The sequence below is a fragment of the Streptomyces sp. NPDC026301 genome, assembly GCF_055567935.1.
Genome location: NZ_JBVHPN010000015.1, coordinates 173,015 through 223,415, shown reverse-complemented (window position 1 = coordinate 223,415; position 50,401 = coordinate 173,015). Strand labels below are relative to the sequence as shown.

Genomic DNA, 50,401 nt, shown 5'->3' with positions numbered 1-50,401 from the left:
CAGGGGGGACCCTGTGGGAGAGTAGGACGCCGCCGAACAATTTTTCAGCTCCGGTCCCTGAACCTTCTGGTTCAGGGACCGGAGCTTTTTTGTTTCGCCATTGCAGTGCGGCGCGTCACTTGCCGTTCACGTTCGGCCGCCAGCATCCGAGCCATGGGGACAAGTGGAACGCTTGAGTCGCTCGAGTCGGCGGGTATCGGCACCGGTGACGAGGTCGTGGTGCCGGCGTTCGGCAACGCCGAGGTCACCGAGGCCGTCGTGCGCGCCGGAGCCGTACCGGTCTTCGCCGACGTGGACCCGGACACCTACTGCCTCGACCCGGCCGCGGTGGCCGACGTCGTGAGCGCCAGGACCGCCGCCGTGATCGCCGTGCACCGCTTCGGACAGCAGGCCGACATGGCCAGGCTGCGGAAGCTGGGAGCGCGCCACGGGCTGCTGGTGCACGGCGCCGAGGAGCCGGGTGTCGCGCCCGGTGGCGCCGAGCGGCGGCGGGCGTACGCGACGTACTTCGACGGGCGGCTGCGCGGCGTCGTGACGCCCACGGAGCGCGCGCCGCACACGTACGAGCAGTACGTGGTCCGGGTGCCGGGCAACGGCCGGCCGGACCGCGACGCTTTCGCGCGGACGCTGCGGGCGAAGGGCGTGGCCTGCCGGGTGCCCGTGCCGGTGCCCGTGTACCGCATGCCCGCTTACCGCCGCGATCTGCTGCTGCCGCAGACGGAGCGGGCGTGCGACGAGACGCTGGCGCTGCCCGTGGGGGAGTCGTTGAGTCGCCGTGAATTGCACCGCGTAGTGAGCGCGTGCAATGCGCTCGGCGGGCTTCTCCAGCCGGCGTTCTGACCGCTGCCGGAGTTACCGGAGTAATGCGGGTGGGGCCGCTGTCGGGTAATTCCGATTTACCGGGAGTGTGCTGCTGACCTGGGCGGCAGGTGGTTCGAATCACGGCTGGGAGTCGGGTATAGTTAATGCCGTCGACGCGCCCCAATAGCTCAGTCGGCAGAGCGTCTCCATGGTAAGGAGAAGGTCTACGGTTCGATTCCGTATTGGGGCTCTGACGAGAAAGGCCCCCGCCAGCAGGCGGGGGCCTTTTTGTATTTGGGGGGGGGAACGGTCGGGGCCTTGAGGCGATGCCCCAAGGCCCCGATGACTTTCGGCCGTCCTACGGCGTCATTGCGTCGTGCACCGCCTCCGGCACCCGCATGGCGAGGATGGCCATGTCGTCCGAGGCGGGCTCGGCGGCGAAGCGTTCCACGGCGCGCAGGATGCGTGCGGCGACCGCGCCGGCCGTGAGGCCCGTACATGTCGTGAGGACGTCCGCCAGGCCGTCGTCGCCGAGCATCCGCGTGCCCTCACGGCGCTCCGTGACGCCGTCGGTGACGCAGAGGAGGACGTCGCCCGGGTCGAGGGTGACGGTCTGCGCGTAGAGCTCCAGGTCCTCCATGACGCCCAGCAGCGGCTGCGGTTCGGCGGCGGGTTCGACCGTGCCGTCCTGGCGCAGTCGCAGGGGCAGCGGGTGGCCCGCGCAGACGACCTTCAGTACGGCGCTGCCGTCGCGCTGGGGCCACAGTTCGCCGTAGAGGAGCGTGAGGAAGCGGCTGCGGGCGCCCTCGTCGAGGATCGCGGCGTTGAGGCGCTCGAGGACGGCGGGGCCGCCGAAGCCCTCGCGGGCGAGCAGGCGCAGCGCGTGCCGGGCCAGGCCCGTGACGGCCGCGGCCTCCGGGCCCGTACCGCAGACGTCGCCGATGGCGAAGCCGTACGCGCCGTCGCGGATGGGGAAGAGGTCGTAGAAGTCGCCGCCGACCTCGTTGCCCTCACCGGCCGCGCGGTAGATGACCTCGACCTCGACGCCGGGGACGTCGGGCAGTTCGGGCGGCAGCAAGCTGCGCTGGAGGGACTGGCTGATGGCCGTGCGTTCCGAGTACAGGCGCGCGTTGTCCAGGGCGAGCGCCGCTCGCCGGGAGAGGTCCTCGGCGAGTTCGAGGATCTCCTGGCGGAAGTGCTCCTCGGTGGGCTTGCCGAGGGTGAGCATGCCGATGACGCGGTTACGGGCGACGAGCGGCAGTACGACGGTCTCGCCGCCGACGGCCGAGGCGGTGGCCAGGGTGGCGCCGGGGCCGCTGGACGGCCGCGCGGAGGCGCCCAGTCCGAGGCTGCGCAACGAGGTCCGCAGGGCGGCGTCGTGGGCCGCGTCTCCTGGGGCGCTCCATACGCGGGCCCCGGGAGTGGGCACCGGCTCCGGCGGCGGGACCTTCTGCAGCAGGGTCTTGAGGCCGTCGATGCGGTCCTCGTCCTCGTGCAGCACGAAGGAGAGTTCGGGCTCGGACGCCTGGTCGGCGACGGTGTACACGGCGCACCAGGTGGCGAGCGTGGGGACCGTCATCTGGGCCATGAGGGCCAGCGTCTGATTGCGGTCCAGGGTGCCGGCGAGCAGGTCGGACGCCTCGACGAGGAAGGAGAGGGAGCCGCGGCGGAGCCGTTCCAGCTCGGTGAGGCGGGCGCGTTCAACGGCGAGCGCGATGCGGTCGGCGGCGAACTGCAGGCGCAGCGCCTCTTCGTTGGTGTACCGGCCGGGGGCCTCGGCCGCGACGCCGAGGGAGCCGGTGAGCCGGCCCTCGACCTTGAGGGGGACCGTGACGACCGAGCGCATGCCCGTACCGGAGAGCAGCGGGACGGCCCCCTGTACGGCCGTGAGGTCCTCGTGGACGGCCGGCATACGGGCGGAGCCGTAGCGGCCGCTGCCGGCCTCCACAGGGACGCGTGCGAAGCGCTGACGGGCGGAGGGCAGCCCCGTGGAGGCGCGGACCTCCAGCTCGGTCTCGTCGTCGGTGGCCAGGAGGAGGTACGCGGCGTCGCCGTCGAGCATGTCGCGGGCGCGTTCGACCGTGCGCTGCAGGAGGCCGTCGAGGTCGTCCGGCGCCGGGGAGCCGATGAAGACCTCGAACGGGTCGGCGGGGCCGTGCCCCTCGGACTGCTGGCCGGACGAGTCCGACGGGGTGCGCGGCGGGCTCTGGAGGACGGCGCGCTCGTGGTCGCGGACGAGGAGGCAGACCGTGGAGGGCTCGCCGTCGGCGTCGCGCACCCGTAGGTGCGAGGCGTACACGGGGACGACGCGGCCGTCGGCGCCCCTTATGCCGTAGCTGCCCTCCCAGCGGGAGAGCAGCAGGGCCTCGGCGATGCCGGTGCCCGTACCGGGGGTGTGCGGCCAGGCGGCGAAGTCGGTGAGGGGCTTGCCGATCACCTGTTCGGGCGCATAGGCGAAGAGTTCCTGCGCGTCCTCGTTCCAGGAGCTGATGCAGCCGCCGCGGTCGATCTGGACGACGGCGACGCGGACCCGGTGCTCGGCGACGGGGAGCGCGTCCACGGGCAGCGCGGGGCCGGCGGAACGGGTGCCGGCGGGGCGCTCGGGCAGGTCGAGCTGGAACCAGACGTGCTTCTGGGAGGGGGTGTACTCCACGCCCCAGCGGGTGGCCAGGGCGCCGCACAGCAGCAGTCCGCGGCCGCCCTCGCGGTCGGGGTGGGCGAGCGCCTGTCCGGAGCTCTGTACGGGCACCTCGCGCTCCGGATAGCGGTCGGCGACCTCGATCCGGACGCCGGTGTCGGTGCGGAGGCAGAGCACGTCGGCGGCGGTGCCGGCGTGCACGACGGCGTTGGTGACGAGCTCGCTGGTGAGGACGACGGCGTCGTCGATGATGTCGCCGTGGCCCCAGCCCTGGAGGGTGTCGCGCACGAAAGCCCGAGCCGTGGCGACCGAGCGTCCTACCGGCTCGAAGGTGGCAGCGGCCCGCGCGGTGATCACTGGTCTCCTCATGCGTGTGTCGGTGATCTGCTCCCCCATAGTCGCGGCGCCCCTCCGAATGCCCGTCGTGCTCGCGCCACCGCACCGGCCGTGCGGGTGGACAGCCGGAGCCCAGGGTACTTACCTTCGACGCCCGCATGGATGCCGGTCACGTGTGTTTCCCGCCCCGGGCTCGCCACGGACGGTATGCGATGCTGCCGAACTGTTATGGCCTGGTTGGGCCATGGTGAAACACTGGGAAGGCTTCAAGAGAAGGCCCGGGTAGAACGGTCGACCCTGCGGGAGGGACACGGTGGAGTCTGGCGGAGCGGCGCGGGGTGCAAGCACGCGCGCGAAAGGCGGACGCTCCCGCAACAACGGGACGACCGAGGTGGACACGGCGGCACTGAACCGCCTGCTGTCCGCCTTGGTGTCGATGCGGGACGGCAACTTCCGCAAGCGGCTGACCGTCTCCGGTGACGGGATCATGGCGGAGGTGGCGGCCGTCTTCAACGAGGTCGCCGACCGCAATCTGCACCTCACGGGCGAGCTGGCCCGGGTGCGGAGGGTCGTGGGACGTGAGGGAAAGCTCACAGAGCGGCTGGAAGTGGGGGCCTGCGAGGGCTCCTGGGCGGCCGCGATCGACGCGTCCAACGCGCTCGTGGACGACCTCGTACGGCCGGTCTCCGAGGTGGGCCGGGTGCTGTCCGCGGTGTCCGAGGGCGACCTCGAGCAGCGCATGGACCTGCGCACGCGGAGCAGCGACGGGACGACGGCGCACCCGCTGCGGGGCGAGTTCCTGAAGGTCGGCCGCACGGTGAACGGGCTGGTGGACCAGCTCTCGGCGTTCACCGACGAGGTGACCAGGGTCGCCAGTGAGGTCGGTACGGAGGGCAAGCTCGGCGGCCAGGCGCGCGTACGCGGAATGTCCGGTTCGTGGAAGGACCTCACGGATTCGGTCAACACGATGGCCTCGCGGCTCACCGCTCAGGTACGTGACATTGCTCTCGTCACGACCGCGGTGGCCAAGGGTGACCTGTCCAGAAAGGTCACCGTCCACGTCGCGGGCGAGATGCTGGAGCTGAAGAACACCGTCAACACGATGGTGGACCAGCTCTCGTCCTTCGCCTCCGAGGTCACGAGGGTGGCCAGGGAGGTCGGTACGGAGGGCGAGCTCGGCGGCCAGGCGGGGGTGCCGGGCGTCGCGGGCGTCTGGAAGGACCTGACCGATTCGGTCAACCTGATGGCCGGCAACCTCACGGCCCAGGTGCGCGGGATCGCGCAGGTGACGACGGCGGTCGCCAACGGCGATCTGTCCCAGAAGGTCACGGTGAGCGCGCGCGGCGAGGTCGCGCAGCTGGCCGACACGATCAACACGATGACCGAGACGCTGCGCACGTTCGCGGACGAAGTGACGCGGGTGGCGAACGAGGTCGGCGCCGAGGGCCAGCTGGGCGGCCAGGCGCAGGTGCCGGGCGCGGCCGGTACGTGGAAGGACCTCACCGACTCGGTGAACAACGCGTTCCGCAACCTCACCGGTCAGGTGCGGGACATCGCGCAGGTCACGACGGCGGTGGCCAACGGTGATCTGTCGCAGAAGATCACCGTCGACGTCTCCGGCGAGATGCTGGAACTGAAGAACACCGTGAACACGATGGTGGACCAGCTGTCCTCCTTCGGTGCCGAGGTCACGCGGGTGGCCCGGGAGATCGGTGTCGAGGGTGAGCTGGGCGGCCAGGCGCAGGTGCCGGGTGCCGCCGGTACGTGGAAGGACCTCACCGACTCGGTGAACACGGCCTTCCGGAACCTCACCGGCCAGGTGCGCAACATCGCCCAGGTCACGACGGCGGTGGCCAACGGTGATCTGTCGCAGAAGGTCACGGTCGACGTCTCCGGCGAGATGCTCCAGCTGAAGAACACCGTGAACACGATGGTGGATCAGCTGTCCTCGTTCGCCGACCAGGTCACGCGGATGGCCAGGGACGTGGGTACGGAGGGCAGGCTGGGCGGCCAGGCCCAGGTTCCGGGTGTGAGCGGTACGTGGAAGGAACTGACCGACTCCGTCAACTTCATGGCGGGGAACCTCACGTCCCAGGTGCGGCAGATCGCGCAGGTGACGACGGCGGTCGCGCGGGGTGATCTGTCGCAGAAGATCGACGTGGACGCCCGCGGCGAGATCCTGGAGCTGAAGAACACCATCAACACGATGGTCGACCAGCTCTCGGCATTCGCGGAGCAGGTCACCAGAGTCGCCCGTGAAGTGGGTACGGACGGCCGGCTGGGCGGTCAGGCGCAGGTGCCGGGTGTGGCCGGCGTGTGGCGGGACCTGACCGATTCGGTGAACGGTATGGCGGGCAACCTGACCGCTCAGGTCCGCAACATCGCACAGGTCGCGACCGCGGTCGCCCGTGGTGACCTCTCCCAGAAGATCGACGTGGACGCCCGCGGCGAGATCCTGGAGCTGAAGAACACTCTGAACACGATGGTGGACCAGCTGTCCTCGTTCGCCGACCAGGTGACGCGGGTGGCCCGCGAGGTGGGCACCGAGGGCATCCTGGGCGGCCAGGCCGAGGTCCAGGGCGTCAGCGGCACCTGGAAGGACCTCACCCAGTCCGTCAACTTCATGGCGAACAACCTCACCTCGCAGGTACGGAACATCGGCGAGGTGACGACCGCGGTGGCCCGCGGCGACCTCTCCAAGAAGATCACCGTCGACGCCAAGGGCGAGATCCTCGAACTGGTCACGACCGTCAACACGATGGTGGACCAGCTCTCGCTGTTCGCCGAGCAGGTGACGCGGGTGGCCCGTGAGGTGGGTACGGAGGGCCAACTGGGCGGCCAGGCCCGGGTGCCGGGCGTGACCGGCATCTGGAAGGACCTCAGCGACAACGTGAACCTGATGGCCAACAACCTGACCATCCAGGTGCGGAACATCTCCCAGGTCTCCGCGGCGGTGGCCAACGGTGACCTGACCAAGAAGGTCACGGTCGAGGCGCGCGGCGAGGTCGCGACGCTGGCCGACACGGTGAACACCATGGTGACGACCCTGTCGTCGTTCGCCGACGAGGTGACACGGGTCGCCCGTGAGGTGGGCACCGACGGGATCCTGGGCGGTCAGGCCCGGGTGCCGGGCGTCGCGGGGACGTGGAAGGACCTCACGGAGTCGGTGAACTCCATGGCGTCCAACCTGACCGGCCAGGTGCGGAACATCGCGATGGTCACGACGGCCATCGCGAAGGGTGATCTGACCAAGAAGATCGACATCGACGCCCGGGGCGAGATCCTGGAGCTGAAGACGACGATCAACACGATGGTCGACCAGCTGTCGTCCTTCGCCGAGCAGGTCACCCGGGTGGCCCGCGAGGTGGGTACGGAAGGCCAGCTGGGCGGTCAGGCGCAGGTGCGCGGCGTGGCCGGTACCTGGAAGGATCTGACCGAATCGGTGAACGAAATGGCGGGGAACCTCACCCGTCAGGTGCGCGCGATCGCCGCCGTCGCCGCGGCGGTGACCCTCGGCGACCACAACGTCCGCATCGACGTGGACGCGGCCGGCGAGATCCTGGAGCTCCAGGACAACGTCAACACGATGATCGCCACGCTCCGCGAGACCACGCTCGCCAACGAGGAACAGGACTGGCTGAAGGGCAACCTCGCCCGGATCTCCGGTCTGATGCAGGGCCGCCGCGACCTCAAGGACGTCGCGAAGCTCATCATGAGCGAGCTGTCGCCCGCGGTCTCCGCACAGCACGGCGCGTTCTTCCTCGCCACGTCGGCCGACGACAACCAGGAGATCGGCGCGGACGGCGGTGAGGCGGGCGACTACGAACTGCGGCTGACGGGCTCGTACGGCTATTCGATGGGCGCGATGCCCACCACCTTCGTTCCGGGCGAGACGCTCATCGGCACCGCGGCCGAGGAGAAGCGCACCATCCTGGTGGAGAACGTGCCGTCGGGGTACCTGAAGATCTCCTCCGGACTGGGCGAGGCGCCGCCGGCCAACGTGATCGTGCTGCCCGTGCTCTTCGAGGACAAGGTGCTGGGCGTCATCGAACTGGCGTCGTTCCAGCCGTTCACGCAGATCCAGAAGGACTTCCTCAGCCAGATCGCGGAAATGATCGCGACCAGCGTCAACACGATCTCGGTCAACACCAAGACCGAGATCCTGCTGAGCCAGTCCCAGGAGCTGACCGAGCAGCTCAAGGAGCGCTCGGCGGAGCTGGAGAGCCGGCAGCGCGCGCTGGAGCTGTCCAACTCCGAGCTGGAGGAGAAGGCGGAGCAACTGCGCAAGCAGAACCGCGACATCGAGGTGAAGAACACCGAGATCGAGGAGGCGCGGCAGGTTCTGGAGGAGCGCGCCGAGCAGCTCGCGGTCTCGATGCGGTACAAGAGCGAGTTCCTCGCGAACATGTCGCACGAGCTGCGTACGCCGCTCAACTCTCTGCTGATTCTCGCCAAGTTGCTGGCCGACAACGCCGAGGGCAATCTCTCGCCGAAGCAGGTGGAGTTCGCCGAGACGATCCACGGCGCGGGCTCGGACCTGCTCCAGCTGATCAACGACATCCTGGACCTGTCGAAGGTCGAGGCGGGCAAGATGGACGTCAGCCCGACCCGGATCGCGCTGGTGCAGCTGGTGGACTACGTCGAGGCGACGTTCCGGCCGCTGACCGCGGAGAAGGGCCTGGACTTCTCGGTACGGGTCTCCCCGGAGCTGCCCGCGACGCTGCACACCGATGAACAGCGCCTCCTTCAGGTGCTGCGCAACCTGCTCTCCAATGCGGTGAAGTTCACCGACTCCGGAGCGGTGGAGCTGGTCATCAGGCCGGCCGGTTCGGACGTCCCCGTGGCCATCCGCGAGCAGCTCCTGGAGCACGGCGCGCTGCGCGACGCGGACGCGGACATGATCGCCTTCTCGGTGACGGACACCGGCATCGGCATCGCGTCCAGCAAGATGCGGGTGATCTTCGAGGCGTTCAAGCAGGCGGACGGCACGACGAGCCGGAAGTACGGCGGTACGGGCCTGGGCCTGTCCATCAGCCGCGAGATCGCGCGGCTCCTGGGCGGCGAGATCCACGCGGCCAGTGAGCCGGGCCGCGGCTCGACGTTCACGCTGTACCTGCCGTACAACTCGGGCGGGCTGCCGCCGCAGGGCTATCCGCAGCTGGTCGCGGGCGGCTTCGCGATGGACGCGGAGGCGCACGACGCGGAGATCGCCGAGCAGGAGGCGGCGGCGGACCGCGCGGCGGAGGAGCAGCCGACGACTCCGGACGCCGCGGTCTCGGGCCTCAACCGCCGTCGCCGGCGCGGGCTCACGGGTGCGGCGCCGCGGCCCGCGCTGCCGGCGCTGCCCAGTGGGCCGACCGTCTCGCAGTCGCAGCAGTCCGCCGACGAGCCGTGGATGGGCAGCGGACAGGACCTGGTGGCGCCGTCCTCCGAGGGCGGCGGTTTCCACGGCGAGAAGGTGCTGATCGTCGACGACGACATCCGCAACGTCTTCGCGCTCACCAGCGTCCTGGAGCAGCACGGCCTGTCGGTGCTGTACGCGGAGAACGGCCGTGAGGGCATCGAGGTGCTGGAACAGCACGATGATGTGACAGTGGTGCTGATGGACATCATGATGCCGGAGATGGACGGTTACGCCACGACCGCGGCGATCCGCCGGATGCCGCAGTTCGCCGGCCTGCCGATCATCGCCCTGACCGCCAAGGCCATGAAGGGCGACCGGGAGAAGAGCATCGAGTCCGGGGCTTCGGACTACGTGACGAAGCCGGTGGACACCGACCATCTGCTCTCGGTGATGCAGCAATGGATGCGCGCGGAGTGACGGGGCGTACGCGGAGAGGCCGGACCTCGCCCCATATGCTGACTCCCTGTGGTCGCGCACGTGTGGGAGCACGGTATTCGGGGAACCTTCTGGTCTCCCGCTGCGTTTCTGCTACGTGCACGGTGACATAGCGGTGACAGGGTGTGGCGACAGGCGGGGTGCGGCTACCATGACCGGCACAAGTACGGGCGGCATGACGGAGCCGTCCCCTGGGGCGGCGTCCGGTGGAGTGCCGGGGCGAGGAGGACGGGCCATGGTGCAGAAGGCCAAGATCCTCCTGGTCGATGACCGGCCGGAGAATCTGCTGGCGCTGGAGGCGATCCTCTCCGCGCTCGATCAGACGCTGGTGCGGGCATCGTCCGGGGAGGAAGCGCTCAAGGCGCTGCTCACCGACGACTTCGCGGTGATTCTGCTCGATGTGCAGATGCCGGGGATGGACGGGTTCGAGACCGCGGCGCACATCAAGCGCCGCGAGCGGACGCGCGACATCCCGATCATCTTCCTCACGGCGATCAACCACGGCCCGCACCACACCTTCCGCGGCTACGCGGCCGGTGCGGTCGACTACATCTCCAAGCCGTTCGATCCGTGGGTGCTGCGCGCCAAGGTCTCGGTCTTCGTCGAGCTGTACATGAAGAACTGCAAGCTGCGGGAGCAGGCGTCGCTGCTGCGGCTGCAGCTGGAGGGCGGCCAGACGGCCGGCGACGAGGACGCCAAGGAGGCGGCGGGGCTGCTCTCCGCGCGGCTGGCGGCCGTCGAGGAGCAGGCCGAGGCGCTGTCCAAACAGCTGGACGAGTCGGCGGACGCCGCCGCCGTGGCGACGGCCGCCCATCTGGAGCGGAAGCTGACCGGACTGCGCCGCGCACTGGACGCCCTGGAGCCGGGCGCGGGCAACAGCGACACGCCGTCCGTGCCGTCGCAGAACTGACGCCGCGGCGCCGGGCGTACGGCGCCGGCGCCGCCCGGCCGCGGAGCTGACCCTGCGGCAGCTCCCGGCGCTGTCCCGGGTGTTGGGCCCGGAGTCGGCCAACCGCCCATATGGCGCGTTGGTTACGACACGAACGGGTGAAGGCCCGAGTGCCCGTGTCACCCCGGGCCGTCGCCTGTAACCTCGTCACCATGGCCTCACGTACGTCCGGCAAGGGTTCCCAGAGCACGGCGGGCCCCTCGAAGCAGCGCGCCGGGCGCCCCGGGGGCGCCGCCAAGAAGACCGCGGCGAAGCCGCCCGCCGCCAAGAAGGCGGCGGCGAAGAAGGCGCCGCCCAAGAAGGCCGCGGCCGCGAAGAAGGCCCCCGCGAAGAAGGCGGTGGCGAAGAAGCCCGCGCCGTCGCCGACCGGGGGCGTCTACCGCGCGGTGCGCGCCCTCTGGCTGGGCCTCGCGCACACCGTCGGCTGGCTCTTCCGCGGCATGGGGCGCAGCGCGAAGAATCTCGACCCGGCCCACCGCAAGGACGGCCTGGCGCTGGCCCTGCTCGGCCTCGGCCTGGTGATCGCGGCGGGCACGTGGGCCAATCTGAACGGCCCGGTCGGTGACGTCGTCGAGCTGCTGGTGACCGGCGCGTTCGGCCGGCTGGACCTGCTCGTACCGATACTGGTCGGCGGCATCGCCGCCCGTGTCTTCTTCCGCCCCGAGCAGCCGGAGGCGAACGGGCGGATCGGCATCGGGCTCTCGGCGCTGGTGGTCGGCGTGCTCGGGCAGGTCGCCATCGCCTGCGGGTCGCCGGACCAGGACGATGTGGCGGGGGTGCGGGACGCCGGCGGCTATCTGGGCTGGGCCGTGTCCAAGCCGCTGCTCTTCATGGTCGGGCAGACCCTGTCGGTGGCGCTGCTGGTACTGCTGACCGTCTTCGGCCTGCTGGTGGTCACCGCGACCCCGGTCACGGCCATTCCGCGGCGGTTCCGCGCGCTCGGCGTCCGGCTGGGCCTGCTGGAGACGTACGAGCCGGACGCCGACGCCTTCGCCGACGAGCCGCGCGAGCAGCCCGCCCGCAGGGGCCGTCGGAGCCGCTCCGAGGAGCTGGAGGCGTCCCCGGAGGCCGCGGAGGAGGCCGCGCTCGCCAAGCGCCGCAAGCCGCGCCGTACGGCCGCTGAGCCGGTCGCCGAGCCGGCCGCCGAGTGGGAGCCCGCGCGGTCCCGGGACGCGGTGGACGTGGCCGCCGGGTACGCCGCCAACCTGGACGGCGCGGTGCTGCACGGCATCCAGCCCTCGGCCCTGGTGGCCGACATCAGCAGCGGCATCAAGGCCGACCGCGGCGACCACGAGGACAGCGGCGCGACGACGGGCACCGCCGTACCGCCCGCGCGCGGCGCCGAGCCGCCCGCCGCCTCCCCGGAGCGTTCCTCCTCGGTCCCCGACTTCACCAAGCGCGCGCCGGAGCCCGCCTCCGACCTGCCGCCGCGCGCCGAGCAGCTCCAGCTGGCCGGCGACATCACGTATGCGCTGCCCTCGCTGGACCTGATGGAGCGCGGCGGGCCGGGCAAGACCCGCAGCGCGGCCAACGACGCGGTGGTGGAGTCGCTGACCAAGGTGTTCCAGGAGTTCAAGGTGGACGCCGCGGTCACCGGCTTCACGCGCGGCCCGACGGTCACCCGGTACGAGATCGAGCTCGGCCCGGGCGTGAAGGTCGAGAAGATCACCGCGCTGGCGAAGAACATCGCGTACGCGGTGGCCAGCCCGGACGTGCGGATCATCAACCCGATCCCGGGCAAGTCCGCGGTCGGCATCGAGATCCCCAACAGCGACCGCGAGATGGTCAACCTCGGGGACGTGCTGCGCTCGGTCGCCTCGGTGGGCGACGACCACCCGATGGTGGTCGGGCTCGGCAAGGACGTCGAGGGCGGCTACGTCTCGGCGAACCTGGCGAAGATGCCGCACGTCCTGGTCGCGGGCGCCACCGGCTCCGGCAAGTCCTCCTGCATCAACTGCCTGATCACCTCGGTCATGGTCAGGGCCACGCCGGAGGACGTACGGATGGTGCTGATCGACCCCAAGCGGGTCGAGCTGACCGCGTACGAAGGCATCCCGCACCTGATCACGCCGATCATCACCAACCCCAAGCGGGCCGCCGAGGCCCTGCAGTGGGTGGTGCGCGAGATGGACCTCCGTTACGACGACCTCGCGGCGTACGGGTACCGGCACATCGACGACTTCAACGAAGCGGTGCGCAGCGGCAAGGCGCAGGCCCCCGAGGGCAGCGAGCGCGAGCTGTCGCCGTATCCGTACCTGCTGGTGATCGTGGACGAGCTGGCGGACCTGATGATGGTCGCGCCGCGGGACGTGGAGGACTCCATCGTCCGGATCACCCAGCTGGCGCGCGCGGCCGGCATCCACCTGGTGCTGGCGACGCAGCGCCCGTCGGTGGATGTGGTCACGGGCCTGATCAAGGCGAACGTGCCCTCGCGGCTCGCCTTCGCGACCTCCTCGCTGGCCGACAGCCGGGTCATCCTGGACCAGCCGGGGGCGGAGAAGCTCATCGGAAAGGGTGACAGCCTGTTCCTGCCGATGGGGGCGAGCAAGCCGACCCGTATGCAGGGCGCCTTCGTGCAGGAGGCGGAGGTCGCGGCGGTGGTCCGGCACTGCAAGGAGCAGATGGCCCCGGTCTTCCGCGACGACGTCACGGTCGGGCAGAGCAAGAAGAAGGAGATCGACGAGGACATCGGCGACGACCTGGACCTGCTGTGCCAGGCGGCCGAGCTGGTCGTCTCCACGCAGTTCGGGTCCACGTCGATGCTGCAGCGCAAGCTGCGGGTGGGGTTCGCGAAGGCCGGGCGGCTGATGGACCTGATGGAGTCGCGGGACATCGTGGGGCCCAGCGAGGGCTCCAAGGCGCGCGATGTTCTGGTGAAGCTGGAGGATCTGGAGGGAGTGCTTGCGGTGATTCGGGGGGAGGCTCACTGACAAGTCACTCGAAAGAGATCGCAAGCAACCGTTTCTTCTGCCGATACGTCAAGTTGATGGAAGAGACGGATCGACGCGCGACCGTCGGGCTCTCGGTGCGCACCGGGGAGCCTTCCGATGGCGTACAAAGTCCGCTCTCCCGCTTGCCCGACCCTTTCGGTACACCCCTAGACTGAACATCCAGCAGGTGGCTACACGCTCGAAAGGCGCCCCCGTGTCCATCGGCAACTCCCCTGAAGACGACCGGCCTTCCGTCGGTCGTGTCCTCCAGCAGGCCCGCGTCGACGCCGGACTGACCGTCGACGAGATCAGTACGACCACGCGGGTGCGCATCCCCATCGTGCACGCGATCGAGCAGGAAGATTTCTCGCGCTGCGGCGGGGATGTCTACGCCCGCGGCCACATTCGAACACTCGCGCGTGCGGTAGGCCTCGATCCGGCCCCGCTGATCGCCCAGTACGACGCCGAGCACGGCGGCCGGCCCGCGCCGACCCCGGCGGCGCCGCTCTTCGAGGCGGAGCGCATCCGCCCCGAGCCGCGCCGTCCGAACTGGACGGCGGCCATGGTCGCCGCGATCGTTGCCGTGATCGGTTTCGTCGGGTTCACGCTGTTCAGCGACGGCGACAAGAGCCAGGAGGCCTCCGTCGCCGACGGTCATGTGGGCGAGAGCCCGACCGTCAAGCCGTCCCCGACCAAGACCGCCAAGCCCGCCGACCCCAAGCCCGATCCCTCGGACAGCGCCATCGCCGGCCTGCCGAAGGACAAGGTGACCATCAAGATCACCGCGCGCGACGGGCAGAGCTGGATCTCCGCCAAGGACGCCAACGGCAAGCTCCTGGAGGACGGCCTGCTCCGCAAGGGCGAGTCCAAGACCTTCACCGACAAGAAGCGGATCGACCTCGTCCTCGGTAACGCCGGAGCCGTACAGCTGTACGTCAACGGCAAGGAGGTCAAGGAGATCGGCGACAAGGGCTCCGTGGAGCGCCTGAGCTACACCCCGGGTGATCCGCAGGCCGGCTGACCGAGCGCCCGCCGTCTTCCGGGGAAACGCCGGGAAAACGCCCGTCGCCCCTCCAGGAGAGGCGGCGGGCGGCTGTATGACCGGGCGCGGGGCGGTGCGGGGAACCCTCCCAGGCATGGGGACGTCCGGGACGAAGTAGGCTGGGCGCCATGCCCGAACGCCGTACCGTCGCCCTTGTCACTCTTGGCTGCGCCCGTAACGAGGTGGACTCGGAGGAGCTCGCAGGCCGCCTGGCAGCGGACGGCTGGGAGCTCGTCGAGGAAGCCGCCGAAGCCGATGTCGCCGTCGTCAACACCTGTGGTTTCGTCGAGGCCGCCAAGAAGGACTCCGTCGATGCCCTGCTGGAAGCCAACGATCTGAAGGACCACGGCCGCACCCAGGCCGTGGTGGCCGTGGGCTGCATGGCCGAGCGGTACGGCAAGGAGCTGGCCGAGGCGCTGCCCGAGGCCGACGGCGTGCTCGGCTTTGACGACTACACCGACATCTCCGGCCGCCTCCAGACCATCCTGAACGGCGGCAGCGTCGAGGCCCACGCTCCCCGTGACCGGCGCAAGCTGCTGCCGATCAGCCCCGCCGAGCGCCAGGGCGCCGGGGTCGCACTCCCCGGCCACGGTGACGCACTGGAGTCCGCCCCCGAGGACCTGCCCGAGGGCGTCGCGCCCGCCTCCGGGCCGCGCGCCCCGCTGCGCCGCCGCCTGGGGAACAACCCCGTCGCCTCGGTGAAGCTCGCCTCCGGCTGCGACCGCCGCTGCTCCTTCTGTGCCATCCCGTCCTTCCGCGGCTCCTTCATCTCGCGCCGCCCCTCGGACGTGCTGGGCGAGACCCGCTGGCTGGCCGAGCAGGGTGTGAAGGAGGTCATGCTGGTCTCCGAGAACAACACCTCGTACGGCAAGGACCTCGGCGACATCCGCCTCCTGGAGACGCTGCTCCCGGAGCTGGCCGCCGTCGACGGCATCGAGCGCGTCCGGGTCAGCTACCTCCAGCCCGCCGAGATGCGGCCCGGGCTGATCGACGTCCTGACCGGCACCGACAAGGTCGTTCCGTACTTCGACCTGTCCTTCCAGCACTCCGCTCCCGGTGTGCTGCGCGCCATGCGCCGCTTCGGGGACACCGACCGCTTCCTGGACCTGCTCGCGCAGATCCGTACGAAGGCGCCGCAGGCCGGTGCCCGCTCGAACTTCATCGTCGGCTTCCCCGGGGAGACCGAGGCGGACTTCGCCGAGCTGGAGCGCTTCATCAGCGAGGCGAGACTCGACGCCATCGGCGTCTTCGGGTACTCCGACGAGGACGGCACCGAGGCGGCGGGGTACGAGAACAAGCTCGACCCCGACGTGGTGGCCGAGCGCCTGGCGCACCTCTCCCGGCTGGCCGAGGAGCTGACCGCGCAGCGCGCCGAGGAGCGCCTGGGCGAGACCGTCTCCGTGCTGGTCGACCGGGTCGACGACGAGGACGGCGTGGTGGGCCGCGCGGCGCACCAGGCCCCGGAGACCGACGGCGTCACCCTCCTCACGACCGGCCAGGACCTGGCCCCAGGTCGTATGGTCGAAGCAAAGGTGGTGGCGACCGAGGGCGTGGACCTCGTCGCGGAGCCGCTGCCGCTCAGTGCCGAGCACGGCGCCGGGTGTCCCGAGGAGGCGGGCAGATGACCGGAGTCCCGGCTTCCGCCGCAGGTGCTTCCGCCGCCGGCGGGGCCGGACGGCCGAAGACCGTCCGGCGGCAGGCCGGGCTGTGGAACATCGCCAACATCCTCACGATGCTGCGGCTGGTCCTGGTACCGGCCTTCGTGCTGCTCCTGATGCACGGCGACGGGTACGACCCCGCCTGGCGCTCGTTCGCCTGGGCCTCCTTCGCCGTCGCCATGATCACGGATCTCTTCGACGGGCATCTGGCGCGCGCGTACGACCTGGTCACCGACTTCGGGAAGATCGCCGACCCCATAGCGGACAAGGCGATCATGGGCGCCGCGCTGATCTGCCTGTCGATCCTGGGCGACCTGCCCTGGTGGGTCACCGGAGTGATCCTCTTCCGTGAGCTCGGCATCACGGTGATGCGCTTCTGGGTGATCAGGCACGGAGTCATCCCGGCCAGCCGCGGCGGCAAGATGAAGACGCTCGCCCAGGGGACCGCGGTCGGGATGTACGTCCTCGTGCTCACCGGCCCGCTGGCCACGCTGCGCTGGTGGGTGATGGCGGTGGCCGTGCTGCTGACCGTCGTCACGGGCCTGGACTACGTGAAGCAGGCCGTCGTACTGCGCCGGGCCGGGCTGGCCAAGTCGCGCGAGGCCCTCCGGGCGCGGTCCGGTGAGGAGCCCTCCGGTCGGGGGTCGACGCGGTGAGTGGTGGTACGGAGGCTGCGCGCGGGTCCCAGGAAAGCTCTGAGACGCGCGCTGACGGCCTCGACGCGTCCGCCGGGCCTTCTGCCGCCTCCGGCGCCCGGGAGGGCGCTGCGCGGGCGCTGGCGGCGTTGACGGAGCGCGGGCAGACGCTCGCCGTGGCCGAATCCCTGACGGGCGGCCTGGTCGCGGGCGAGTTCACCGCGGTTCCCGGTGCCTCCCGGTGCTTCCGGGGCTCGGTCACGGCGTACGCGACCGAACTGAAGAGCCTCGTACTGGGTGTGGACGGCGCGCTTCTGGCCACCCGTGGTGCGGTGGACGCCGATGTCGCCCGCCAAATGGCACGGGGTGTACGACGCGTGCTCGGCGCCGACTGGGGTATTGCCACAACAGGGGTCGCCGGCCCCGACCCGCAGGACGGGCAGCCGGTCGGCACGGTCCACGTCGCGGTCACCGGGCCCGACGGTGAGGGAAAAGTGCGCCGACTGGCGTTGCACGGGGATCGCGACCGGATCCGCCGGGACAGCGTCATCGCAGTAGTGGATCTGCTGTTGAGCGAACTGACAGAAAATGCGCGGGCAAAGGATACGGAACATCACGGGGGTATCTGATGTTTACAGCCCTGAGTGAACACGAACTCGCTCCCGGCACGGCTGAGGCCCGAGGCGGTACGGTGGGGCGAGAAGGATCCGGATCCGAGGTCCGAGGAGGGAGCCAGCGATGATTCTGCTCCGTCGCCTGCTGGGTGACGTGCTGCGCCGACAGCGTCAGCGTCAAGGCCGCACCCTGCGCGAGGTCTCCTCCTCCGCCCGGGTGTCGCTCGGCTATTTGTCCGAGGTCGAGAGGGGGCAGAAGGAGGCTTCCTCCGAGCTGCTCTCGGCGATCTGCGATGCGCTGGACGTACGGATGTCCGAGCTCATGCGGGAGGTCAGCGACGAGCTGGCACTCGCGGAGCTGGCCCGGTCCGCGGCCGCGAGCGAGCCGGTGCCGACGCCGGTGCGCCCCACGTTCAACGCCGTGTCCGTCACTTCGCTGACGGGCGTTCCCGAAGAGCGCGTGACGATCAAGGCTCCCGCGGAGGCCGTGGACGTCGTAGCGGCCTGACCGCGCGGTCCCGGAGATCGCTTGCAGGCATGAAGAAGACCCTGGTGGGCACTGGCCCACCGGGGTCTTCGTGTTGCCGGAGCGTGTTGCCGCAGCGTGTTGCTGGAGCGGGAGCGCGCCACGAAGATCCTCGTCCGAACTGCGGCTTTTCCTGTGATGGGGCATCGTTTGTACGATGGCCAAAACGGACCATTCGCTTTGAAACGGGAGTAATACATGCCTGTCGTCAACAGCACGCTGTCCGAGAGCGACTGCAAGACGGTCGGCGACGCGCTTCAGGGAGCGCTGGTGGACCTGGTCGACCTGTCGCTCCTCGCCAAGCAGGTCCACTGGAACGTCGTCGGCCCGCGCTTCCGGTCCGTCCACCTCCAGCTCGACGATGTCGTCGCCAGCGCACGCGGCCACGCCGACACGGTGGCCGAGCGCGCCTCCGCGATCGGCGTGAACCCCGACGGTCGCGCCGAGACGGTCGCGAAGACCAGCGGGATCGGCGCCGTCGACGCCGGCTGGATCAAGGACAACGACGCGGTGACCACCCTCGTACGGGCGCTCGGCTCCGTCATCGAGCGGATGCGGGAACGCATCTCCGCCACCGACGAGCCCGACCCCGTCACCCAGGATCTGCTGATCGGTCTCACCGCCGACCTGGAGAAGCATCACTGGATGTTCCAGGCCGAGGCGGCCTGAGGCGCTCTCCGGTGGTTCGATCGCTTCCGCCCCGTAGTGCCGGGAGCTGACTGCGGTCCGACAGCCGGTGACAGACTCCGGAGCCGGATCGGACCGGTCGGGGAACGGTTCCGTCCGAGCGCGTGTCGTGCGTTGCGGAACGCGCCGTTCGTGCCCCGGTGCGCCCTCCCGCCGGAGGGTCATGGCCGACTACCGTCGACCGGAGGAGGCAGTCATGGCATGGCGCGGCTTCTTCTCCCGGCACCCGGTCCGGGGCGCGGGCGCCGAGCCGCCCGGGACACCGGGCCGCGGCAGGGTGGGGGCGCCGGGCCGCGGCCCGATGGACGGGGCGGTGGCGCTGCTCCGCCAGGTGCCGGGCCGCTGGGCCGCCGCGGTGCTCCTCGGGGCGCTGTGGTGGTGGGCGGTGCTGCGACTGCTCTTCTGGCCCGAGGGAGCGGGGGTCGTGGAAGGTGCGATGGCAGCGGGCGGCTGGGGTCTGAGCCTGCTGCCGGTGCACTGCGTACCGCGCCGGGCGCGCCGAGGTGGGGGGCGCGTCGGCGCGGCCGGCTGGCACACGCGCGGCGGCTGCGTGGGCGCCCCGGGCGACTCCGCTCTCACGGCGCGGCTCACCAGGGCATGGCGGCACGGGCGCTGGGGCGGGGGGCCGGGGCGGTCCTGAGCGACGGTGGGGCCGGGCGTCCGGCCCTGAGAGGCGTTCGGGCGCCTTTCGCCTGTGTCAGGGAGTCGCGCCCGCAGAGGGGTCGGGCTGGCAGCGCGGGCACCAGTACGTGACACGGGCCTGTGGGCCGGGGTCCTGGTCGGCGACCCGGATCGGCGTCTCGCACCGGAGGCAGGGGCGGCCGGCGCGGCCGTACACCCACAGGCGGCGGTCCGGGCGCGCGCTGGGCGTGGTCGTACGGGCGAGACGCCGCTTGTTCGCCTCCAGCAGCCGCTTCGCCAGCGAGACCGCCCGGTCGGGCCGCGGCAGCGCGCCCACCGGCAGCCAGGGCGAGGCCCGCAGCAGGAAGCACAGCTCGCACTTGAAGACGTTCCCGATCCCGGCCAGATTGCGCTGGTCCAGCAGCGCCTCGCCGAGCGCCCGGTCCGGATCGGCCAGCAGCCGCCGCAGCGCCTCGTCCGGGTCCCAGTCAGGGCCCAGCAGGTCGGGGCCGAGATGGCCGACGACGCTGTCCTCGTCGGCGGTGCGCAGCAGCTCCAGTACGGGGAGGCGGTAGCCGACGGCGGTGCGTTCCGCCGTGGCCAGCACCGCGCGGATCTGGTGGTCGGGACCGCCGCGCCAGCGCTCGCCCGCGCCGTACACCCGCCAGGCGCCGTCCATCCGCAGGTGCGAGTGGAGCGTCAGGCCGCCGTCGACGCGGGTGAGGAGGTGCTTGCCGCGCGCCAGCACCTCCAGTACGGAGCGCCCGGCCAGGTCGGTCGTGGCCAGCTTCGGTACGCGCAGGTCGGTACGGGTCAGCCGCCGCCCGGCCAGCGCCTCGTGCAGCTCCGCGGCGGCCCGCCAGACGGTGTCGCCTTCGGGCATGGCTCCATCATGCCGTGCGCGGCGCCCCGGGAGCGCGGGTCGGCCTCTGTGGGGCCGCGGCCCCTGCGCCCCCTGTGGGGCCGCAGGCCCACGTGCGGCCGTGGCCCCGTGCGGTCGTGATCCCGTGCGGCCCGGTGGCGCGCCTCATATCCGCAGTCGCAGTCCCCTCGGTGTCGCGTGGAAGCCCGCGCCCTCCAGCTCGGCGGCCAGCGGCGAGGTGAGCGCCGACGAGCCGTTGATGCGCTCCACGGTGAGCGCGCCCACGAAACCGTTCCGCACCGCGGCCGCGAGCGCCTCCACGGCGAGCCGCACCCGGGCCCCGCCGCCCTCCTCACCGGCCTGCCAGGCCAGCAGCGTCTTGCCGCCGCGCTCCATGTAGACCGCCAGTTCGCCGTCGACCACGACGACCAGCGAGCCCGCCTTGCGGCCCGGCTTGTGGGACGAACCCTCCGGCGGCTCCGGCCAGGGCAGCGCGGCGCCGTACGCGTTGGCCGGGTCCGCCGCGGCCAGTACGACGGCGCGCGGGGTGCCGCCGCGGGCCGGCCCGGCCGGCTGCCAGGAGCCGCCGGGCGCGGTCTCCTCGGCCGTACGGTCCCGGCTCGTACTGACCGCGCGCAGCCGGTCCACCGCGCCGTCCATCGCGAACTGCGCCGCGCCCAGCCCCTCGACGACGTACCCGCGGCGGGCCTGGCCGGTCTCCTCGAAGGCGGCCAGGACTCTGTACGCCGCGGAGAAGCCGCCCTCGACGCCCTCGGCCGCCACCGCGCCCCGGGTGACGATGCCGTGCCGGTCCAGGAGCGTGTGGGCCAGCGCGTGCGCCCGGTGGGTGGGGTCCGGCTCCAGTACGGGCAGCAGCGACCAGCGCCCGGCGACCGTGGGCGGCCCGGAACGGGACGCGGTGGGCCGGCCCGTCCGGCCGGTGGCGGCGGTGAGGCTGCCGTACCGGCCGCGCGGGGTGGCCCGGCGGGCGCGGTGCGCGGTGGCCCCGGCCGTACGGCCCGAGCCGAGCAGCGCGCGGAGCGGCGCGAGGGTGTCGTTGGTCAGCCGCCCGGACCAGGCCAGGTCCCATACCGCGTCGGCCAGTTGGAGATCGGTGGCTTCCGGATGCGTCGTCGCCCGTACCTGATCGGCGAGCTGACGGAAGAACAGGCCGTACCCGGGCGCGAGGGCGTCCAGTACGGACTGGTGGAGCGGCGTCACCTCGAAGGGGTGCGGCTGCGGCAACAGGAGCGGCGCGGTGTCGGCCGGGTACAGGGCGATCCAGCCGTCCTTGCCGGGCAGCGCGCCGGCGCCCGCCCACAGGACCTCACCCGTGGAGGTCAGCTCGTCCAGCAGGGCGGGGGAGTAGCCCGACACCCGGGAGGGCAGGACGAGCCGCTCCAGGGCCGAGGCGGGCACCGGCGCGCCCTGCAACTGCTCGACGGCGCGCAGCAGTCCGTCGATGCCGCGCAGCCCTTGGCCGCCGACGCTCTGCCACTGCGGCAGGAAGGCGGCCAGCGCGGGCGGCGGCACCGGCTCCAGCTCGTGCCGCAGCGCGGCCAGCGACCGCCGCCGCAGCCGCCGCAGCACCTGGGCGTCGCACCACTCCTGGTGCACGCCGGACGGCGCGAACTCGCCCTGGACGACCCGGCCGGTCCCGGCGAGGCGGTGCAGCGCCCCGTCGGTGACGGCCGTGCCGAGGCCGAAGCGGGCTGCGGCCTGCTCGGAGGTGAACGGGCCGTGCGTGCGCGCATACCGGGACAGCAGGTCGCCCAGCGGGTCCTTGACCGGCTCCATGAAGGACTCCGGGACACCCACGGGCAGCGCCGTACCGAGGGCGTCCCGCAGCCGCCCGGCGTCCTCGACCGCGGCCCAGTGCTCGGCGCCCGCCACCCGCACCCGGATGGCGCGCCGGGCCGCGGCCAGCTCCGTGGCCCACGCCGGATCCGCGCCGCGCTCGGCCAGCTCGGCGTCGGTCAGCGGCCCGAGCAGCCGCAGCAGGTCGGCGACGCCCTCGGCGTCCTTGACCTTGCGATCGTCGGTCAGCCACTGCAGCTCGCGCTCCAGATCGGCGAGGACCTCCGGGTCCAGCAGCTCGCGCAGGTCGGCCTGGCCCAGCAGCTCGGCGAGCAGCCGGGAGTCGAGCGAGAGGGCCGCGGCGCGGCGCTCGGCCAGGGGGGAGTCGCCCTCGTACAGGAACTGGGCCACGTACCCGAAGAGCAGCGACCGGGCGAACGGCGAGGGCTCCTGCGTGGTCACCTCCACGAGCCGGACGCGGCGCGACTCGATGTCCCCCATCAGCTCGGCCAGACCGGGAACGTCGAACACGTCCTGAAGGCACTCGCGGATGGCTTCGAGGACGATCGGGAAGGACCCGAACTCGCTCGCCACCTGGAGCAGTTGCGCGGCGCGCTGGCGCTGCTGCCACAGGGGCGTGCGCTTGCCCGGATTGCGCCGCGGCAGCAGCAGCGCGCGGGCGGCACACTCCCGGAAGCGCGCGGCGAACAGCGCCGAGCCGCCCACCTGGTCGGTCACGACCTGGTCGACCTCGCCCTTGTCGAACACGACGTCGGCGGCGCCCACCGGCGACTGGTCGGGGTCGAACTCCGCGCCCGCGGCGTCCGGGTCGGTGTCCAGCAGGTCCAGGCCCATCAGGTCCGCGTCCGGCAGCCGCAGCACGATGCCGTCGTCGGCGTGCATCACCTGTGCGTCCATGCCGTACCGCTCGGCCAGCCGGGCGCCCAGCGCCAGCGCCCAGGGCGCGTGCACCTGCGCGCCGAACGGCGAGTGCACCACGACCCGCCAGTCGCCCAGCTCGTCCCGGAAGCGCTCGACGACGATCGTGCGGTCGTCGGGGATGTGGCCGCACGCCTCGCGCTGCTCGGCGAGGTAACTCAGGACGTTGCCCGCCGCCCAGTCGTCCAGCCCGGCGGCCGACAGCCGGGCCCGCGCCGCCTCCGGTTGAAGCGCGCCGATCTCCCTGAGGTACGCGCCCAGGGCCCGGCCCAGCTCCAGAGGACGGCCGAGCTGGTCGCCCTTCCAGAAGGGCAGCCGGCCGGGCACCCCGGGGGCGGGCGAGACCAGCACCCGGTCCCGGGTGATGTCCTCGATGCGCCAGGAGGTCGTGCCGAGCGTGAAGACGTCGCCGACCCGCGACTCGTACACCATCTCCTCGTCCAGCTCCCCGACGCGGCCGCCGCCCTTCTTGGGGTCGGCGCCCGCCAGGAAGACCCCGAAGAGGCCGCGGTCGGGGATCGTGCCGCCCGAGGTGACGGCGAGCCGCTGGGCACCGGGCCGCCCCGTGACCGTGTTCGCGACCCGGTCCCACACGATGCGCGGCCGCAGCTCCGCGAACGCGTCCGAGGGGTACCGGCCCGCCAGCATGTCCAGCACGCCGGTGTACGCCGACTCCGGGAGCGCCGCGAACGGTGCGGCCCGCCGCACCGTCGCCAGCAGCTCCTCGACGTCCCAGGCGTCCATCGACACCATCGCGACCAGCTGCTGAGCCAGTACGTCCAGCGGATTGGCCGGCACGCGCAGCGCCTCGATGGCGCCCTCGCGCATCCGCTCCGTGACCACCGCCGCCTGCACCAGGTCGCCGCGGTACTTCGGGAAGACGACGCCCGTGGACACCGCGCCCACCTGATGGCCCGCGCGGCCCACCCGCTGCAGCCCGGACGCGACCGACGGCGGCGACTCCACCTGGACCACCAGGTCCACCGCGCCCATGTCGATGCCCAGCTCCAGGCTGGAGGTGGCCACCACGGCAGGCAGCCGGCCCGCCTTCAGGTCCTCCTCGACCTGCGCGCGCTGCTCCTTGGACACCGAGCCGTGGTGCGCCCTGGCCAGTACCGGAGGCGCCCCCTTGGCGCCGCCGGACTGGGCCATCAGCTCGGCGGGCGAATGGTCCTCGGGCATCGGCTCGCCCGTGGCGCGCTCGTACGCGATCTCGTTCAGGCGGTTGCACAGGCGCTCCGCGAGGCGGCGCGAGTTCGCGAAGACGATCGTTGAACGATGCGCCTGCACGAGGTCGGCGATGCGCTCCTCGACGTGCGGCCAGATGGACGGCTTGTCGCCGCCCGTGTCGCCGCCGTCGGGTCCGGTCTCCCGTACGGGCGAGCCGCCCAGCTCGCCGAGGTCCTCGACGGGCACGACGACCGAGAGGTCGAACTCCTTCCCCGAGGGCGGCTGCACGATCTCCACCCGGCGGCGCGGCGACAAGTAGCGCGCGACCTCCTCCACGGGCCGCACCGTCGCCGAGAGCCCGATGCGGCGGGCCGGGCGGGGCAGCAGCTCGTCCAGGCGCTCCAGGGACAGCGCCAGGTGCGCGCCGCGCTTCGTCCCCGCGACGGCGTGCACCTCGTCCAGGATGACCGTCTCCACGCCCGCCAGGGCGTCCCGTGCCTGGGAGGTCAGCATCAGGAACAGCGACTCGGGGGTGGTGATCAGGATGTCCGGCGGGCGGTTCGCGAGCGAGCGGCGCTCGGCGGCGGGGGTGTCGCCGGAGCGGATGCCCACCCGGATGTCGGGCTCCGGCAGGCCGAGCCGGACGGACTCCTGACGGATGCCGGTCAGCGGGGAGCGCAGATTGCGCTCGACATCGACCGCGAGGGCCTTGAGCGGGGAGACGTACAGCACCCGGCAGCGCTTCTTGGGCTCGGCGGGCGGCGGCGTGCTCGCGAGGGAGTCCAGGGAGGCGAGGAAGGCCGCGAGGGTCTTGCCGGAGCCGGTCGGCGCGACGACCAGCACGTCGGAGCCCTCGCCGATGGCCCGCCAGGCGCCGTCCTGCGCGGCGGTGGGCGCGTGGAAGGCCCCCGTGAACCAGCCTCTGGTCGCGGGGGAGAACGAATCGAGCGCGGTCCTCGCCATGACCCCATCGTGCCTCGGACCACTGACAACGGTCGGCGTGCGGCCCGTCCGGACCGTGGACGCGCAGGTCAGCGGCGTGGCGCCGGGCGCAGAATGGGTGCATGGGGAGCACCGGCGGTGAGTGGGCGAGGCACTGGCGGTACGCCGGGCTGCCCGGACTCGATCTGCTCCGGGCCCGCTACGTACGGCACGCCTTCCCGCGCCACAGCCACGAGGGCTTCGTGCTCGGCGCGGTCAGCGGCGGGATCGAGGAGGTCGGGCTGCCGGAGGGGTCCGTACGGGCAGGCCACGGCAGCGTCGTCATGATCAACCCGGAGGTTCCGCACACCGCGCGGGCAGGCGTCGACGAGGGGTGGACGTACTCCACGCTCTACCCGTCCGCCGCCTTGGTCGCGGAGATCGCCGCCGAGACCACCGCGCTCCGCGGCACTCCCGGCTTCACCGAGTCCGCCGTCGACGACGCGTACGCCTCCCGGCTCATCCACGAGGTGCACCGGGCGGCGGAGGCGGGCAACGCGCTGGCCGCCGACAGCATGCTGCGGATTGCCGTGGACCGGCTGCTGCGCAGGTACGGAGGGCCGCTTCCGGCCCGTACGCCCCGTGCGGCGGGGGCGACCGGGGCGGCGCGGGCGCGGGAGATCCTGGAGGAGCGGCTGGCGGATCCGCCGTCGCTGGAACAGCTCGCCGCGCAGCTGGGCACCAGCCCGTTCGCGCTGCTGCGCGCTTTCAAGAAGGCGTACGGAATGCCGCCGCACGCCTGGCTCACCGATGCGCGGGTACGTCGCGCCCGGCGCCTCCTGGACCGCGGCACCCCGCCCGCCGAGGCGGCGACGGCCGTCGGCTTCACGGATCAGCCGCATCTGAACCGGCACTTCACGAGGATCGTCGGGGTACCGCCCGGGGCGTACCGCCGGGAGCGCGGGGCTTAGCGGCCCGGCCGCCCGGCCGCAAGAACGTACAAGACTGCGACGGGCGCCCCTGCTTAGCGTGGTGAGGTGCCTGAACAGATCGAACAGACCGCACCCCACGGGATACGCGAGACGCCGCGCGCTCCCTCGGACGCGGCGCCGCGCAAGGCCGACGCCGCCGTCATCAGGGACGCGCTCGGCGTCGGCGTCGCCGTCGGCCTCTCGGGCTTCGCCTTCGGAGTCACCTCGGCGGGCGCGGGCCTCAGCGTGCTGCAGAGCTGCCTGCTCAGCCTCCTCGTGTTCACCGGCGCCTCACAGTTCGCGCTGGTCGGCGCGCTGGGCGCGGGCGGCAACCCGTTCGCCGCCGCGGCCGGCGCCTTCTTCCTGGGCGCCCGCAACGCCTTCTACGGGCTGCGGCTGTCCGGCCTGCTCGGCTACCGGGCCCTGCTGAAGCCGCTCGCCGCCCACTGGGTCATCGACGAGACGTCCGCCGTCACGCTCGCCCAGCCCGACCGGCGCAGCGCCCGCCTCGGCTTCACCGTCACCGGACTGACGCTCTACGTCCTGTGGAACCTCACCACGCTGGCCGGGGCACTGGGCGCCGAAGCGCTCGGGGACACCGCCGCCTGGGGCCTGGACGCGGCCGGCCCCGCCGTCTTCCTGGCGCTGCTCGCCCCCATGCTGAAGACCACCGTGGAACGCGCCGCCGCGGGCCTCGCCGTCGTCCTGATGCTGGTCACCCTGCCGGTACTGCCCGCCGGCGTGCCGGTCCTGGTCTCCGCGCTGGCCGCCCCCGCGGTACTGCTGGCCCAGGGCGCCCGCTCCCGTAGGACCTCGCGCGCACAGGAGGAGAGCCGGTGAACACCTGGATCGCGATCGGCGCCACCGCCGTCGGCTGCTACCTGCTCAAGTACGCGGGCCTGCTGGTGCCCGCCGGCCTTCTGGAGCGCCCTCTCGTCAAGCGGCTCGCCGCGCTGCTCCCGGTGGCCCTGCTGGCCGCCCTCACGGCGCAGCAGACCCTCAGTGAGGGCCAGCACCTCGTTCTGGACGCCAGGGTGGCCGGTGTCGGCGCGGCGGCCCTCGCCCTCGTACTGCGCGCGCCGTTCCTGTTGGTGGTCGCGGCCGCCGTGGTGGTCACGGCGGGAGTGCGGGCGCTCGGCGGCTGAGACGGCGACGGGGGTACGGCGGTCGCGGCTGAGACGGCGGCGGGCGCCACCCCCGTACGCCCGCCGCCGCCGGGTCTCTACTCCGTGCCCAGCCTGCGCGCGTCCCGTTCCGGGCGCAGGAGGAGCGTGACCGCCACCCCGGCTGCCGTCACCAGTACGGCCATCAGCACGTACGCGCCGAAGTACCCGGAGGCGACGGTCGTGCCCGTGTCCACGATGTGCCCCATGACGAGCGGCGCCAGCACGCCCGCCAGGGCGAACACACCCGTCAGCGCGCCCAGGGTGACGCCGCGCCGGTCGGCGGGGGAGATCCGGGAGACCGCGGTCGCCGCGACCGTGAGGACGATGTCCGTGACGGCCATCGGCCCGAGCAGCAGGACGATCTTCAGCCACAGCACGTCCGTCGCGGCGAACCCCACCATGGCCACGCCCGCCAGGATCATCACCAGGCCGGTCTTCACGCCGGAGGACCAGGCGAGGCGCGGCGGCAGTCCGGCCGCCGCCCGCTTGACCGACCACTGGACGAGCGCCCCGTGGGTCAGCATCGCGGCCCCCTTGGACAGCGCGGAGAGCATGATCAACAGGCTTGCGCCGCGCAACGAGAGCCCGCCCACCTCCTGGAAGTAGTCCGCCGACCAGGTCAGCCCGGCCGACAGCGTCCAGTACGCGGCGAACGAGCCCAGCGCCGCCGCCAGCCAGGTCCCCGACAGCAGCAGCTTCCGGTACGGGACGGCGGCCGCGGCCCCCGTGACCGCCGCGCCCGCGGAAACGGGCCCCGGGGTGCGCCGCCCGCCCACCGGAGGCGCCAGCGGCCCCTCCTTCCCGTACCGCAGCCACACCGCCGCCCAGCCGAGGCCGACGAGACCGACGACCCCGAAGGCCCACCGCCAGCCCCAGTGGTCGATCACCACGCCCAGGGTGGGCGCCGCCACCGCCACCCCGGCCGCCGCACCGGTCAGCAGCACCGCGGTCGGCAGCGTGCGGTCCTTCTGCTCGAACCAGCCGTACAGGTGGTGCAGTGCCACCGGGGACGCCGGGCCCTCCGCCGCGCCCAAGAGGACGCGCGTGGCCACCAGCACCCCGAAGCCGGCCGCGCCGACCAGCATCGGCAGCTGGGCGGCCGACCACAGGAGTGCCATGCCCAGCAGCAGTACGGACGTGCGCACGGTGCGGGTGAGGAACGACCCGGCCAGCGCCGCCAGGCTGAAGAGCGCGAAGAACGCCGAGGACGCCGTGCCGAACTGCTCCCGGGTGAGCCCGAGATCGTGCATCATCGGGTTCGCCGCCAGGCCCATGACCGTCTTGTCGGCGAAGTTCACCAGCATGAAGCCCAGCAGCAGCCACGTCGTGCGCCAGGCCCGGCCCCGTACGGCGGCGACCGCGCCCGGTACGACGGCCGGCGCGGACTCGGCGGCGGAGGTCACCGAACGGTCTCCGGCGCCGTCCCGCTGTCCGCCGCTGAGCCGCACGAGCAGCCGTCCTCGTCCGCCACGACGCCGACCGAGATGCCGCCGGCCGCCCGCCTACGGCCCCCCTCGCTGCGCGTCAGCTCCGTGGTGAGGTCGGACCCCTCGACGACCGCCGCCGACTCCGCAGCCGCCCACCGGAAGACGCCCTGGGCCATCGTGGAGGACTCGGCGGCGGCCCGCTTCCCGTACACCTCCGCGCGGACCCCGGCCACCTCCCGGTCCTCCGGCGCCGCCAGTGCCGCGGTCTCGGCCAGATGGGTGGCCAGCCGCAGCTCCCCTCGGCCCAGCAGGTCCGCCGCCCGGCGCGCCAGGGCGACGGCGCCGCCCGCCGCCTCCGCCAGCTCGGCGGCCAGCTCCGCTTCGGGCGCGGGCTTGAGGTGCGCCGGGTTCTGGTCGTACCAGCCGCCCCACAGCCGCCACAGGTTGCGGACCACGAACTCGGGCTCGTCGTACGCGGGATGGAGATACGGCTTCGCCAGCAGCTCGGCCGGGACCTTGACCCCGTGCAGTACCTCGTCCAGGCGCAGCCCGGCGTTCATCAGCTCGCGCGTCTGGGTGCACAGCGACTCCAGCAGCTCGGCGCTGTCCCCGAGGGCCTGCGCGACCCGGGGCGCGCCGACGATCGGCACACCGTGCCCGGGGAGCAGCACCTCGGCACCCAGCTCCGCCATCGCGCGCAGCGCACGCGCCCAGTCCTCCGGGTAGCGCTGCACCTTCTGGGGGTTGCCGGCGTTCGGCGAGTTCCAGATGAACAGGTCACCCGTGCACAGCGTCTTCAGCTCCGGAATCCACACGTAGGTGGCGTCGTCCGTCTCGCCGCGCGCATGGAAGAGCTCGAACGTCAGGTCCCCGTAGCGCAGCGTGAGCCGGTCCCGGTAGGTGGTGTCCGGGTAGCGGTAACGGGTCGGCCAGTCGAGCCCCGGCACCCCGAACTGCCGCCGGTTGATCCAGGAGTTGTAGCCGGCCGTCTCCGTGTAGCGGTCGAAGCGCGCGGCCACCGCCTCATGGGCGACCACCTCGGGAGCGGCCACGCCCCGCGCCCGCGCGTCCTCGTCGAACGGGCCGATCCCGAAGACGTGGTCCACGTGCCCGTGCGTGTAGACGACGCTGCGCACTTCTTTGCGCGGCGCACCGTCCGTCGCCGCGCCGAACGCCGTCACCGCCTTGTGCAACTGTCCGGCCGTGCGGACGTCCCCGGAGTCCACCAGCACCAGCCCGTCCGACCCGGTGTCGAACACCGCCACGTTGGCGAACGCGGGCAGGAACCCGGTCCGCTCGCCGATGCGCACCAGCGTGTCCCCCGTGTACGCCCCGGTGAGGTGGGCGAGCAGGGTGTCCTGCCCCTGCCAGACACGGTCCACATAGGCGAGATAGTCGTCGAGGCTGTGCTGCGTCATAGAAAACGGCTCCTTACGAGGGGTCGGATGCCGGCCGGTACGCCGCGGCCTTTCGCGGCCGGACCACCGAGTCTGGGCCGCGTACGTACGCGATGACATCCGGCGCCGTCACACCGCCCCGGCGCCGGTACTGTGACGCGTCACAACCCCCGCTGCCCTTCGGGTGCGGTGCGGGGCCGCACCCGGAGGAAGGAGGCGCGCGTGCCGCTGTCCGACGCAGCCCGCGACCTGGCCCTGCGCTGCGAGACGCGGGTCAACGAGCTGGCCCGCGAGATGTCCGGAGACGTGTTCGCGCACATCCCCGGATACGCCGAGCTGCCCGACGACATGAAGGACGTCGAGATCGCCGCCACCGCGCGGCACGGGCTGCGCCTCTTCATGCGGCGGGCACGCGGCCAGGACGGCCGCCACGGCGACCATGCGCTCTTCAGACAGCGCGCAGCCCAGCGCGCGGAGGAGGGGCTGCCGCTGCACCTGTTGCTGCGCACCCACGCGCTGGGCACCTACGCCCTGTGGGAGACGCTGCGCGACGAGGCCCGCCCCGGTGAGGAGGCCGCCCTCGCCGAACTGGCCGACTTCCTCCTGCGCAACCAGGGCAGCGTCATCGGAGCGGTCGCCGAGACCTACCTCGACGAACGCGCCGCGCTGGACGCCGAACGGCGCGAGGAACGGCGCACACTCGCGCGTGCCCTGATCGACGGCGCGCCGGCCGCCGACCGGGACGCGCTGGAGGAACTGGGCCTGGACGGCCCCGTCACGGTCCTCGCGCTGCGCCTCCCGCCGGCCGACGGCCCCGCCCCCGCACCGATCGCGGTCCGCCGCGGCCTGCGGCGCCTGCAGACCGCACTGGAACGCGAATTCGGCACCGAGGTACTCCTCAGCCTGGACGCCGCGGGCGGCCACGCGCTCGTACCGGGCGCACCGGAACCCGCCGACGGCCTGGCCCGTCGGCTGGCCCGCGCGTACGGCGGCCCGGTGCGCTGTGCCGCCGCACGGGCCGAGAGCCCCGGAGGCGTCCCGTACGCCGCCCGTACCGCCTCCGAGGTGATCCGCATCGCGCACGCCTCCGGACGGCCCCCGGAGCTCCACCGGCTCGCCGACGTGCTGCTCGAGTACCACCTCTCGCGCCGCGACGAGAGCAGCCCGATGATCGCCGCCCTTCTGGACCCGCTCGACGGCCGCCCCGAACTGACCGACACCCTGCGCGCCCACCTGGAGACGTGCCAGGACCGCCGTGCGACCGCACGGACACTCGGGCTGCACCCGAACACCGTCGACAATCGCCTCGCCCGGATCGCCGAACTCACCGGCATCGACCTGGCCTCCCCACGGGGCACCACCCTGGCCCTGTGCGCGCTGCTCCTCAGAGACAGCGCTCCGGAACCGCCTTCGGAGGAGCGCCCCGGCCGCTCGCCCTCGGGGGCGGGTCAGCCGATGTCGCGCCCGTAGGCGCGCAGCGTCAGCAGCGCCTTGAGGGTCACCATCGGGCGGCATTCCAGCGCGGTGCCCGGCGCCCACGCCCGCCAGTTCAGCGGCCAGCCGCCGTCCTCCTCCTGAAGAGCGGCGAGGTGGTCCAGCGCCCGGTCCATCTCCGCGTCCGTGAACCAGCCGCGCGCCGGGGACGCCGGCGTGGGCGCGTAGTCGTACGCGAAGTGGTGCTCCCCGGGCGCGTACCCCTCCGCCACCGGGATCTCGTGCGCCCGCTCCGGCTCCACGACGACCAGCTCCTGCTCCCGTACGAGCCGGCCCAGCCGCTCGGCGGCGGCAGCGGCGCGCGCCCGGTCCGGCACGCCCTCCAGGAACCGCAGCGCGGCCTCCGCGCCGTACGGGTGCGTCTTCTCCAGGGACTCCACCGCCTGCCAGCAGTAGTCCGTCGCCCGGAACAGCCAGGCGTGCCACACCTCGTTCCGGTGCAGCAGCCCGACCACCGGGCCGGTCGCCAGCAGATCGCTCGGCGGATCGTCCACCACCGGGATCCAGGGCGCCGCCGGATAGCCGCGCAATGAAGGGTGCAGGGCAGGCAGCGCACCTTCGGGGGTGGAGATGTGCGTCAGGTAGCGGCAGACCTGTTCCACCCGGCGGCCGTCGCAGCGCCCGATGGCGTCCAGTACCCCCAGCGCGTGCGCCGTGTGCAGCGGCTGGCTCACCGGGCCGCGCAGGTCCGGCTCCAGGGCGTGCCCGTACCCGTTGTCGTCGTTGCGGTACGCGTCGAGCGCGGTCTCAACGGCGTCCGCGCTCCCGCCCAGGAAGTGATGTTCGAAGCGGCGCTGTTCCAGGACCCGCGCGGTGAGCCAGATGAAGCGCTCGGCGCGCGCCAGAGGGGTCGTCGGTGGGCTTGCGGTTTCGGCCATGGCCCGACGGTAGGACGGAACCCGCGGCCGGTCAGCGGCTCGCGCACGGCTGCACTCTCAGGGCGGGATACTGGGGTCATGCGGTTGACGGACTTCTGGCAGCGGATGGCGGACCATTTCGGCGCGGCGTACGCCGACTCCTTCGCGCGCGACTACGTGATGTCCGACCTGGGCGGCCGGACCGTCCACGAGGCGCTCGACGCGGGCTGGAGCGCCAAGGAGGTCTGGCGCGTGGTGTGCGCCGTCATGGACGTGCCGTACGAGAAGCGCTGACCGCACCGCGCCACCCGGCTCCGCCTCCCCGCAGATCCGACCCGTGACGTGGGTCAGGGCCCGCGATGTCCGACCCGTAGGCGAGACTTGAGCCGTGTCCGCGACTCCGAAGCCCACCGGCCCCGACGACCGACGACCGAACGCTCCGCGCAGTGCTGCGCGGATGCCGCGCTGGCTGCCGCGCGCGATGGTGCTGGCACTCGCCCTGCTGGCCTGTTTCCAGCTGGCGAGCTGGGCGTTCCACCAGCTCATCTCGCTGCTGCTGAACATCCTCATCGCGTTCTTCCTGGCGCTGGCCGTCGAGCCGGCGGTGGACTGGATGGCGGCGCGCGGCATGCGGCGCGGCGGCGCCACCGCGCTGGTCTTCCTCGCCATCCTGATCGTCGGGGTGGGGTTCATGACCCTGCTCGGTTCCATGCTGGCGGGTCAGATCGCCACCATGGTCGGCGAGTTCCCGCAGTACCTCGACTCCGTGATCAGCTGGACGAACGACACCTTCCACACCCACCTCTCGCGTGTGGAGGTGCAGAACAACCTGCTGAACTCCGACTGGCTGCAGCGGTACGTCCAGGACAGCGCCAACAACGTCCTCGCCGTCTCCGCGACCGTCCTGGGCTCGCTGTTCAACCTGCTCACGGTGACGCTGTTCTCGTTCTACTTCGCGGCCGACGGCCCCCGGCTGCGCCGCGCGCTGTGCTCCGTACTGCCGCCCACCCGGCAGGCCGAGGTGCTGCGCGCCTGGGAGCTCGCGGTCGCCAAGACCGGCGGCTATCTGTACTCCCGCGGCCTGATGGCCCTGATCTCCGGCATCGCGCACTACGTCCTGCTGGAGATCCTCGGCGTGCCGTACGCGCCGGCGCTGGCCATGTGGGTCGGCCTGGTCTCGCAGTTCATCCCGACGATCGGCACGTATCTCGCGGGCGCGCTGCCGATGCTGATCGCCTTCACGGTGAACCCCTGGTACGCGGTCTGGGTGCTCGGCTTCGTGGTCGTCTACCAGCAGCTGGAGAACTACCTCCTGCAGCCGCGGATCACCGCGCGCACCGTGGACATCCACCCAGCCGTCGCCTTCGGGTCGGTCATCGCCGGCACGGCGCTGCTGGGCGCGGTCGGCGCGCTGATCGCCATCCCCGCGACGGCGACGCTGCAGGGCTTCCTCGGCGCGTACGTCAAGCGGTACGAGGTCACGGACGACCCGCGGGTGCTGGGGCGCGGCCGCCGCAGACGGGGCGCATCGCTCCTGGCCAAGGTGCGGCACATCCTCCACGCGGAGCAGACGGAGGCGCCGCTGGACGAACGCCGGCGGTCCGAGGGAGAGGACCGGACGGGAGAGCAGGACCGGGGAGCGGACGGGGAGCCCGGCACCGACCGGCGCCGGGAGGACGACGGGCCCGGCGACGACTGAGCGGTTCCGGGGCCCGGCCCGGGGCTCTGGCGCGGCGTGGTGCGCTTGACACCAAAATCGAACATCCATTCTTATGAGGGCTACGGCCCCTATTTTCTGGGGGTTCCCTGGAAGTTATCCACAGGCCGGGGCCGGGTCCGGGCGCATTGTCAGTGGCAGGCGTTAGCGTCATGGACGTGAAGCGATCGACTCAAGCGAACCGGGTGGAACCCATGGCAGGCACTGACCGCGAGAAGGCGCTCGACACCGCACTCGCACAGATTGAACGGCAATTCGGCAAGGGCGCAGTGATGCGCATGGGTGACCGGCCGAACGACCCCATCGAGGTCATCCCGACAGGGTCGACCGCGCTCGACGTGGCCCTCGGCGTCGGCGGCATCCCGCGCGGCCGCGTGGTCGAGGTGTACGGCCCGGAATCCTCCGGTAAGACGACCCTGACCCTGCACGCCGTCGCCAATGCGCAGAAGGCCGGCGGCCAGGTGGCCTTCATCGACGCCGAGCACGCCCTCGACCCCGAGTACGCCAAGAAGCTCGGCGTCGACACCGACGCCCTGATCCTCTCCCAGCCGGACAACGGGGAGCAGGCCCTGGAGATCACGGACATGCTGATCCGCTCCGGTGCGCTGGACCTCATCGTGATCGACTCCGTCGCCGCCCTGGTGCCGCGGGCCGAGATCGAGGGTGAGATGGGCGACTCGCACGTCGGCCTCCAGGCCCGGCTGATGAGCCAGGCGCTGCGGAAGATCACCAGCGCGCTCAACCAGTCGAAGACCACCGCGATCTTCATCAACCAGCTCCGCGAGAAGATCGGCGTGATGTTCGGCTCGCCGGAGACCACGACCGGTGGCCGCGCCCTGAAGTTCTACGCCTCGGTGCGCATCGACATCCGCCGTATCGAGACCCTCAAGGACGGCACGGACGCGGTCGGCAACCGCACCCGCTGCAAGGTCGTGAAGAACAAGGTCGCCCCGCCCTTCAAGCAGGCGGAGTTCGACATCCTCTACGGCCAGGGCATCAGCCGCGAGGGCGGCCTGATCGACATGGGCGTGGAGCACGGCTTCATCCGCAAGTCCGGCGCCTGGTACACGTACGAGGGCGACCAGCTCGGCCAGGGCAAGGAGAACGCCCGTAACTTCCTCAAGGACAACCCCGACCTGGCCAACGAGGTCGAGAAGAAGATCAAGGAGAAGCTGGGCATCGGCGTGAAGCCCGCGGACCTGTCGGCGGAGCCCGGTGCGGACGCGGCGGCCGAAACGCCGGCCGAGCCTGCCAAGGCCGTCCCGGCCCCCGCGGCCAAGGGCGCCAAGGCAGTCAAGGCCGCAGCGGCCAAGAGCTAGTCCTCCGCCGTGACCCGCCGAACGCACTGGCCCGACAGCGGCGAGCACGACGCCGCGCCCGTCGCCGATGGCGGCAGCCCGGACAGCGGTGGCCCGGCCTCGTCGAGGGCCGGGGACGGGCCGCCGCGCACACCCGAGGAGCAGGCGCGGGCGATATGCCTGCGCCTGCTCACCGGAAACCCACGCACGAAGAAGCAGCTCGCGGACGCGCTGCAGAAGCGAGGCATCCCCGACGAGGCGGCCGAAGAAGTGCTCTCCCGCTTCGAGGAGGTCGGGCTGATCGACGACGCGGCGTTCGCCGGGGCGTGGGTGGAGTCCCGGCACCACAGCCGCGGCCTGGCCCGCCGCGCGCTCGCCCGGGAGCTGCGCACGAAGGGCGTGGAGTCGTCGCTGATCGACGAGGCCGTCGGACGGCTCGACCCGGAACAGGAGGAGCAGACCGCCCGAGAACTGGTCGACCGCAAGCTCCGGTCCACGCGGGGGCTGGACCGTGACAAGCGCCTGCGCCGCCTCGCGGGCATGCTCGCCCGCAAGGGCTACCCGGAGGGCCTGGCCCTCCGCGTCGTCCGCACGGCCCTCGAAGCGGAAGCCGCCGAGGAGGACGCGGACGCGGGTGCCGCGGATTTCCTCGACGAGTACATGCCGGGGGGCTGAGACGAGTACGCGCGGTGCGGCGTCGAGCGCGTGGGGATGAGCGCTTGGGGCGAGCGCTGCGCTCAGCGCTCGGGGATGAGCGCTGAGCCCGGCGCTCAAGGCTGAGCGAGTACGGAGGGACGAGGGACTGGGAGGGGTGGGGGCGGGGGGGGAGGGCCCCCCGGGGGAGACGGGCCTGAGGAAGCGGTCCAGCCCCGAGGAAGGGGTCCAGCCCCGAGGAAGGGCTCCAGCCCTGAGGAAGGGGCCCAGCTCCGAGGAGGCCCCCGGTCACCGAGGTGGGTTCACCGGTAGGCCGGCCGTGCGCCAGGATTGGAAGCCGCCGGTGAGGTCGGTGGCGCGGTGCAGGCCGAGTCGGCGGAGGGAGACGGCGGCGAGGCTGGAGGCGTATCCCTCGTTGCAGATCACGACGATGCGGAGGTCGCGGCTCGTGGCCTCGGGCGCGCGGTGGTCCCCCGTCGGGTCGAGCCGCCACTCCAGCTCGTTGCGTTCCACGATCAGCGCGCCCGGGATCGTGCCGTCCCGCTCGCGCAGCGCCGCGTAACGGATGTCCACCAGCAGCCCGCCGTCCCGCTGGACGGCCGCGGCCTCGTGGGGCTCCACCCGGTCCAGCTCCGCGCGGGCCTGCGCCAGAAGGTCGTCGATCGCGCTCATGCCCATTCCTCCGGACGCTCGATCTCCTCGAGCCGCAGTACGGCGCCGCTGCGGCTGTAGCGCCGCATCAGGGGGAGCGGCGGGTAGTAGGCGTGTACGGACACGGCATGGGCGGACGGCGAGGCGTTGAACACCTCGTGCACGTGGTGGGGGCCGAAGGCCCGGCCGCGGCCGTCGCTGAGCCGTCGTTCGCGGTCCACGTCCGCCGCGAGTTCGAGCGTCTTCCAGCCCTCGGTGGGCAGCCGGACGGCGAGGGACTGTTCGGTCAGCTCGCCCGCCGCGGCGGCGAAGGCGCCCCGCGAACCGCCGTGGTCGTGCCAGCCGGTGCCCGTTCCGGGCGGCCAGCCGATGAGCCACGCCTCGCTGCCGCCCGGCCCGTCCAGCCGGATCCAGGTGCGGCCCTCGGGGTCGAGGGGGAGGGAGGCGATCAGGTCGGCGTCGGCGGCGGTGCGGCGGACGAAGTCGAGCAGGTCGGCGGCGCTGGGGCCCCCGCTCTCGCTGGGGCCCCGGCCCTCGCTGGAGCCTCGGTCGTTGCCGGAGCCTCGGTCGTCGGTGGTGGGCTGGTATGAGGAGTGCTGCTGGGCGGGGTACGGGACAGCTTGCAGGGAGATGGAGCTGCGTACGTCGGGCACGAGGACCGTCCTGGAGGTCGCGAGGGAGCGCGCGGCGAGCGGTGTGAACCGGCGGGCGGCCGAATGCATACGCCTGGTTCGGCGCATACGTCTGTTCCGGCGTGAGCTTCCGCGAGGCACGCGTACGGACGTCGGGGGACGCCTACGGACGTCGTGGGACGCCTACTGACGTCGTGGGGCGCGTGCCTCGGAGACGCACGTACGCCGGTGTGCCGGTACGCCGCGCGAAGGACAACTGTGATCCGGGACCGGAATCAGAGATCCAGAAGTCGGAGATCCGGAATCGGAGATCCAGAAATCAGCGAGTTCAGGGATCGGGGTCCGGTCAGCAGGACGGGCGACACACGCAGCCCGCGTAGCGGACCAGGTCCAGATGGACCCTCCGCCAGAAGTGCGAGTCGGTGTCTGTCACGCTCCGTAGTGAAACATGGGGTTCGGGCACTGGTCAATCGCAAGACGGGAGCGGTGGCTGACTACGGACCCCATGGCCGACCAAGGACCCCATGGCTGACCAAGGACCCATGGCCGACTAGGCACGCCCGGACCCGGACCCGGGCCCAGCACCGGGGGCCGAACTCTCCGAAGTATCCGGAGAGTTCGCCCCCTCGCCCCCGCACAGCGCCCGCGCGCACGCCTGGAGTTCGGTGGGGCGGACGCCGGCCAGGGTGGTGATGAGGTGGCCGTCGGGGCGGATGAGGACGACGTTGTGGGCGGCGGCGCCCGGGTAGTACTCCGCGACCAGGATTTCCGCTGTCACCGGAAGCGCCGCCACCGCGTCGTTCAGCTGCGGCATCAAGCCCGCCGACATCCAGTGCCGGCGGTCCCACACCCCCGTGCCCGGCGCGACCAGGACGACCAGCAGGCCGTGCCCCAGCCGCTCCCGCAGCCGTACGGTCGAGCCGTCGGGCGCCGTCACCGCGACGTCCGCGACCGGCCCGCCCGGCTCGGTGCCCACCCGGACCGCGCCGGCCGGCGGGGCGGCGGGCGCCAGCGGCGACCGGTCGTACACCGGAGGCGCGCCCAGCGGCCCCCGCCCCAGGTGCCCGTCCGTCAGCAGCGACGTCCGCCCGCGCCCGGCCGCCGTGACCACACCCCGCAGCCGCCCCCGGGCCCCGCCGTCGCGCAGCAACGGCAATGCCTGGTCCGCGGCGCGCAGGCGGGCGGCGACGGCGTTCCTGCGCTCCGCCTGGTAGCTGTCCAGCAGCGTGTCCGAGGCGCCGTGGTGCCAGGCGAGCGCGAGCTTCCAGGCGAGGTTCTCGGCGTCCCGCAGCCCCTCGTCCAGGCCCTGTGTGCCCAGCGCGCCGAGCAGGTGCGCGGCGTCCCCGGCGAGGAACGCCCGCCCGGAGCGCCAGCGCCGCGCGAGCCGGTGGTGGACGGCGTGGACCCCGGTGTCGAGCAGTTCGTACGGAGGGACGAGCGAGCCGCCCCCGTGGCCGCCCCCACCGTCGTCCCGACGACCGCCCGGACCCGTCCCCTCGTCCGCTCCGGCACCGGCCTCGCCCACGAGGGCTCCGCCCGCGCCCACTCCTCCCGCGCCGGCTCCGCCCCTTTCGACCCGGCGGCCCGTATCCGTACCGGCCGCCCAGCCCCCCAGCGTGTCCCGGATGCGTGCCACGAGTGCGTCCGGGGTGACCAGGTCGCGGCCCGGCGGCAGCAGCCAGTCCAGCCGCCAGACGCCGTCCGGAAGGGGGCGGGCCGTCACCTCGCCGGCCGGCCCGCCGATGATCCCGGCCCGGCCCGCTCCGGCGGCGCCGCCGCGCGGGGGCGCGCGGTGCAGCAAGGCCTCGCCGGGCCAGGGGAGTTCGGTACGCAGGGCGGCGACGGCGTGCCGTTCGACGGCGGTACGGCCGGGGAAACGGATGTCCAGCAGCTTGCGTACGGTCGACCGCGGGCCGTCGCAGCCGATGACGTAACTCCCGCGCCACCATGTGCCATTGGGGCCACGAGTGTGGACGCCGACGCCGTCGCGGTCCTGGGTCAGCTCGTCGACGCGGCTGTCGGTGACGACCTGTACGAGCGGTTCGTGGTCGAGGACGGTGCGGAGGGCGCGGGCGAGGGCGTGTTGGGGCACGTGTATGGGCGACAGGAAGGCGTGCATGCCGTCGTCGTGCGCCGCGCCGGTCAGCGCGCGCGCCGTGAGCGGCCTTCCGTGAGCGGCCGACGGCCCCCCGCGAGAGCCCCGGTCCGGCCCTTCGCCCAGGCCGTCACCGGCACCGGCACCGGCACCGTCGGCAGCGTAGCCGTCTTCTCCGGCCCCTTCCGTCCGGGCAGCCCCTTCCGCCCTGACGACCCCTTCCGTCCAGGCAGCCTCCTCCGCCCTGACGGCCACGACCCCTGTGCCGGTGGCCGTCCCCGCCCCCGTCCCCGTCCCCGCGAATTCCGTCCGGTCCAGCAGCCGCCGGCGCTGCATCGTGCGCCAGGCCGTCCAGCGGGTGCCCTCGGCGCCCAGCGTCTCGGCGCAGCCCAGGCGGGCGAGGAAGGCGGCGGTGTCGGGGCGGAGCACGGCGGTACGGGCGAGCCGGACCTCTTCGCGGCCGTCGGTCTCGTCCAGTACGACGACGGGGATGCCGAGCCGGGCGAGGGCAACGGCGAGGGAGAGGCCGACCGGGCCGGCCCCGGCCACGATCACCGGGTCCACGACGCTCCCCGGAAGCGGAGGTTGTCGGGGGCGACAGCGGCACCGCGGCGGGCGGTCCGGCGCCCGGCAGGTGTTCTCGCGGGCCCGCCGGACGGCACCGGTGGTTCCGCCGCGAGGTCCGTCCGGCGTCTGGCGGCAGCGCGCACCGTGCGGCTCGAGCCGACCTGACCGGGGCTCAGCCGCAGGTTCTTACGGGACGTACGTGGACTGGCAGTTGAGGCCCGGTGCGCGATCACACAGCGTATGCAACCCAGTGCGGGCGTGCCCCGTCAAGTGACAGAGGCAGCGGCGCATCGGCCGCTGCCTCAACCATGTTCGTCCGTGCTTCGGTCGATCCCTGTCCAGGAAGGCTGCGAGGGATCGGTCCGGCGGGTGCGGGGATGCGTCCGCGTACGGCGTTGCTACTTGCCGGCCGGCCCGCTGGTGGTCGCCCCGTCGATGGCGTCCATGGCGTCGCCCGCGGCCAGCGGCTGGCCCGCCCCGGCGACCGCGATGCCCGTCTTGGCGCGGCGGCCGCGACGCTCGATCCAGTTGGCGAGCGCGGAGAGCAGCAGACACATCGCCACGTAGATCGCACCGCCGACGATGATCATCGGCACGTACGGGTTCTCGTCGTTGACGACCGTGTTGCCGGCCAGCTGCTGGATCGCGTACAGCAGCTCCTGGTAGGTGATGACATAGCCGAGAGAGGTGTCCTTGAGGGTCACCACGAGCTGGCTGATGATGGTCGGGAGCATCGCGCGGACTGCCTGCGGGATGAGAACCGACGTCATGACCTGCGTCTTGCTCATGCCGATCGCGTACGCGGCCTCGCTCTGTCCCTTGGGCACGGAGTTGATGCCCGCGCGCAGCACCTCCGCCTGGACGGAGCCGTTGTAGACGGTCAGGCCGATGACCAGCGCCCAGAACTGCGTTCCCTCACCGGTGAAGCCCAACTCGGTCTTGTAGCTGAGGAAGAGCACCCACAGCACGTAGATCGTGATCAGCAGCGGGACGGCACGGAACAGCTCGATGAAGCCCGTGGTCAGCCAGCGCACCGGCTTGTGGTCCGAGAGCCGGCCCACGGCCAGCAGGACGCCGAGGACCAGCGACAGCACCGCGGCCACCGCGAAGACCTGGAGCGTCGTCAGGACGCCGTCGCGGATCGTGGTGCGCACCCCGGCGTAATTGAAGATGTCCCACATCTCCGGTGCCAGCTGGCCTTTGGCGGCCAGCCGCATGATGGCGAACACGATGAGGGCGAGCACGGCGAGCGCGCCGACGACCGAGTAGACCCGGTTGCGTACGCGGGCCTTCGGACCAGGTGCGTCGTAGAGGACACTGCTGCTCATGCTTCCGCCTTGCTTCGCTCGGCCGTGCGCTCGGGCGACGGGCACTTCGTGAGGGTGTTCTCGCTGAGCGCGTTCATCGGGCCACCTCCAGGCGGCGCTCCAGCAGCCGGAAGAGGCCGCTGATGGTGAAGGTGATGATCAGGTAGGCCAGCGCGATCCACAGGAAGATCCAGCCGATGGCGAAGCCCTTGTCGCTCAGCAGCTTGGAGACGTTGAACAGCTCGGTGTTGCTGAAGGCGCCCGCGATCGCGGAGTTCTTGGTGAGCGCGATGAAGATGCTGCTCAGCGGCGGGATCACGGTGCGGGTGGCCTGCGGCAGGATGATCATGCGCAGGGTCTGGAAGAAGGTCATTCCGATGCTGCGGGCGCCCTCCGCCTGACCGAGCGGCACGGTGTTGATGCCGGATCGCACCGCCTCGCAGACGAACGAGGAGGTGTAGAAGCCGAGCGCGAGCGTGGCCAGCACGAACGGGCTCGTGCCGGGGAAGAAGATCTGCGGGACGATGAAGAACGCGACGAGGAACAGCAGTGTGAGCGGCGTGTTGCGCAGCAGCGTGACCCAGCCGGTGCCGAAGGCGCGCAGCGGCGGTACGGGGGAGACGCGGAAGCCGGCTATGAGGATGCCCAGGACAAGAGCGAGTGCCCCGCTGGCCGCGGTGAGCGCGAGGGTCCCCAGGAAGCCTTCGCGGAACTGCGGGAGATGATCGAGGAGTACGTTCATGGGGTCTCCGCGGTGGCGGTGAGAAGGTGGCGGCGGACGGGCGCGGGACGCCGGCCCCGTACAGGGACGTTCACGAGGCAGCGCGCCCCGTACGCCCGCCGCGGCGGGCGTACGGGGCGCGGCCGGCTCGGGCCGGTGGTGAGCGGTGCGGTCAGTAGCGGGGCAGCGGCGTCTTCGGCGCCTTGTACGGCGAGCCGGACTTGCCCAGCGTGCCTTCGTACGCCTTCTGGTAGTCGCCGTTCTTGATGTGCGCCTCGATCGCGTCGGAGACCGCGTCGCGCAGCGCCTTGTCGTCCTTGTTCATGCCGACGCCGTAGGGCTCCTCGGTGAACGGCTTGCCCACGAGCTTCAGCTTGGTGGGACGCTCCGCGGCGTACCCCTTCAGGATCGCGTCGTCCGTGGTGACCGCGTCGACCTGCCCGTCCAGCAGCTGCTTGACGCAGAGGGAGTACTTGGAGAGCTCCGTGGTGTCGGCCCCGTACTTGGGCTTCTTGATCTCCTGGAGCGGCGTGGAGCCGACGATCGAGCAGACCTTCTTGCCCTTGACGGAGTCCGGCCCGGTGATCTTCTTCTCGTCCTTGCGCACCAGCAGGTCAGCGCCCGCGGTGTAGTACGGGCCCGCGAAGCCGACCTGCTTCTTGCGCTCGTCGTTGATCGTGTACGTGCCGACGTAGTAGTCGACCTGGCCCTTGGAGATCGAGGTCTCGCGGACGTTGGAGTCGACCGTCTTGAACTCGATCTGCTTGGCGGAGAAGCCGAGGTCGGCGGCGATCATCTTGGCGATCTCGATGTCGAAGCCCGTGCGCTTGCCGTTGGAGTCCTGGAAGCCCAGGAACGGCTGGTCCGCCTTGGCACCCACGATGATCTTGCCGCGCTGCTGGGCCTTCTTCAGCGTCGGGGAGTCGACCTTGACGTCCTTCGCGACCTTGTACGTCCCGCTGAAGACCTTCTCGCCCTTGGGCTTGTCGCCGGCCGTGCCGGACTCGCCGCCGCACGCCGTCGCCGTCGCGGCCAGCGCGAGCACCACAGTGGCCGCAGTGGCCGTCTTACGCATCCTCATGGTGAAGTTCCTTCGGTTCAGCGGGTGTGGGCAGTCATCGGGGGCCACTGCGGGCTCAGTGGTGCAGGATCTTGGAAAGGAAGTCCTTGGCGCGGTCGCTGCGCGGGTTGTCGAAGAACTGCGTCGGCTCGGCCTCTTCGACGATCCGGCCGTCCGCCATGAAGACGACGCGGTTCGCCGCCGAGCGCGCGAAACCCATCTCGTGCGTGACGACGACCATGGTCATGCCGTCCCGGGCGAGCTGCTGCATGACCTCCAGCACCTCGTTGATCATCTCCGGGTCCAGTGCCGAGGTGGGCTCGTCGAAGAGCATCACCTTCGGGTCCATCGCCAGCGCCCTGGCGATCGCCACGCGCTGCTGCTGGCCGCCGGAGAGCTGGGCCGGGTACTTGTCCGCCTGGGTGCCCACGCCGACCCGGTCCAGCAGCGCGCGGGCCTTCTGCTCGGCCGCCTTCTTGTCCGCCTTGCGGACCTTCAGCTGGCCCAGCGTCACGTTCTCCAGGACCGTCTTGTGCGCGAAGAGGTTGAAGGACTGGAAGACCATGCCGACGTCGGCCCGCAGCCGCGCCAGCTCCCGGCCCTCCTGGGGCAGCGGCTTGCCGTCGATGGTGATGCTTCCGGAGTCGACGGTCTCCAGGCGGTTGATCGTGCGGCACAGCGTCGACTTGCCGGACCCGGACGGGCCGATCACCACGACGACCTCGCCGCGCCTGATCGTCAGGTCGATGTCCTGGAGCACGTGCAGCGCGCCGAAATGCTTGTTGACCCCTGTCAGCACGACCAGCTCGTCCAACGCCGGGGCGGGGCCCCCGGGGTCCTTGGTCACCGATACTTCGCTCATCGGCGGGTAGCTCCGTCCTCCTCGGTTGAGAGGACAGTAGTGACGCACCGCGATCAGCGTCAGTACATCTGAGCGGAAATTGAGCATAACGATCCGGCTGCAAAGGGACACTCTGGGTGAACGGGGCGCGGGGTGCGTGGACGCGCCCGGCGACCGGTTTGCGGAGGGCAACGGTCCGTTCCGTACGGGCCGGTACCGGCTGGGTAACAGATGTCCGTACTGGACCGGCTGCCCCTTGACGGGTCCGCCGCCGATCGCGGTAGATGCCCTGATGGCCTGCGACGCGAGCCGGTGAGAGGGGGAGGGCCGATGCGGCTGCTGCTGGTGGAGGACGACAACCACGTCGCCGCGGCGCTGTCCGCGGTGCTCGCCAAGCACGGTTTTGAAGTGGTGCACGCCCGCAGCGGCGAGGAGGCGCTGCACGCGCTCGTACCGGACGCGGCGGAGCCGTTCGCGGTGGTACTGCTCGACCTGGGCCTGCCCGACCAGGACGGATTCGAGGTCTGCGGCCGGATACGGAAGCTCACGAGCACCCCGGTGATCATGGTGACCGCGCGCTCCGACGTCCGCTCGCGCATCCACGGCCTGAACCTCGGCGCCGACGACTACGTGGTCAAGCCGTACGACACCGGGGAGCTGCTGGCCCGTATCCACGCGGTCAGCCGGCGCAAAAACGTGCACGGCCCCGGGGAGCAGGCGGCCGAGGAGGCGGGCGGCGAGCACCTGCTGCGCATCGGTGCCGTCACGATCGAACTGGCCACCCGCCAGGTCTCGGTCAACGGGGGCGCGGTCCCGCTGACCCGTAAGGAGTTCGACCTGCTCGCCCTTCTTGCGCAGCGCCCCGGGGTGGTCTTCCGCAGGGAGCAGATCATCAGCGAGGTGTGGCGGACGAGCTGGGAGGGCACCGGGCGCACTCTGGAGGTGCACATCGCCTCGCTCCGTTCCAAGCTGCGGATGCCCGCGCTGATCGAGACGGTGCGCGGCGTCGGTTACCGGCTCGTGGCGCCCGCCCCCGCGCCCCCGGCCTCCTGACGGTCGTCCGGCACCGTGCGCACCCGCCTCCTCCCGCTCCTCATCGTCCTGCTGGCCGGTGTGCTGCTCGCGCTCGGCTTTCCGCTGGCCGGCAGCCAGGCGGCGGGTGAGCAGCAGCGGGTGGTGGTGGACCGGATCGACGACGCGGCGCGCTTCGCCTCACTGGCGCAGTTCGTCACCGCCCGGCCCGGCGTCGACGGCCGGGCCTCCGCCGAGGACGAACGGCTGAGCACGCTCCGTACGGAGCTCCAGCGGTACCACGATCTCTACGGCATCCGTGCCGGTGTCTTCTACCGCGATCGCACCCCCATGGCCGCCGCGCCCGCGCACTGGCGGGTACCGAGTACGGGGGAGGGGCGGCAGGCTTTCGACGAGGCGCTCGCCGGGCGGCGCAGCCACGACCCGCACCAGGCGTGGCCCTGGGACGACCGCCGGCTGCCGGTCGCCTCGCCGGTCATCCGGGACGGCGATGTCGTCGCGGTGGTCTTCACCGACTCGCCCACGGAGCAGCTGCGTTCGCGGATCCTGCACGGCTGGCTGTGGCTGGTGGCGGGGGAGGCGCTGGCCATGCTGGTCGCGGTCGGGGCCGCGTTCCGGCTCACGGGGTGGGTGCTGCTGCCCGTACGGACGCTGGACGCGGCCACCCACGACATCGCCACCGGGCGGATGAAGTCCCGGGTGGTCGCCGGTTCCGGGCCGCCGGAACTCCGCAGGCTGGCCCGGTCGTTCAACGAGATGGCGGACAACGTCGAGGACGTGCTGGAGCAGCAGCGCGCCTTCGTCGCCGACGCCTCCCACCAGCTCCGCAATCCGCTCTCCGCCCTCCTCCTCCGTATCGAACTGCTCGCGCTCGAACTCCCCGAGGGGAACGAGGAGATCGCCTCCGTTCGTACGGAGGGCAAGCGCCTGGCACGGGTCCTGGACGGCCTGCTGGACCTGGCGCTGGCCGAGCACGTCCCCGCCGACCTGCAGCTCACCGATGTCGCCGCGCTGGCTGCCGAGCGGGCCGACGCCTGGCGCCCGCTGGCCGACGACAAGGGCGTGACGCTGCGGTACGACGGGCACGGCGCGGTCACGGGCTGGGCGGACCCGGTGGCGCTCTCCAGCGCCCTGGACGCGGTCGTCGACAACGCCCTGAAGTTCACCCCGGCCGGCGAGGAGGTCACGGTCGCCGCGGCCCCCGAGGGCGAGCGGGTCCGGATCACCGTCGCCGACCACGGCCCCGGGCTCACGGACGAGGAACTGGAACGGATCGGCGACCGCTTCTGGCGCAGCGGCCGCCATCAGAACGTCTCCGGATCCGGCCTGGGCCTGTCCATCACCCGCGCCATGCTCGCCGCGGGCGGCGCGGAGATCGCCTACGCCCCGAACGCGCCACGCGGCCTGTGCGTCACCGTCACGGTCCCGCGCGACCGGCCGCACGAGGGAATGCCGCCGACGCCCTGATCTTGTCAGTGGTACCCGCGACAATGGTGGGGTTGCCGTGGAGTGGGGGACTTGATGGGCATCAAAGTGGCGGTTTTCTTAGCGTTGTTGTGTGCGGTTCTCCTCCCGGAGCCGGCGTACGCGGCGCCTAAGGATGGCTGCGCGGCCGGCTCGCTCACCAAGGCCGACGTCACGGCTTCCCTGCGGATGACGCACGGCGGCCGCGAACAGACCAGGGTGACCAGCCGGCTGACCGTGCGTGTCCCGCTGAGCTGGCCGCGCGCCCGCGACCTGCTGCTCAGCGAGGACAGCGACGCCTACCGCGCCGCGATGCGCTGTCTCCTGCGCCCCGGCGACGGGCGGCAGATCAACCAGGTGAACGAATGGCGGCCGCCGGACAGCCCCGAGGCCGTTCCGGTCAAGGACGGCGTGCGGGTCGTCTTCGACGCATACACCTGGATCGACGACCGGAGCAGCTTCGAGCCGGGGCCCTGGCGCATCGAGGTGGGGCACGCGCGCTGGCGCGTCCGCCTCGACCCGCCCGCTGCCCTGAAGAAGGCGCACTGGCGGCGGATCGAGGTGGACCCCGGCGAGCCGGGCGCCCTGCAGGTCTCGCCCCGCATCACCAAGGGAAAGGACAGCACGGCCCTCATATGGGAGCCGAGTGCGAAGAAGCCGGTGCCCGAGGTGTCCGTCCGGCTGGCTCCGGACTGGGTGCGCTCGTGGTCCGCGCAGGCCAACAAGCTGCCGTTCAGCAACCTGGACCGCTCCGGCTACCTCCTGCACGAGTTGCTCATCGCGGTGCTCGCCCTGTACTTGGCCCGGGCCGCGCGTCGGCACGCGCCACCGGCCGGGGACGAAGCCGCGGCGAGCCGCACGCTGCTGCAGTGGAGCGTGCTCGCGGCCGTGGTGGTCCTGGTCATCCATGGGGACGAGATCGTCTTCCAGACACTGCAGGAGTACCGCCCCGGTCTCGACTGGTTCAGCCTGCGGACCATGAGCGGGATGCTGACGTGCCTGGCGCTCGGCTGGCTGCTGCTGGCTTTCGGCCGGGTACCGGCGCCGTTCGTCCACGCCGCCGGCATCGCCGCGGCCGGCGCCCTGCCGTACGCGTTGGGTGTGTGGACGCCGGGCAGTTGGGAGGCACTGCTCCCCGCCGGGATCGCCGGCGGGGCCTGCGTGTTCACCGCAGTCCTCGGGGGCTTCGCGGCGGCCAGGAGGCTCGCGGCGGACGGCGGCCTGTACGTGCCGTCCCGGCCGCGCCCCAGGCTCCGCACCGTGGCCCCCTGGGCCGCCGTCACCGCCCTCGTGGCCGTCGGCTGCTATGTGTGGACCTCCGAGCGGCAGTGGCGCCGCACCTCGTGGCCGAGCGACCACAGCGATCCGCGATACGGGGTGCGGCACGCCGACTTCCTCGGCGACAACCTGGCGTGGTTCGCCGACTACGCCCAGGACTGGCTGTTCGGTTGGGCCCTGCTCCTCACCCTGATCGGCCTCCTCGGTGTGCTGCGTGCCCGCGCGCTGCGCTCCGGTGCCCCGGCGCGCGGTCCCGAAGGCGTGGAGTACCGGCTGGTGCTGCTGCTCTTCGCCGCCGGTGCTGGGCTCTTCCTGGGGGTCTTCGCCTACGACGCCGTGCTGTCACCGCTGTGGATCGCACTGAATGCCGTGGCCCTGCATCTGCTCCTGGAGGCGGGCCGCAGCCGTGCGGTGCTCTGTCAGCGCCTCGAAGCCTCGGGCACTCCGCTCGCGGAGGCCGTCACCGAAGCGGGGCGCACCCGTCTGATGGACGACTCCCGCAGGCACCGCGAGATACACGCCAAGCTGCGGCGGCTGGACCAGGGGCAGTCCGACGACGGAGCGCACACCAGACGCGGCTTCGAGCGCGACCTGAAGGGGCTGCACCGACTGCGTACACCGTCCGGGAAGACGGACCGGCTGCCCCCGAAGATCAGCGTGGTGGACGTCGCGCTGGCCTGGGGCCCGCGGGACACATGGTGGGCCAATGGCGTACGGACCGCCTCGTTCGCCGCCGTCCTGGGCATCCCGGCGAGCGGTTTCCTGGTGTGGGTCGACAGCGTGAGCGGCGAGGCCTGGACCAGGACGCTGTACTGGGGGTTCGGCCTGCCGAACCTGGTCGTGAGCGCTGTGTACTGGGAGGTGGTCTGGGGCTGTCTGGGATTTGCCCTCGGGACCCTCTGGCGGCTCCTGCCCGGCCGCCGGGGCCCGGCGAAGGCGCTGCCGATTGCGCTGGCCTACGCCTTGCCGGGCGGTGTGGACGCCGTGGGAAACCAGCTGCTCGACCAGGGGCAGGGAAATCTGGTGCTGTACCTCGTCTGCGCCCTGCTCGTGCTCACGCTCACCGGCGCCGCGGTGGACCTCGACACTTTCAAGGGCGAGCGGCGCTACTGGAACAGCCGCTACTCACTCCTGCTGTCCGTGTATCAAATGCGCTATTTCTCCATACAGGTGGCGTATGTGGTCGCGCAGATCGTCGCCCTGATCACCGTCTGGGAGTTCCTGTCGGACGGCGGGGGCGCGCCCTCGAAGGAGCTGGGCAAGCCTTGACCGGGCGGAGCCTTACGGCTTCGCCGAGACGTAGTACCGCCGGGCTCCTTCGTGCAGCGGCAGTGGGTCGGTGAAGACGGCGGTGCGCAGGTCGACCTTCTGGGCGTCGTGCACCTCGCGGCCGATGCGGTCGCGGCTGTCTATCACCGTCCGCGTCATGGCCCGGGTCAGGTCGGGGTCCTCGCGGTCGGTGGTCACCAGCAGGTTCGCCACCGCGATGGTCTTCACGGCCCGGTCGTCCTGCGCCTGCGGATACGCGTCCGCCGGCATCACCGCCGCCCGGTAGTAGCGGCTGGCCCTGCCCTGCGCGTGCAGCGGCTCGATCAGGTCGCCGAGTTGCACCAGCCGTACGGGGAAGCGGTCGGCCAGCCGCTTCACGGCCGTGGTGGGCAGCCCGCCGGACCAGAAGAACGCGTCGAGCTTTCCGCTCTCCAGCAGCCGCGGCATCGTGTCGATGCCGACCCGCTCCGCGTGGATGTCCCGGTCGAAGTCCAGCTTCGCCGCGCGCATCAGCCGGCGGGTGATCAGCTGTACTCCGGAGCCGTCGGCGCCGACCCCGACCCGCAGCCCCTTCAGGTCGCGCGTCGAGCGGACCTTGGAGCCCTTGGGGACGACCAGCTGCATGTAGTCGTCGTAGAGCCGCGCGCACGCGCGCAGCCCGGTCGCGCCCCGCCCGCCGGCGACCTGGTACGTGGCGACTGCGTCGGCCGCCGCGATGGTGAACTCGGCGCGCCCCGAGACGAGTTTGCGGATGTTGTCGACGGAGCCCTCGCTGCGGGACAGCGTGACGTCGAGATCCGGGAGGTCGTGCGCGAGGTCCTGCTTCAGCAGCTCCCCGTAGCGCGCGTACACCCCGGTGGGCACCCCCGTGGCCAGCGTCACCCGCCCGCCCGGTGCCTGCGGCCCGCCCGGCAGCAGGCACCACAGCAGCAGGCCGGCGACGGCCGCCGCCGCGACCGCCATCTGCAGCGCCCGGCGGCCGCCGGGCCGGGGAAGGCTGTGGACCATGGCCGGAATCCTGCCAGCCGCGGCCCCCGATAGGGAGGGGCCGACGGCGACCGTCCCTGGTGCGGTGCGCAGCACCCCGTGCCGTGCGGCAGCACCCCGTGACGCGGATGCATATCTCTGTTATATAATTGCTGTATGCATTCATCGTCGACGTCCGACGAACAGCGCATCGAGAACGCCGCTCGCGGGCTCCTCCGGGGCATCGGCAGGCTCTCCCAGGCACTTTTCCGGCTCGGTGAATTCGGCCTGCCGCGTACGCACGTCTCGCTCCTGGACGCCCTGGAGGGCGGCCCCCTGCGGGTCACCGGACTCGCCGCGCGCACCGGCATCGCGCAGCCCCGGGTCACCGTGGTCCTGCAGGAGCTGGAGGAGCGCGGACTCGTCCAGCGCGAGCGCAGCGCCCACGACCGGCGCTGCATCGAGACCTCGCTGACGCCCGCCGGCCGGGAGCTGCTGGAGCGCGCGCGGCAGCGGATGGCCGCGGCGCTCCTCGAAGGGCTGCGCTCGAACGTCGACGAACCGGAGCGCGC

At 72.0% G+C, this 50,401-nt stretch carries 38 protein-coding genes and 1 tRNA gene (1 of these 39 only partly in view); 24 read left to right on the top strand and 15 right to left on the bottom strand.

Annotated features, from left to right (window positions below; all coding sequences use genetic code 11):
• The first annotated feature begins 105 nt into the window (after nt 1–105).
• Entirely contained in the window at nt 106–840 is a 735-nt protein-coding gene (locus tag ACZ4MH_RS25850) for a DegT/DnrJ/EryC1/StrS family aminotransferase (RefSeq protein ID WP_467754706.1), read from the top strand.
• A gap of 138 nt (nt 841–978) precedes the next feature.
• Nucleotides 979–1,051 (top strand) — tRNA-Thr (locus ACZ4MH_RS25845).
• Between the two features lie 108 nt (nt 1,052–1,159).
• On the opposite strand, the gene ACZ4MH_RS25840 is transcribed toward ACZ4MH_RS25845, so the two are convergent.
• Nucleotides 1,160–3,808, bottom strand: a complete 2,649-nt coding sequence (locus ACZ4MH_RS25840) for a SpoIIE family protein phosphatase (RefSeq protein WP_351600720.1) — start codon at nt 3,806–3,808, stop codon at nt 1,160–1,162.
• A 280-nt stretch (nt 3,809–4,088) separates the two neighbouring features.
• Here ACZ4MH_RS25840 and ACZ4MH_RS25835 point away from each other — a divergent pair, with 280 nt between their 5' ends.
• The 10 genes from ACZ4MH_RS25835 to ACZ4MH_RS25790 all read left to right on the top strand — a co-directional run bounded on the left by ACZ4MH_RS25835 (nt 4,089) and on the right by ACZ4MH_RS25790 (nt 19,295).
• Nucleotides 4,089–9,596: a HAMP domain-containing protein gene (locus ACZ4MH_RS25835; RefSeq protein WP_351600723.1), complete on the top strand. Its 5,508-nt coding sequence runs from the start codon at nt 4,089–4,091 to the stop codon at nt 9,594–9,596.
• A gap of 253 nt (nt 9,597–9,849) precedes the next feature.
• Entirely contained in the window at nt 9,850–10,524 is a 675-nt protein-coding gene (locus ACZ4MH_RS25830) for a response regulator (RefSeq protein WP_351600726.1), read from the top strand.
• Nucleotides 10,525–10,715: 191 nt separating this feature from the next.
• Nucleotides 10,716–13,493: an FtsK/SpoIIIE family DNA translocase gene (locus tag ACZ4MH_RS25825; protein ID WP_467754705.1), complete on the top strand. Its 2,778-nt coding sequence runs from the start codon at nt 10,716–10,718 to the stop codon at nt 13,491–13,493.
• A 214-nt stretch (nt 13,494–13,707) separates the two neighbouring features.
• Nucleotides 13,708–14,514, top strand: coding sequence for a helix-turn-helix domain-containing protein (locus tag ACZ4MH_RS25820; protein ID WP_351601503.1), 807 nt, complete (start codon nt 13,708–13,710; stop codon nt 14,512–14,514).
• A gap of 149 nt (nt 14,515–14,663) precedes the next feature.
• Nucleotides 14,664–16,160: a 30S ribosomal protein S12 methylthiotransferase RimO gene (gene rimO / locus ACZ4MH_RS25815; protein WP_351601505.1), complete on the top strand. Its 1,497-nt coding sequence runs from the start codon at nt 14,664–14,666 to the stop codon at nt 16,158–16,160.
• Nucleotides 16,157–16,849: a CDP-diacylglycerol--glycerol-3-phosphate 3-phosphatidyltransferase gene (gene pgsA / locus ACZ4MH_RS25810; protein WP_351601507.1), complete on the top strand. Its 693-nt coding sequence runs from the start codon at nt 16,157–16,159 to the stop codon at nt 16,847–16,849. Before rimO ends, pgsA begins: the two co-directional genes overlap by 4 nt.
• Before the next feature lie 119 nt (nt 16,850–16,968).
• Nucleotides 16,969–17,457, top strand: coding sequence for a CinA family protein (locus ACZ4MH_RS25805; RefSeq protein ID WP_351601515.1), 489 nt, complete (start codon nt 16,969–16,971; stop codon nt 17,455–17,457).
• A 109-nt stretch (nt 17,458–17,566) separates the two neighbouring features.
• Complete coding sequence (locus ACZ4MH_RS25800; RefSeq protein WP_030260616.1) at nt 17,567–17,950, top strand: helix-turn-helix domain-containing protein; 384 nt, start codon at nt 17,567–17,569, stop codon at nt 17,948–17,950.
• Nucleotides 17,951–18,166: 216 nt separating this feature from the next.
• Complete coding sequence (locus tag ACZ4MH_RS25795; RefSeq protein WP_351601512.1) at nt 18,167–18,637, top strand: Dps family protein; 471 nt, start codon at nt 18,167–18,169, stop codon at nt 18,635–18,637.
• A 214-nt stretch (nt 18,638–18,851) separates the two neighbouring features.
• A complete protein-coding gene (locus ACZ4MH_RS25790; protein WP_467754704.1) occupies nt 18,852–19,295 on the top strand; it encodes a hypothetical protein in 444 nt (147 codons plus the stop codon).
• A gap of 57 nt (nt 19,296–19,352) precedes the next feature.
• On the opposite strand, the gene ACZ4MH_RS25785 is transcribed toward ACZ4MH_RS25790, so the two are convergent.
• Nucleotides 19,353–20,159: a DNA-formamidopyrimidine glycosylase family protein gene (locus ACZ4MH_RS25785; protein ID WP_351599522.1), complete on the bottom strand. Its 807-nt coding sequence runs from the start codon at nt 20,157–20,159 to the stop codon at nt 19,353–19,355.
• A gap of 144 nt (nt 20,160–20,303) precedes the next feature.
• Nucleotides 20,304–25,007, bottom strand: coding sequence for an ATP-dependent helicase (locus ACZ4MH_RS25780; RefSeq protein WP_351599521.1), 4,704 nt, complete (start codon nt 25,005–25,007; stop codon nt 20,304–20,306).
• A gap of 101 nt (nt 25,008–25,108) precedes the next feature.
• On the opposite strand from ACZ4MH_RS25780, the gene ACZ4MH_RS25775 reads away from it, so the two are divergent.
• The 3 genes from ACZ4MH_RS25775 to ACZ4MH_RS25765 all read left to right on the top strand — a co-directional run bounded on the left by ACZ4MH_RS25775 (nt 25,109) and on the right by ACZ4MH_RS25765 (nt 27,081).
• Nucleotides 25,109–25,936: an AraC family transcriptional regulator gene (locus ACZ4MH_RS25775; RefSeq protein WP_351599520.1), complete on the top strand. Its 828-nt coding sequence runs from the start codon at nt 25,109–25,111 to the stop codon at nt 25,934–25,936.
• Nucleotides 25,937–26,002: 66 nt separating this feature from the next.
• The gene (locus ACZ4MH_RS25770; RefSeq protein ID WP_467754703.1) at nt 26,003–26,776 is read left to right on the top strand and encodes an AzlC family ABC transporter permease; all 774 of its coding nucleotides are present in this window, start codon (nt 26,003–26,005) and stop codon (nt 26,774–26,776) included.
• Nucleotides 26,773–27,081, top strand: coding sequence for an AzlD domain-containing protein (locus ACZ4MH_RS25765; protein ID WP_351599519.1), 309 nt, complete (start codon nt 26,773–26,775; stop codon nt 27,079–27,081). The genes ACZ4MH_RS25770 and ACZ4MH_RS25765 overlap by 4 nt, the downstream gene beginning before the upstream one ends.
• 77 nt (nt 27,082–27,158) lie before the next feature.
• Here ACZ4MH_RS25765 and ACZ4MH_RS25760 read toward each other — a convergent pair whose 3' ends face one another.
• The gene (locus tag ACZ4MH_RS25760; RefSeq protein WP_351599518.1) at nt 27,159–28,505 is read right to left on the bottom strand and encodes an MFS transporter; all 1,347 of its coding nucleotides are present in this window, start codon (nt 28,503–28,505) and stop codon (nt 27,159–27,161) included.
• A complete protein-coding gene (locus tag ACZ4MH_RS25755) occupies nt 28,502–29,947 on the bottom strand; it encodes an alkyl sulfatase dimerization domain-containing protein (RefSeq protein WP_351599517.1) in 1,446 nt (481 codons plus the stop codon). Before ACZ4MH_RS25755 ends, ACZ4MH_RS25760 begins: the two co-directional genes overlap by 4 nt.
• A gap of 201 nt (nt 29,948–30,148) precedes the next feature.
• Here ACZ4MH_RS25755 and ACZ4MH_RS25750 point away from each other — a divergent pair, with 201 nt between their 5' ends.
• The gene (locus ACZ4MH_RS25750) at nt 30,149–31,396 is read left to right on the top strand and encodes a PucR family transcriptional regulator (RefSeq protein ID WP_351599516.1); all 1,248 of its coding nucleotides are present in this window, start codon (nt 30,149–30,151) and stop codon (nt 31,394–31,396) included.
• Here ACZ4MH_RS25750 and ACZ4MH_RS25745 read toward each other — a convergent pair.
• Complete coding sequence (locus tag ACZ4MH_RS25745) at nt 31,375–32,298, bottom strand: hypothetical protein (RefSeq protein WP_351599515.1); 924 nt, start codon at nt 32,296–32,298, stop codon at nt 31,375–31,377. The two genes, ACZ4MH_RS25750 and ACZ4MH_RS25745, sit on opposite strands and share 22 nt — an antisense overlap.
• A gap of 78 nt (nt 32,299–32,376) precedes the next feature.
• Between ACZ4MH_RS25745 and ACZ4MH_RS25740 the strand changes: the two genes are divergently transcribed.
• The 4 genes from ACZ4MH_RS25740 (at nt 32,377) to recX (ending at nt 35,967) form a co-directional block, all read left to right on the top strand.
• Nucleotides 32,377–32,571, top strand: a complete 195-nt coding sequence (locus ACZ4MH_RS25740) for a DUF3046 domain-containing protein (protein ID WP_351599514.1) — start codon at nt 32,377–32,379, stop codon at nt 32,569–32,571.
• A gap of 163 nt (nt 32,572–32,734) precedes the next feature.
• A complete protein-coding gene (locus tag ACZ4MH_RS25735; protein ID WP_351599525.1) occupies nt 32,735–33,976 on the top strand; it encodes an AI-2E family transporter in 1,242 nt (413 codons plus the stop codon).
• Between the two features lie 212 nt (nt 33,977–34,188).
• Complete coding sequence (recA, locus tag ACZ4MH_RS25730; protein ID WP_351599513.1) at nt 34,189–35,313, top strand: recombinase RecA; 1,125 nt, start codon at nt 34,189–34,191, stop codon at nt 35,311–35,313.
• 9 nt (nt 35,314–35,322) lie between these two features.
• Nucleotides 35,323–35,967, top strand: coding sequence for a recombination regulator RecX (recX, locus tag ACZ4MH_RS25725; RefSeq protein WP_351599512.1), 645 nt, complete (start codon nt 35,323–35,325; stop codon nt 35,965–35,967).
• Between the two features lie 267 nt (nt 35,968–36,234).
• On the opposite strand, the gene ACZ4MH_RS25720 is transcribed toward recX, so the two are convergent.
• The 8 genes from ACZ4MH_RS25720 to ACZ4MH_RS25685 form a co-directional block, all read right to left on the bottom strand.
• Complete coding sequence (locus tag ACZ4MH_RS25720) at nt 36,235–36,618, bottom strand: rhodanese-like domain-containing protein (protein ID WP_351599511.1); 384 nt, start codon at nt 36,616–36,618, stop codon at nt 36,235–36,237.
• A complete protein-coding gene (locus ACZ4MH_RS25715) occupies nt 36,615–37,088 on the bottom strand; it encodes a cupin domain-containing protein (RefSeq protein WP_351599524.1) in 474 nt (157 codons plus the stop codon). Before ACZ4MH_RS25715 ends, ACZ4MH_RS25720 begins: the two co-directional genes overlap by 4 nt.
• A gap of 487 nt (nt 37,089–37,575) precedes the next feature.
• Nucleotides 37,576–37,662 carry a putative leader peptide gene (locus tag ACZ4MH_RS25710; RefSeq protein WP_351599523.1) on the bottom strand — a complete coding sequence of 29 codons (87 nt, stop codon included), beginning with the start codon at nt 37,660–37,662 and terminating at the stop codon, nt 37,576–37,578.
• A gap of 117 nt (nt 37,663–37,779) precedes the next feature.
• Complete coding sequence (locus ACZ4MH_RS25705; protein ID WP_467754702.1) at nt 37,780–39,888, bottom strand: FAD-dependent monooxygenase; 2,109 nt, start codon at nt 39,886–39,888, stop codon at nt 37,780–37,782.
• A 401-nt stretch (nt 39,889–40,289) separates the two neighbouring features.
• Nucleotides 40,290–41,219, bottom strand: a complete 930-nt coding sequence (locus ACZ4MH_RS25700) for an amino acid ABC transporter permease (protein WP_351589882.1) — start codon at nt 41,217–41,219, stop codon at nt 40,290–40,292.
• 73 nt (nt 41,220–41,292) lie between these two features.
• Nucleotides 41,293–41,940 (bottom strand): amino acid ABC transporter permease, encoded by a 648-nt coding sequence (locus ACZ4MH_RS25695; RefSeq protein ID WP_351589879.1) that lies wholly within the window; start codon nt 41,938–41,940, stop codon nt 41,293–41,295.
• 151 nt (nt 41,941–42,091) lie between these two features.
• Nucleotides 42,092–43,000, bottom strand: a complete 909-nt coding sequence (locus ACZ4MH_RS25690; protein ID WP_351589877.1) for a glutamate ABC transporter substrate-binding protein — start codon at nt 42,998–43,000, stop codon at nt 42,092–42,094.
• Nucleotides 43,001–43,055: 55 nt separating this feature from the next.
• A complete protein-coding gene (locus ACZ4MH_RS25685) occupies nt 43,056–43,841 on the bottom strand; it encodes an amino acid ABC transporter ATP-binding protein (RefSeq protein WP_351589875.1) in 786 nt (261 codons plus the stop codon).
• Between the two features lie 309 nt (nt 43,842–44,150).
• Here ACZ4MH_RS25685 and ACZ4MH_RS25680 point away from each other — a divergent pair, with 309 nt between their 5' ends.
• The 3 genes from ACZ4MH_RS25680 (at nt 44,151) to ACZ4MH_RS25670 (ending at nt 48,863) form a co-directional block, all read left to right on the top strand.
• The gene (locus tag ACZ4MH_RS25680) at nt 44,151–44,873 is read left to right on the top strand and encodes a response regulator transcription factor (protein ID WP_351589873.1); all 723 of its coding nucleotides are present in this window, start codon (nt 44,151–44,153) and stop codon (nt 44,871–44,873) included.
• A 15-nt stretch (nt 44,874–44,888) separates the two neighbouring features.
• Nucleotides 44,889–46,319, top strand: coding sequence for a HAMP domain-containing sensor histidine kinase (locus tag ACZ4MH_RS25675; RefSeq protein WP_351589870.1), 1,431 nt, complete (start codon nt 44,889–44,891; stop codon nt 46,317–46,319).
• 87 nt (nt 46,320–46,406) lie between these two features.
• The gene (locus ACZ4MH_RS25670; protein ID WP_351589867.1) at nt 46,407–48,863 is read left to right on the top strand and encodes a DUF6185 family protein; all 2,457 of its coding nucleotides are present in this window, start codon (nt 46,407–46,409) and stop codon (nt 48,861–48,863) included.
• 12 nt (nt 48,864–48,875) lie between these two features.
• Here ACZ4MH_RS25670 and ACZ4MH_RS25665 read toward each other — a convergent pair whose 3' ends face one another.
• Entirely contained in the window at nt 48,876–49,871 is a 996-nt protein-coding gene (locus ACZ4MH_RS25665) for a TAXI family TRAP transporter solute-binding subunit (protein WP_351589864.1), read from the bottom strand.
• A 135-nt stretch (nt 49,872–50,006) separates the two neighbouring features.
• On the opposite strand from ACZ4MH_RS25665, the gene ACZ4MH_RS25660 reads away from it, so the two are divergent.
• Nucleotides 50,007–50,401, top strand: the 5' portion of a protein-coding gene (locus ACZ4MH_RS25660; protein WP_351589861.1) for a MarR family winged helix-turn-helix transcriptional regulator. 64 nt of this gene lie beyond the right edge of the window; 395 of the gene's 459 nt are visible here — the first part of the coding sequence; its start codon is at nt 50,007–50,009; the stop codon falls past the right edge of the window.

Excerpts from the sequence above, each read along its gene's own strand:
- ACZ4MH_RS25720 (WP_351599511.1), bottom strand. The coding sequence starts at position 36,618 with ATGAGCGCGATCGACGACCTTCTGGCGCAGGCCCGCGCGGAGCTGGAC.
- ACZ4MH_RS25740 (WP_351599514.1), top strand. The coding sequence starts at position 32,377 with ATGCGGTTGACGGACTTCTGGCAGCGGATGGCGGACCATTTCGGCGCG.
- ACZ4MH_RS25685 (WP_351589875.1), bottom strand. The coding sequence starts at position 43,841 with ATGAGCGAAGTATCGGTGACCAAGGACCCCGGGGGCCCCGCCCCGGCG.
- ACZ4MH_RS25680 (WP_351589873.1), top strand. The coding sequence starts at position 44,151 with ATGCGGCTGCTGCTGGTGGAGGACGACAACCACGTCGCCGCGGCGCTG.
- ACZ4MH_RS25735 (WP_351599525.1), top strand. The coding sequence starts at position 32,735 with ATGCCGCGCTGGCTGCCGCGCGCGATGGTGCTGGCACTCGCCCTGCTG.
- ACZ4MH_RS25830 (WP_351600726.1), top strand. The coding sequence starts at position 9,850 with ATGGTGCAGAAGGCCAAGATCCTCCTGGTCGATGACCGGCCGGAGAAT.
- ACZ4MH_RS25785 (WP_351599522.1), bottom strand. The coding sequence starts at position 20,159 with ATGCCCGAAGGCGACACCGTCTGGCGGGCCGCCGCGGAGCTGCACGAG.
- ACZ4MH_RS25825 (WP_467754705.1), top strand. The coding sequence starts at position 10,716 with ATGGCCTCACGTACGTCCGGCAAGGGTTCCCAGAGCACGGCGGGCCCC.
- ACZ4MH_RS25780 (WP_351599521.1), bottom strand. The coding sequence starts at position 25,007 with ATGGCGAGGACCGCGCTCGATTCGTTCTCCCCCGCGACCAGAGGCTGG.
- ACZ4MH_RS25775 (WP_351599520.1), top strand. The coding sequence starts at position 25,109 with ATGGGGAGCACCGGCGGTGAGTGGGCGAGGCACTGGCGGTACGCCGGG.
- ACZ4MH_RS25690 (WP_351589877.1), bottom strand. The coding sequence starts at position 43,000 with ATGAGGATGCGTAAGACGGCCACTGCGGCCACTGTGGTGCTCGCGCTG.
- ACZ4MH_RS25790 (WP_467754704.1), top strand. The coding sequence starts at position 18,852 with ATGGCATGGCGCGGCTTCTTCTCCCGGCACCCGGTCCGGGGCGCGGGC.
- ACZ4MH_RS25745 (WP_351599515.1), bottom strand. The coding sequence starts at position 32,298 with ATGGCCGAAACCGCAAGCCCACCGACGACCCCTCTGGCGCGCGCCGAG.
- rimO (WP_351601505.1), top strand. The coding sequence starts at position 14,664 with ATGCCCGAACGCCGTACCGTCGCCCTTGTCACTCTTGGCTGCGCCCGT.
- ACZ4MH_RS25695 (WP_351589879.1), bottom strand. The coding sequence starts at position 41,940 with ATGAACGTACTCCTCGATCATCTCCCGCAGTTCCGCGAAGGCTTCCTG.
- ACZ4MH_RS25840 (WP_351600720.1), bottom strand. The coding sequence starts at position 3,808 with ATGAGGAGACCAGTGATCACCGCGCGGGCCGCTGCCACCTTCGAGCCG.
- ACZ4MH_RS25800 (WP_030260616.1), top strand. The coding sequence starts at position 17,567 with ATGATTCTGCTCCGTCGCCTGCTGGGTGACGTGCTGCGCCGACAGCGT.
- recA (WP_351599513.1), top strand. The coding sequence starts at position 34,189 with ATGGCAGGCACTGACCGCGAGAAGGCGCTCGACACCGCACTCGCACAG.
- ACZ4MH_RS25665 (WP_351589864.1), bottom strand. The coding sequence starts at position 49,871 with ATGGTCCACAGCCTTCCCCGGCCCGGCGGCCGCCGGGCGCTGCAGATG.
- ACZ4MH_RS25700 (WP_351589882.1), bottom strand. The coding sequence starts at position 41,219 with ATGAGCAGCAGTGTCCTCTACGACGCACCTGGTCCGAAGGCCCGCGTA.
- ACZ4MH_RS25795 (WP_351601512.1), top strand. The coding sequence starts at position 18,167 with ATGCCTGTCGTCAACAGCACGCTGTCCGAGAGCGACTGCAAGACGGTC.
- ACZ4MH_RS25755 (WP_351599517.1), bottom strand. The coding sequence starts at position 29,947 with ATGACGCAGCACAGCCTCGACGACTATCTCGCCTATGTGGACCGTGTC.
- pgsA (WP_351601507.1), top strand. The coding sequence starts at position 16,157 with ATGACCGGAGTCCCGGCTTCCGCCGCAGGTGCTTCCGCCGCCGGCGGG.